General features: G+C 60.9%; 41 protein-coding genes and 1 pseudogene (1 of these 42 cut by a window edge). 32 read left to right on the plus strand and 10 right to left on the minus strand.

Annotated features, from left to right (window positions below):
• The 4 genes from ppsA to IHV84_RS06190 all read left to right on the plus strand — a co-directional run.
• Positions 1-321: the 3' end of a phosphoenolpyruvate synthase gene (gene ppsA / locus IHV84_RS06175; protein ID WP_198846228.1), read on the plus strand. It extends 2,070 nt beyond the left edge of the window; 321 of the gene's 2,391 nt are visible here — the last part of the coding sequence; its start codon lies beyond the left edge, outside the window; its stop codon occupies positions 319-321.
• 54 nt (positions 322-375) lie between these two features.
• Complete coding sequence (locus IHV84_RS06180) at positions 376-729, plus strand: DUF4212 domain-containing protein (RefSeq protein WP_142081624.1); 354 nt, start codon at positions 376-378, stop codon at positions 727-729.
• A gap of 28 nt (positions 730-757) precedes the next feature.
• Positions 758-2,821 carry a VC_2705 family sodium/solute symporter gene (locus IHV84_RS06185; protein WP_198846258.1) on the plus strand — a complete coding sequence of 688 codons (2,064 nt, stop codon included), beginning with the start codon at positions 758-760 and terminating at the stop codon, positions 2,819-2,821.
• A 121-nt stretch (positions 2,822-2,942) separates the two neighbouring features.
• Entirely contained in the window at positions 2,943-3,428 is a 486-nt protein-coding gene (locus IHV84_RS06190) for a hypothetical protein (protein ID WP_198846229.1), read from the plus strand.
• A gap of 101 nt (positions 3,429-3,529) precedes the next feature.
• Here the strand turns inward: IHV84_RS06190 and IHV84_RS06195 are convergent, their stop codons facing one another.
• The 3 genes from IHV84_RS06195 to IHV84_RS06205 all read right to left on the minus strand — a co-directional run bounded on the left by IHV84_RS06195 (position 3,530) and on the right by IHV84_RS06205 (position 5,466).
• A complete protein-coding gene (locus IHV84_RS06195) occupies positions 3,530-3,886 on the minus strand; it encodes an FKBP-type peptidyl-prolyl cis-trans isomerase (RefSeq protein ID WP_044399919.1) in 357 nt (118 codons plus the stop codon).
• Positions 3,887-3,990: 104 nt separating this feature from the next.
• On the minus strand, positions 3,991-4,302 hold the full coding sequence (locus tag IHV84_RS06200) for a helix-turn-helix domain-containing protein (protein ID WP_044399922.1): 312 nt from the start codon (positions 4,300-4,302) through the stop codon (positions 3,991-3,993).
• A gap of 240 nt (positions 4,303-4,542) precedes the next feature.
• The gene (locus tag IHV84_RS06205; protein ID WP_198846230.1) at positions 4,543-5,466 is read right to left on the minus strand and encodes a LysR family transcriptional regulator; all 924 of its coding nucleotides are present in this window, start codon (positions 5,464-5,466) and stop codon (positions 4,543-4,545) included.
• Between the two features lie 111 nt (positions 5,467-5,577).
• Between IHV84_RS06205 and IHV84_RS06210 the strand changes: the two genes are divergently transcribed.
• The 3 genes and pseudogenes from IHV84_RS06210 to IHV84_RS06220 all read left to right on the plus strand — a co-directional run.
• The gene (locus IHV84_RS06210; RefSeq protein ID WP_370541207.1) at positions 5,578-6,561 is read left to right on the plus strand and encodes a hydroxymethylglutaryl-CoA lyase; all 984 of its coding nucleotides are present in this window, start codon (positions 5,578-5,580) and stop codon (positions 6,559-6,561) included.
• 18 nt (positions 6,562-6,579) lie between these two features.
• On the plus strand, positions 6,580-7,815 hold the full coding sequence (locus IHV84_RS06215) for a CaiB/BaiF CoA-transferase family protein (RefSeq protein WP_198846231.1): 1,236 nt from the start codon (positions 6,580-6,582) through the stop codon (positions 7,813-7,815).
• A gap of 114 nt (positions 7,816-7,929) precedes the next feature.
• Positions 7,930-8,418 (plus strand): annotated as a pseudogene (locus IHV84_RS06220) (Bug family tripartite tricarboxylate transporter substrate binding protein); the annotation flags it as partial.
• Between the two features lie 87 nt (positions 8,419-8,505).
• Here IHV84_RS06220 and IHV84_RS06225 read toward each other — a convergent pair.
• From IHV84_RS06225 to dnaG, 4 genes are all read right to left on the minus strand, one after another.
• Positions 8,506-10,080: a methyl-accepting chemotaxis protein gene (locus IHV84_RS06225; protein ID WP_198846232.1), complete on the minus strand. Its 1,575-nt coding sequence runs from the start codon at positions 10,078-10,080 to the stop codon at positions 8,506-8,508.
• A 66-nt stretch (positions 10,081-10,146) separates the two neighbouring features.
• Positions 10,147-11,157 (minus strand): tripartite tricarboxylate transporter substrate-binding protein, encoded by a 1,011-nt coding sequence (locus tag IHV84_RS06230; protein WP_198846233.1) that lies wholly within the window; start codon positions 11,155-11,157, stop codon positions 10,147-10,149.
• A gap of 521 nt (positions 11,158-11,678) precedes the next feature.
• Positions 11,679-14,060, minus strand: coding sequence for an RNA polymerase sigma factor RpoD (rpoD, locus tag IHV84_RS06235; RefSeq protein WP_198846234.1), 2,382 nt, complete (start codon positions 14,058-14,060; stop codon positions 11,679-11,681).
• Positions 14,061-14,435: 375 nt separating this feature from the next.
• Complete coding sequence (gene dnaG, locus IHV84_RS06240) at positions 14,436-16,463, minus strand: DNA primase (protein ID WP_198846235.1); 2,028 nt, start codon at positions 16,461-16,463, stop codon at positions 14,436-14,438.
• 157 nt (positions 16,464-16,620) lie between these two features.
• On the opposite strand from dnaG, the gene IHV84_RS06245 reads away from it, so the two are divergent.
• Both IHV84_RS06245 and IHV84_RS06250 read left to right on the plus strand, forming a co-directional pair.
• Complete coding sequence (locus tag IHV84_RS06245) at positions 16,621-18,267, plus strand: acyl-CoA synthetase (protein ID WP_198846236.1); 1,647 nt, start codon at positions 16,621-16,623, stop codon at positions 18,265-18,267.
• Positions 18,268-18,318: 51 nt separating this feature from the next.
• Positions 18,319-20,022 (plus strand): Na/Pi cotransporter family protein, encoded by a 1,704-nt coding sequence (locus IHV84_RS06250; protein WP_198846237.1) that lies wholly within the window; start codon positions 18,319-18,321, stop codon positions 20,020-20,022.
• 149 nt (positions 20,023-20,171) lie between these two features.
• Here the strand turns inward: IHV84_RS06250 and IHV84_RS06255 are convergent, their stop codons facing one another.
• The 3 genes from IHV84_RS06255 to IHV84_RS06265 form a co-directional block, all read right to left on the minus strand.
• Complete coding sequence (locus IHV84_RS06255; RefSeq protein ID WP_198846238.1) at positions 20,172-21,722, minus strand: alkaline phosphatase; 1,551 nt, start codon at positions 21,720-21,722, stop codon at positions 20,172-20,174.
• Between the two features lie 42 nt (positions 21,723-21,764).
• Positions 21,765-23,291: a diguanylate cyclase gene (locus tag IHV84_RS06260; protein WP_198846239.1), complete on the minus strand. Its 1,527-nt coding sequence runs from the start codon at positions 23,289-23,291 to the stop codon at positions 21,765-21,767.
• A 96-nt stretch (positions 23,292-23,387) separates the two neighbouring features.
• Positions 23,388-24,362 carry an NADPH:quinone oxidoreductase family protein gene (locus IHV84_RS06265; protein ID WP_066784632.1) on the minus strand — a complete coding sequence of 325 codons (975 nt, stop codon included), beginning with the start codon at positions 24,360-24,362 and terminating at the stop codon, positions 23,388-23,390.
• Positions 24,363-24,563: 201 nt separating this feature from the next.
• Here IHV84_RS06265 and surE point away from each other — a divergent pair, with 201 nt between their 5' ends.
• From surE to IHV84_RS06380, 23 genes are all read left to right on the plus strand, one after another.
• Positions 24,564-25,364: a 5'/3'-nucleotidase SurE gene (gene surE / locus IHV84_RS06270; RefSeq protein WP_044399952.1), complete on the plus strand. Its 801-nt coding sequence runs from the start codon at positions 24,564-24,566 to the stop codon at positions 25,362-25,364.
• Positions 25,364-26,140 (plus strand): protein-L-isoaspartate(D-aspartate) O-methyltransferase, encoded by a 777-nt coding sequence (locus IHV84_RS06275; protein ID WP_198846240.1) that lies wholly within the window; start codon positions 25,364-25,366, stop codon positions 26,138-26,140. Before surE ends, IHV84_RS06275 begins: the two co-directional genes overlap by 1 nt.
• 12 nt (positions 26,141-26,152) lie before the next feature.
• A complete protein-coding gene (locus IHV84_RS06280) occupies positions 26,153-27,082 on the plus strand; it encodes a peptidoglycan DD-metalloendopeptidase family protein (protein ID WP_198846241.1) in 930 nt (309 codons plus the stop codon).
• Between the two features lie 119 nt (positions 27,083-27,201).
• Positions 27,202-28,200 (plus strand): RluA family pseudouridine synthase, encoded by a 999-nt coding sequence (locus IHV84_RS06285; protein ID WP_198846260.1) that lies wholly within the window; start codon positions 27,202-27,204, stop codon positions 28,198-28,200.
• A 140-nt stretch (positions 28,201-28,340) separates the two neighbouring features.
• Positions 28,341-29,057, plus strand: coding sequence for an SMC-Scp complex subunit ScpB (scpB, locus tag IHV84_RS06290; protein ID WP_198846242.1), 717 nt, complete (start codon positions 28,341-28,343; stop codon positions 29,055-29,057).
• On the plus strand, positions 29,050-30,477 hold the full coding sequence (locus tag IHV84_RS06295; protein WP_198846243.1) for a pseudouridine synthase: 1,428 nt from the start codon (positions 29,050-29,052) through the stop codon (positions 30,475-30,477). Before scpB ends, IHV84_RS06295 begins: the two co-directional genes overlap by 8 nt.
• 83 nt (positions 30,478-30,560) lie before the next feature.
• A complete protein-coding gene (gene ndk, locus IHV84_RS06300; protein WP_044399970.1) occupies positions 30,561-30,986 on the plus strand; it encodes a nucleoside-diphosphate kinase in 426 nt (141 codons plus the stop codon).
• An 87-nt stretch (positions 30,987-31,073) separates the two neighbouring features.
• Positions 31,074-32,195 carry a 23S rRNA (adenine(2503)-C(2))-methyltransferase RlmN gene (gene rlmN / locus IHV84_RS06305; protein ID WP_142081590.1) on the plus strand — a complete coding sequence of 374 codons (1,122 nt, stop codon included), beginning with the start codon at positions 31,074-31,076 and terminating at the stop codon, positions 32,193-32,195.
• A 25-nt stretch (positions 32,196-32,220) separates the two neighbouring features.
• Positions 32,221-33,054 carry a type IV pilus biogenesis/stability protein PilW gene (gene pilW, locus IHV84_RS06310; protein ID WP_198846244.1) on the plus strand — a complete coding sequence of 278 codons (834 nt, stop codon included), beginning with the start codon at positions 32,221-32,223 and terminating at the stop codon, positions 33,052-33,054.
• A complete protein-coding gene (locus IHV84_RS06315) occupies positions 33,047-33,979 on the plus strand; it encodes a helix-turn-helix domain-containing protein (RefSeq protein ID WP_142081586.1) in 933 nt (310 codons plus the stop codon). Before pilW ends, IHV84_RS06315 begins: the two co-directional genes overlap by 8 nt.
• Entirely contained in the window at positions 33,976-35,268 is a 1,293-nt protein-coding gene (ispG, locus tag IHV84_RS06320) for a flavodoxin-dependent (E)-4-hydroxy-3-methylbut-2-enyl-diphosphate synthase (RefSeq protein ID WP_142081585.1), read from the plus strand. Before IHV84_RS06315 ends, ispG begins: the two co-directional genes overlap by 4 nt.
• A 103-nt stretch (positions 35,269-35,371) precedes the next feature.
• Positions 35,372-36,643: a histidine--tRNA ligase gene (gene hisS, locus IHV84_RS06325; RefSeq protein ID WP_233099845.1), complete on the plus strand. Its 1,272-nt coding sequence runs from the start codon at positions 35,372-35,374 to the stop codon at positions 36,641-36,643.
• 16 nt (positions 36,644-36,659) lie between these two features.
• Positions 36,660-37,346: a tetratricopeptide repeat protein gene (locus IHV84_RS06330; protein WP_198846246.1), complete on the plus strand. Its 687-nt coding sequence runs from the start codon at positions 36,660-36,662 to the stop codon at positions 37,344-37,346.
• Entirely contained in the window at positions 37,343-38,512 is a 1,170-nt protein-coding gene (gene bamB, locus IHV84_RS06335; RefSeq protein ID WP_082759036.1) for an outer membrane protein assembly factor BamB, read from the plus strand. The genes IHV84_RS06330 and bamB overlap by 4 nt, the downstream gene beginning before the upstream one ends.
• A 13-nt stretch (positions 38,513-38,525) precedes the next feature.
• Positions 38,526-39,872, plus strand: coding sequence for a ribosome biogenesis GTPase Der (der, locus tag IHV84_RS06340; RefSeq protein ID WP_066784597.1), 1,347 nt, complete (start codon positions 38,526-38,528; stop codon positions 39,870-39,872).
• Between the two features lie 148 nt (positions 39,873-40,020).
• Complete coding sequence (gene hfq / locus IHV84_RS06345; protein WP_082759041.1) at positions 40,021-40,272, plus strand: RNA chaperone Hfq; 252 nt, start codon at positions 40,021-40,023, stop codon at positions 40,270-40,272.
• A gap of 75 nt (positions 40,273-40,347) precedes the next feature.
• On the plus strand, positions 40,348-41,496 hold the full coding sequence (gene hflX, locus IHV84_RS06350; protein WP_142081579.1) for a GTPase HflX: 1,149 nt from the start codon (positions 40,348-40,350) through the stop codon (positions 41,494-41,496).
• A gap of 65 nt (positions 41,497-41,561) precedes the next feature.
• Positions 41,562-42,896 carry an FtsH protease activity modulator HflK gene (gene hflK, locus IHV84_RS06355; protein ID WP_198846247.1) on the plus strand — a complete coding sequence of 445 codons (1,335 nt, stop codon included), beginning with the start codon at positions 41,562-41,564 and terminating at the stop codon, positions 42,894-42,896.
• 9 nt (positions 42,897-42,905) lie between these two features.
• Positions 42,906-43,811, plus strand: a complete 906-nt coding sequence (gene hflC / locus IHV84_RS06360; RefSeq protein WP_044400000.1) for a protease modulator HflC — start codon at positions 42,906-42,908, stop codon at positions 43,809-43,811.
• 135 nt (positions 43,812-43,946) lie between these two features.
• Positions 43,947-45,110 (plus strand): ATP phosphoribosyltransferase regulatory subunit, encoded by a 1,164-nt coding sequence (locus IHV84_RS06365; RefSeq protein WP_198846248.1) that lies wholly within the window; start codon positions 43,947-43,949, stop codon positions 45,108-45,110.
• A gap of 12 nt (positions 45,111-45,122) precedes the next feature.
• Complete coding sequence (locus IHV84_RS06370) at positions 45,123-46,499, plus strand: adenylosuccinate synthase (protein ID WP_198846249.1); 1,377 nt, start codon at positions 45,123-45,125, stop codon at positions 46,497-46,499.
• Positions 46,500-46,530: 31 nt separating this feature from the next.
• Positions 46,531-47,055 carry a phosphoribosyltransferase gene (locus IHV84_RS06375; protein WP_198846250.1) on the plus strand — a complete coding sequence of 175 codons (525 nt, stop codon included), beginning with the start codon at positions 46,531-46,533 and terminating at the stop codon, positions 47,053-47,055.
• 52 nt (positions 47,056-47,107) lie between these two features.
• Positions 47,108-47,257 carry a hypothetical protein gene (locus IHV84_RS06380; protein ID WP_156445134.1) on the plus strand — a complete coding sequence of 50 codons (150 nt, stop codon included), beginning with the start codon at positions 47,108-47,110 and terminating at the stop codon, positions 47,255-47,257.
• Positions 47,258-47,378: the final 121 nt, after the last annotated feature.

The following is a 47,378-nucleotide window of genomic DNA, read 5'->3' on the forward strand; positions in this document are numbered from 1 at the left end:
ATCCTGGCTGAGCGCTTCCTGCAGTTCTTCGACGGCTTCTCCATCGGCTCCAACGACCTGACCCAGCTCACCCTGGGTCTGGACCGTGACTCGGGCCTGGAATTGCTGGCGCAGGACTTCGACGAGCGCGACCCGGCTGTCGAGGTGCTGATCCACCAGGCCATCAAGGCCTGCCTGGCCCAGGGCAAGTACATCGGCATCTGCGGCCAGGGCCCCAGCGACCACCCTGACTTTGCACAGTGGCTGGCGAAGGAAGGCATCTCTTCCATTTCGCTGAACCCTGACAGCGTGGTGGCCACCTGGCAGCAACTGGCCGGCTGACGCCTGGCCAGCGGGGCGGCGCATGAGATCGCAGGCGTGAGGGATTTCTGATCCATGCGACCTTCCGCGCTACGCCCCCAGCAAACTCCGCCCCGCGAGCCCGAACTCGCGGGGCCTTTCCCTCCCGATCTGCACGACGTTCGCCACCTGTGGCTCAAGGCAGTCCTGCTGGCTGTTTGGGTGCTGGCGTCGTTTGTCGCCACTTATTTCGCTCGCGATCTGCAGGACATCGTGGTGGGCGAATGGCCTTTGGGCTACTGGATTGCCGCCCAGGGGGCGGTGCTGGTGTTCATCGCCATCGTGGTGGTGTACGCCTGGGCCATGAGCCGGTTCGAGCGGCAGGACGCCCAGGCTGCCAGTGCTGCATCGGCTGAAGGGGCGCAACCATCGGAGCACCGCCGTGGCTAGCCAGGCCCGCCGCAGGCGGGGTGTCCGTTTGCCCGCCTGGCTGCGGCCTCACCAGTTTTTCATCTTGTACGTGCTGGGGGTGCTGGGCTTTCTGGCACTCATGACCTGGGCCGAAAGCCAGGGGCTGTCGCGCCACTGGATCGGTCCGATCTTTCTTTTCCTCACCGTGATGGTGTACGCCGGCATCGGTGTGTATGGCCGCACGTCAGACTCCGACGAGTACTACGTAGCAGGCAGGCGCATACCGCCCATGTACAACGGCATGGCGGCCGCCGCCGACTGGATGAGCGCGGCCTCGTTCATCAGTCTCTCGGGGGCGCTGTACTTGCAGGGCTTTTCGGGTACTTCGGGGCAGGCCGGTGGGCTGGCCTACCTGCTGGGCTGGACGGGCGGGTTTTGTCTGGTGGCGATGCTGATTGCACCGCACCTGCGGGCCATGGGGCTGTACACCGTGCCCGATTTTTTCCATGTGCGCTTTGGCGGGCGCTGGCCGCGCATCATTGCAGCGCTGGCGGCGGTGATGTGCTCGTTCACCTACGTGGTGGCGCAGATCTATGGCGTGGGGTTGATCGCTTCGCGCCTGACGGGGGTGCAGTTCGAGATCGGCATCATGCTGGGCCTGGGGGGCGTGCTGCTGTGCTCGTTTTTGGGCGGTATGCGTGCCATCACCTGGACGCAGGTGGCGCAGTACGTGGTGCTGCTGCTGGCGTTTTTGATTCCCGTGTCGTGGCTGGCCTACAAGCAGCTGGGCAACCCCATGGCCCCAGCCGTTTATGGCGAGCAGATCAGCAAGATTGCAGAGCTGGAAACCCAGCTTCTTGACTCGGCGGCAGAGCACCAGGTGGTGCAGGCCTACCTGCGCCGCGCCAAGGAAATGGAGGCGCGCCTGCAGGATGTGGAAGGTGCGCTGGAGCGTGAACGCGAACTGGGGCGCGAGCGCATTCGGCAGTTGCGTGCGCAAAACGCCGATGTGGGGCTGATTGTTTCGGCCAGCCGCGAACTGGCCGCCTTGCCGCGCGACGTCGCCTCTGCCCGCGAGCGCTGGACGCGTGAAATGCACGAGAACTACGAGCGGGCCAAACCGCTGGGTGGCCTGCCGCCGCACAGCCAGGCCTATGCGGGCGACCCCAACGGCACGCCCGAAGAGCAGCGCGAATACGAATTGGCCCGCCGCAACTTTCTGGCGCTGATGTTCTGTTTGATGGTGGGCACGGCAGGGTTGCCGCACTTGCTCACCCGCTACTACACCTCACCCACGGTGGCTGGAGCGCGGGCCTCGGTGGCGTGGTCGCTTTTTTTCATTGCCTTGCTGTACCTGAGCGCGCCCGCCCTGGCGGTGCTGGTGAAGTTCGAGGTCATGCAGAACCTGGTGGGCAGCAGCTTTGAAGCCTTGCCCAACTGGATGGCCCAGTGGGCGCGCGTGGACAGTTCCCTGTTGTCCATCGAAGACGTGAACGGTGATGGCATCGTGCAGTTTGGCGAGATTCGACTGGGCGCTGACCTCATCATGCTGGCCACGCCCGAACTGGGGGGGCTGCCCTACGTGGTGTCGGGGCTGGTAGCGGCGGGGGGGCTGGCCGCGGCGTTGTCCACCGCTGATGGCTTGTTGCTCACCATCAGCAACGCGCTGGTGCGCGACCTGTACTTCCGCGGCACCAAGCGCGATGCATCGCCCGAGCAGCGGGTGATCTTGACCAAGTTCACCCTGCTCACGGTGGCCTTGTCTGCCGCCTTTGTCGCGGCGCTCAAGCCGTCAGAGATTTTGACCATGGTGTCTGCCTCGTTCTCGCTGGCAGCTTCGGCGTTTGTGCCGGTGATGGTGATGGGTATCTTCTGGCGCGGCACCACGCGAAAGGGGGCCGTGGCAGGCATGCTGGCGGGCCTGGGGGTGGCGGTGTACTACCTGCTTTCACACGTACCTGCCGTAAGGGGTGCGCTGCCTGGCTGGCTGCTGGCCGATGGTCTGTGGTTTGGCATCCAGCCCATCTCGGCCGGGGTGTTTGGGGTGCCGGCCGGTTTTGTGGCGGCAGCCGTGGTGAGCCGCATCACCCGCCCCGCGCCCGTGCCCACAGGCGTGCGCCTGGAAATCTGAACCAATAGCCTTTTGGGACGGGGGCTTATGGATAAACCCCGATACCCAATTGTCACCAAGTGTGCCACTCTGTGGGGAAGGCTGTGGTCAGTGTTGCAGCCCGTTCATTTCCAGGAGCCCCATGGTTTTCGTCAAAACGCAGGCAGGTCAAGAAGCATTGAAAGATCGGCACGGCGGCCTTTCGTCCAGGCAACGCTCTGCGTTCATCTTGTTCGATGGCAAGCGCACCCTGAGCGAGGTGCTGGCTGCCACCGCCGCCATGGGCATCACCCAGGACGATGTGCAGACCATGATTGCCCAGGGCCTGCTGGCCCCAGCCGGGGGTGCTTCACTGCCACCAGCGGCCGACCAGGGTGGGGCGGGTGTCACTCCCCCGGCGGCACAGTCGGGTTCTAGTGAAACTGCCCGGTCCTCACAGCAGCGCTACAAAGACGCTTACCCGGTGGCCACCGCCATGACAGCTGCCATGGGCCTGCGCGGCTTTCGGCTCAATCTGGCGGTTGAGTCTGCCTCCAGCTTTGAAGACCTGGCCGCATTGGCCCCCAAGATCAAAGAGGCGGTGGGAGAAGAGAAGTACGAGCCTTTGCGCAAGGCCCTGTTTGGCTGAGCGACGGCGTTGCGCGCCGGCATCGCCTGAATGCTCTGTCCCATGAAAAAAGCCAACCCGATGGGTTGGCTTTTTTGCGTTTGGCGAAGTGCGCGGGTGACTCAGCGAACCTTCAGCAGTTCCACATCAAACTTCAGCGTGGCGTTCGGGGGGATGACGCCGCCAGCGCCGCGGGCGCCGTAACCCAGGGCTGCGGGGATGATCAGCGTGCGCTTGCCGCCAATTTTCATGCCCTGCACGCCTTCGTCCCAGCCCTTGATGACCATGCCAGCGCCCAGAGAGAACTCGAACGGGTCGTTGCGGTCGCGGCTGGAGTCGAACTTGGCGCCTTGCTCACCGTTGTTGTACAGCCAGCCGGTGTAGTGCACCGACACGTTGTTGCCCTTGGTGGCTTCGGCGCCTTCGCCCACGGTGGTGTCTTCGTATTGCAGGCCAGAGGCGGTGGTGGTGAGGGCCATGGTATATCCTTTGCTATTGAAATGGTAGCTAGTGGCGCTTGCTGGACAAGCGCTAGAGGGTGTTTTTGCTGAAACCGACTGCCCGCGATGGGGCAGGTGTTCTTTCAGGCGGCTTTCTTGGCCCGGCCGGCGACCCAGCGGGTGGCAAAGGCCTGCACATCGTTCAGGCGCTTGAGCAGGTCGGCCCCGGCGGCGGTCACGGTGTAGCCGTCAGCGCCATGGTCCAGCAGGCCAGCTTCGCGCAGTTCCTTGATGCGGGTGTTCAAGGTGTTGGGGGTGATGCCGCCCACGCTGTCTTGCAGCAGGCGGAAGGTTTGGGGGTGCCCGTCGCGCAGGGCCCACAGCACGCGCAGCGCGTAACGGCATTCGAGCCGTTCGAACAGCTGGTGGATGGCGGCGTTTTCTTTGGAGCTCATGGATGCTTCTCCTTGCGCGAGGTATTGGATCGGTTATTTGGGAGCAGGGCGCCGGGGCGGCCCGCCAATGCGCTCAGACTATAGCGCGGAACCCATTTTGCTACAAGTTTGGTAGCTCACAAGGCAATGTGCATATGCCGTAGACCGGTGATTTTGGGGCTTGTTTTTAGCAGGATTTTGCAGGGCACTGGGCCCCCGTGCAGGGTGGTTTAGCCCCTGGCTGGGGGTGTGGTGCGAAGGCTACGCCAGCGCCTCTGGCGCCTCGTGGGCCGATGCGCGCGCCAGGTGCTGCACCAGCAGTTGGGCCGCAGGCGAAAGGGCCTGCTCGTCGCGGTAGCAAATCGCAAACCGGCGCTGCGCCCACGCATCGCTGAGCGGCACGATGCGCACCGGGGCGGTCTGCGCAAAAGGGGCTGCCACCTCGCGCGGCACCACGCTGATGGCCAGGTTGGCCCGCACCACGCGCAGGGCCGCGTCAAAGTTGGACACCAGCACCCGGTGGGCCAGCGTCTTGCCTTCCACCGCCGCTGCGCGCGCCAGCAGCACCTGCACCGCGCTCAGGGCGGGCATGCTCACAAATTCGTAACCCAGCACATCGGCAAAGCGCACCGTGGGTAGCTGCGCCACGGGATGCGACTCGTGCGCCACGATGGCCAGGTGGTCGCTGCGGTAGTTGCGGGTTTGCAGGCCGCTCAGGTCGGCTGCGTCCCAGCAGATGCCGATGGACGCGCTGCCCTCGCGGATGCCCTGCACCACGTCGGGGCTCACCCGCTCCTCCATGCTGATCTGGATGCTGCGGTGGGCCGGGTCTTGCAGAAACGCCGCCACGTCATCGGCCAGCGATTCGGCCATGACCGAGGCCGTGACCAGCATGCGCACATGGCCCCGGGTGCCGGTGGCATATGCGGCCATGTCGCGCTCGATCTGCCCCACGCTGGCCAGCATGGTGCGGGCGTGCTCCAGCAGTGTTTCGCCCGCCGGGGTGGGCACCACGCCCCGGCGCTTGCGCAGCAGCAGTGGCGTGCCCACGGTGTCTTCCAGCTGGGCCAGCCGCTTGCTGATGGCCGAGCCCACGATGGACTCCTGCTCGGCCACCCGCGCAATGCTGCGCTGGTCGCACACGGCGGCAAACAGGCGCAGGGTTTGCAGATCAAGATCGCGCATGGGTTGTGATGTTCCTTTCGGGAATCATAAGGGTTCCAAAATTGATTTTCTGATTCAAAACGGAATTTCTAGAATCACCTGCATGCTTCCAACGCTTTCGGAGACAGCCCTGTGAACCCATCTTTACCCGGCGGGCCCGCATCCGCCGTTGCGGCCACTGGCCCCACCCACGCCGTGGTGCGTGAAGTGGGCCTGCGCGATGGCCTGCAGAGCATCGCCCGCGTTCTGCCCACCGCGCAGAAGATTGAATGGGTGAACGCTGCCTACGCCGCCGGGCAGCGCGAGATCGAGGTGGGTTCTTTCGTCCCCGCCCGTCTGCTGCCCCAGCTGGCCGACACGGCCGAGGTGCTGGCCCACGCGCAAACGCTGCCGGGCCTGTGCGCCTCGGTGCTGGTGCCCAACTTGGAAGGGGCCGAGCGCGCGCTGGAATGTGGCGCGCACCTGATGGTTGTGCCCTTGTCGGCCAGCCACGCCCACAGCCTGGCCAACCTGCGCAAGACCCCTGACGAGGTGGTGGCCGAGGTGGCCCGCATTCGCGCTGCGCGCGATGCGGCCGGCAGCGCCACGCTGATCGAAGGCGGTGTGGGCACCGCCTTTGGCTGCACGCTGCAGGGCGAGGTGGCCGAGAGCGAAGTGCTGCGCCTGATGCAAGCCCTGCTCGACGCCGGTGCCGACCGCGTGAGCCTGGCCGACACCGTGGGCTTTGCCGACCCGGCCAGCGTGCAGCGCCTGTTTGCCAAGGCCCGCGCCCTGGTGGGCGACCGGCTGGCCTGCGCGCACTTTCACGACACGCGCGGCATGGGCCTGGCCAATGCCTACGCCGCCTGGCAGACCGGAATCACCCGCTTTGATGCCTGCCTGGCGGGCATTGGCGGCTGCCCCCACGCGCCCGGTGCCAGCGGCAACGTCACCACCGAAGACCTGGAATACATGCTGCAGCGCATGGGCGTTACCACGGGTGTGGATGTGCCCGCGCTGCTGGCGCTGCGCCAGCGCGTAGCCCGCTGGCTGGCGGGCGAGACCCTGCACGGCGCCCTGTGGCAGGCGGGCCTGCCCCGCCACGCACAGCCCACCCTGGCCGCTGCAGCGGTTTGATTTCTGTATCGTTCGCCCATGACAAGTACCACCTCTCCTTCTCCGTCCGAATCACCCAAATCGTCCGCAGGCTCCTTGCCCCTGGCGGGCCTGCGGGTCGTTGAATTCACCCACATGGTCATGGGGCCCACCTGCGGCATGGTGCTGGCCGACCTGGGGGCTGAGGTCATCAAGGTTGAGCCCGTAGAGGGGGACCGCACCCGCCACCTGCTCGGTGCGGGAGCGGGCTTCTTCCCCATGTTCAACCGCAACAAGAAAAGCATTGCGCTGGACCTGCGCAACCCCGAAGCGCTGGAGGTCGCCCGCAAGCTGGCTGCCTCCGCCGACGTGGTGGCGCAAAACTTCAAGCCCGGTGTGATGACCAAGTACGGGCTGGATTACGCCGCGCTTTCGCAGATCAACCCCCGCCTCATCTACGTGAATCACACGGGCTTTCTGGCCGGGCCGTACGAGCACCGCACCGCGCTCGATGAAGTGGTGCAGATGATGGGTGGCCTGGCCTACATGACGGGCCGCCCCGGCGACCCGCTGCGCGCAGGCAGCAGCGTCAACGACATCATGGGCGGCATGTTTGGTGCCATTGGCGCCATGGCCGCGCTGATGCAGCGCGGCATCACCGGGCGCGGGCAAGAGGTGGACTCGGCCCTGTTCGAGAACAACGTCTTCCTCGTCGGCCAGCACATGATGCAGTACGCCGTAACGGGCCAACCCGCCGCCCCCATGCCCGACCGCATCTCCTCGTGGGCGCTGTACGACGTGTTCACGGTGAAAGAGGGCGAGCAGATCTTCCTGGCGGCCGTGAGCGATGCGCAGTGGGTCACCTTCTGCGACGCCATGGGCTATGCAGACCTGAAGGCCAATCCGCAGCTCGCTACCAACAATGATCGTGTGCGCGCCCGCCCCACGCTGATGCCCGACCTGCGCCAGCGTCTGGCACACCACAGCGCGGCCGAGCTGGCCGCCATTTTTGAAAAGCACGGCCTGCCGTTTGCCCCCATCTCGCGGCCCGAGCAGTTGCTGGACGACCCGCACCTCAACGCCACCGGCGGCCTGGCCGACATCACCCTGCCCGATGGCGAGCGCGCCGGGCAAACCGCCCGCACCACGCTGCTGCCCCTGGCCATGAACGGCCAGCGCCTGGGCGTGCGCCTGCAGCCCCCGGTGCTGGGCCAGCACACGGCGGACTTGATGCAAGAGCTGGGCTACACGCCCGAGCAGGTGCAGGCCCTGCAGCAAGCGGGCGCCGTGGCCTGAGAGGTACGACGGGCAGGTACAACGGGCCGGTACAACGGGCAAACAGAGCCCTGCCAGCCCCTGATTCACAACAACAACGGAGACAAGACCATGACGACACCCACCTCCAAGCCCACCATCCTGCACCTGGGCGCGGCCATGTTTGTGGACCAGGCCAAGCTCGCCATTCAGCACATCCCTTACAAGGGCATGGGCCCGCTGATGAACGACGTGCTGGGCGGCCAGGTGCAACTGGCGGTGGTGGCCGTGGCGCCAGCGGCCGCGCACATCAAGTCGGGACCGCTGCGCGCCCTGGGCGTGACGACCAGCACGCGCGTGGCCTCGCTGCCCGGCGTGCCGACCATTGCCGAGCAGGGCCTGCCCGCCTACGAGCTGGACGGCTGGATTGCCCCCGTGGGCCCCGCTGGCCTGCCCAAGACCGAGCTGGCCCGGCTGTACAACGCCTTCAAGGCAGCGATGGAGATGCCCGAAGCGCGCGATGCGCTCGTCGCCCAGGGCTACGAAATCAAGCTCACCCCGCCCGATGCCGCCGCCGCCTTCTTCCGCAGCGAAGCCGCGCGCATGGCGCAGGTGGTGAAGAACGCCAACGTGAAGCTGGATTGAGCGGTTCCAGGGGCTTAAAGCCTTTTAGGCCTCCAGCGCTTATCTGGAAAGCGCTGGCAGCTATGAAAAAGTGAGCTAGGGGGCCGTTCACCGCAGCAAGGCGGTGGCCTGGCCGCCTTGGCGGCGCAGGCGGAACACGGCCACGGCCTGCACCAGCTCGCGCGCCTGGGTGCTCAGGCTGCCGGCTGCGGCGGCGCTTTCTTCCACCAGGGCGGCGTTTTGCTGCGTGGCTTCGTCCATGCGCACGATGGCCTGGGTCACGTTCAGCATGTCGTTGGTCTGGCTGCTGCTGGCGTGGCTGATTTCCTGCATCAGCTCGCTCACGCTGCGAATGGACGACACCACCTCGGCCATGGTGCCACCGGCGTTGTGGGCCAGCTCGGAGCCTGCCTGCACCCGCTCCACACTGGCCTGGATCAGGGTCTTGATCTCTTGCGCGGCGCCCGCGCTGCGCGTGGCCAGGTTGCGCACCTCGCTGGCCACCACGGCAAAGCCCCGGCCTTGCTCGCCCGCACGGGCAGCCTCCACGGCCGCGTTCAGTGCGAGGATGTTGGTCTGGAAGGCAATCGAATCGATCACGCCGGTGATGTCGGCAATGCGGCGCGAGCTGTCTTGAATCCCTTGCACCACCTGCACCATCTGCTCCACCACCGCGCCGCCACGCTCGGCCACGGCCGAGCCATTGCGGGCCAGGTCGCTGGCGCGCTGGGCCGTGGCAGCGTTTTGCTGCACCGTGGTCTGCAGTTGCTGCATGGACGCCGCGGTTTCGTCGAGCGAGCTGGCCTGCTGCTCTGTGCGCGCGCTCAGGTCGGCATTGCCCTGCGCAATCTCTGCGTTGGCGCTGGCCACGCTTTCGGCGCTGCTGCGCACGCCCGAGACCACGTTTTCCAGGTTGTCCTGCATGGCCTTGAGGGCCTGCAGCAGCCGGGCGGGCTCGTCCTGCCCGTCCAGCGGAATGTCCGAGGTCAGGTCGCCCGCCGCCACCTTGTGCGCAACGGATACCGCCTCGCGCAGTGGCCGCACCACCGATCGCGTCAGCACCAGCCCGGCCAGCACGCCCAGGCCCGTGACCAGGCCCAGCGCCACCAGGCTGCTGACCAGCGCGTTGCGCGCATCCTGCGCGGCTGCCTGGGCAATGGCGGCGCTGCTGGCGGCCACCTGTTCGCTCAGCGCCGTGAGCAGCTTGGCCGGGCCCTGGTCGATGTCGGCCACGTCGGCATCGCCCGCTGCGGGCACAAAGCCGAGCGACTGGAAAACCTCAAACCCCTTGCGGTAGCCCTGTGCCATCTGCGCGTGGGCGTCGGTGAACTTCTGCAGCGCGGCACGCTCGTTGGCGTCGCTCAGTTGCGGCTCCAGCGCACGGGCGGCGTCGGCCACGCGCTTTTCGCTGGCCTGGAAGGCTGCCCAGTGCAGTTCGCGCTTGCGCGAGTCTTCACCGCGCAGCAGGGTGTTCTTCCACTCCAGCACCTGGGTTTTGAACTCGCTTTCCATGCGGCTCACGGCGCGCTCTTGCGCCACGCGTTGCAGCACGGTGCTGTCGTAGGTACCCAGCGTGCGGTACAGCGTGGCAATGCCGAACAGCGCCGCGCCCAGCAGCAGGGCCAGCACCAGGCCCAGGGCCGTGGCCATGCGTGCACCGATGGAGTGGTTGGACAGTTTCATGGGTCAACTCTCTGAATCAATGGGACGCTTGCCCCGGTATCGCGCCTGCAGCCCAGTGCAGGGCCATCAGGCCTTGAGCTTGAGCAGGTACACCATCACGCGTGCGGTGGTCAGGTCCAGCTCCAAGAATTCGCTCAGGTCCTTGCCCGACAGCCACGAGGCTTCCCAGCGGTTTTGCTTCAGGGTTTGCAGCCAGCTTTCGTGGTGCGTGGCCTGTTCCACGGCGGCCAGCAGCTCGGCGGTGCGGGCGGGGCTCACGTCCTTGCCGGTGAACACGCCGCGCCAGTTGGCCATCACCGCGTCAATGCCCTGGTCCTTGAAGGCGGGGATGCCAAAGGCATTGCGCCGGGCCGATACGCCCACAGCCCGCAGCTTGCCCGCGGCCAGCGCGTCGCTGAATTCGCTGTAGCCCGACAGGCCCACGGCTGCGTCGCCTTTGAGCAGCGAAGCCACCACCTCGGGGCCGCTGGCAAAGGGGCGGTACACCAGCGCTTCGGGCTTGGCCTTGGCCGCGCGGGCCAGCACGCCGGCGTAGATGTGGTCCACGCCCCCGGCCGAGCCACCGGCCACCGGCAGGGCGGCCAGGTCGGTGCGCATGGCGTTGGCCAGGTCCTTGCCCGTTTTGATGGAGGAGGCGGCGGGCACGGCCGCGATGAGGTAGTCGCTGGTCAGGCGGGCCAGGGGCTGGATGTGGCCCAGGTCCACCGCCGGCTTTTGCGGGGCCACCGCGCCCACCATCACCATGCCGCCCATCAGCAGGGTGTTGGCATCGCTGCCGTATTTTTCCGCGTACTTGGCCAGGCCAATGGTGCCGCCCTTGCCGCCGATGTTTTCATATTCCACCTGGTCTGCCGCGCCCACAGCCTTGAGGGCGGCGCCCAGCGCACGGCCCGTCTGGTCCCAGCCGCCGCCAGGGTTGGCGGGAATGACGATGCGCAGCGTGCCCGCTACCTTGGCCGCCTTGGCGGCAGGCGCGGCTGCGCGGGCGGCAGTGGCTTGCGCCAGGGCTGCGGGTGCCAGCGGGGTCAACAAGGAGGCCAAAGCGGCGCTGCGGGCGAGGATCTGTCTGCGTTGCATGTGAAAAAACCTTGGGTGAGGGTGGGGTGTGAATGCCGCGCCGGGCGCCATCAACACGAGCCATGGGTAGGGGGCGGGCACGGTGCGCTGCATTCTGTCTCCCAACGATGACAGCTCAAGCCCTTGCCAGGTCATGCGGTGGCCGCACCAAACGCCTGGATGTTTTTGTAGTGCCGTTAATACTGACTTGCAAAACTGTCAATTGGCTGTCCCTTGGATTAGGGTATCCCCTGAATCCGAAGTGCCTTGGTGTGACTTGCAACGGTGTTCTGTGGGACGTAGCCGGGCCATGAAATGCTGTGCCTGCGCGCAGGGCTGGCGCCAGTCTCATAGTGTGTTGCTATGAAAATAATAGCTGCTGGCGCTTATCTATCAAGCGCCAGGGTGCATTTTTGCTTCAATCGGGTGGCCGTGGCGATGCCGGTGCCGGGGGCGCCAGCGCCAGGCACAAAAAAGCCCACCGGCCTGTGCAAGGGCGGTGGGCTGGTGTCTGGGCAGCCGGGGCTGCTCAGAAAGGGCTGTTACAGCGAGTCGATGAAGCTGCGCAGCTTGTCCGAGCGCGAAGGGTGCTTGAGCTTGCGCAGCGCCTTGGCTTCTATTTGGCGAATGCGCTCGCGGGTCACGTCGAACTGCTTGCCCACTTCTTCCAGGGTGTGGTCGCTGGTCATTTCGATACCGAAGCGCATGCGCAGCACCTTGGCTTCGCGGGGGGTCAGGCCATCAAGGATGTCCTTCACCACATCGCGCAGGCCGGCCTGCATGGCGGCTTCGATAGGCGCGGTGTTGGCACCGTCCTCGATGAAGTCGCCCAGGTGGCTGTCGTCGTCGTCCCCGATCGGCGTTTCCATGGAGATCGGCTCCTTGGCGATCTTCATGATCTTGCGGATCTTGTCCTCGGGGATTTCCATCTTGGCCGCCAGGATGGACGCATCGGGCTCGAAGCCAAACTCTTGCAAGTGCTGGCGGCTGATGCGGTTCATCTTGTTGATCGTCTCGATCATGTGCACCGGGATACGGATGGTGCGCGCCTGGTCGGCGATCGAGCGGGTGATGGCCTGGCGAATCCACCACGTGGCGTAGGTCGAGAACTTGTAGCCCCGGCGGTATTCGAACTTGTCCACCGCCTTCATCAGGCCGATGTTGCCTTCCTGGATCAGATCGAGGAACTGCAGGCCACGGTTGGTGTACTTCTTGGCAATCGAGATCACGAGGCGCAGGTTGGCCTCGATCATTTCCTTCTTGGCATCGCGCGAGGTGGCTTCACCTTCGTTCATGCGCTTGTTGATGCCTTTGAGCTCGGCCAGTGGCACAACCACGCGCGACTGCAGGTCGATCAGCTTTTGCTGCAGGTCCTGGATGGGCGGAATGTTGCGGCCCATCACGGCAGACCAGGGCTTGCCAGCGGCGGCCTGCTTCTCGACCCACTGCAGGTTCAGCAGGTTGGGCGGGAATTCCTTGATGAACGTCTCTTGGGGCATGCCGCACTTGTCCACGATGATGCGGCGCAGCTCGCGCTCCTTCTTGCGCACATCGTCCACCTGGCCGCGCACCATGTCGCACAGCTTTTCGATGGTCTTGGCGGTGAAGCGGATGGTCATCAGCTCTTCCGACAGGGCGGCCTGGGCCTTCATGTAGGCCGGGGTGCCGTAGCCTTCCTTGTCGTAGGCCTTGTGCACCTTCTCGAACAGTTCGCGGATGCGGTCGAAGCGGCGCAGCGCTTCGTTCTTGAGTTCTTCCAGCTTCTTGGTCAGTGCCTTGCTGCCGCCTTTGCCGTCGTCATCGTCGGCTTCGTCGAATTCGTCGAAGTCTTCTTCGGCCACATAGTCATCGGCCTCGTTGGGGTTGGAGAACCCGTCCACGATGGTCGAGATGACGACCTTGCCTTCGCGGATCTCTTCGCCCATGTTCAGGATTTCGGCGATGGTGGCGGGCGATGCGCTGATCGCTTCCATCATGGCCATCAGACCGCCTTCGATGCGCTTGGCGATTTCGATTTCGCCTTCGCGGGTCAGCAATTCCACCGTGCCCATTTCGCGCATGTACATACGCACGGGGTCGGTGGTGCGGCCGAATTCCGAGTCCACGGTCGAGAGCGCGGCTTCGGCCGCTTCTTCGGCCTCTTCTTCGGTGGCGCCAGCGGGGGCGTTGTCCGTGATGATCAGCGCTTCGGCGTCAGGGGTTTGCTCGTACACCGCCACGCCCAGATCGTTCAGGGTGGTGATAACGGCTTCGAGCGTTTCGGCATCGACCAGCTTGTCGGGCAGGTGGTCGTTGATTTCTACGTGCGTGAGGTAACCGCGGGTCTTGCCCAGCTTGATCAGCGTCTTCAGGCGCGAGCGGCGCTTTTGCAGGTCTTCTTCGGACAGGACCGTTTCGTCCAGGCCGAATTCCTTCATCAAGGCGCGTTCCTTGGCCTTGCTGATCTTCATGCGCAGCGGCTTGACCTTTTCGACCGTGGCTGCTGCTTCGGTGGACTCTTCGACTTCGCCTTCCAGATCGGCTTCGATGTCGGACAGGTCGGCGTCGTCGCCCACGTCATCGCTGGCAGCTGCGGCTTTGGGCTTGCGGCCACGCTTGGCGGGGGCCTTGGCTTCGCCACCAGCAGCGGCTGCCTTGGCAGGGCGGCCGGGCTTTTTCTTGGGGGCTTCTTCGTCGTCAGTGGCCGCGGCGGCTGCCTTGGCGCGCGCAGGCTTCTTCTTCAGCAATTCATCAGCAGCTTTGATCAGCTCGGCAGTACTTTTGACAGACACGTTATTCACTTTCTTGGCGTCCGCAGCCTCGGCAGCAGCAGCGGCCTTTTTGGGCGCGGCTTTGGCCGGTGCTTTGGCAGCGGTTTTGGAGACAGCCTTGGCGGCGGTGTCTGGAGCAGTCTTGGGCGGCTTCGCGGACTTTTGAGCGGGCATGAAAAACCTCAGATTCAAAAACTGACACAAAGAAAACGCTAACGAACGCCACAGATCCCGGCGCGGGTGGCAACGCCAAAGCAGTACGGCTTGGCGTTTTGAGGGGAGACCCTCAGGGGCAAGATGTCTGGGCGATCATTTGGTGTGCAGTCCTTGCGATAAGTGGGCCTATCCGCGCTGAGGTGCGCGCGTGTCAGGGGGCCCGGCTCGGAGGTGCTGCTGTCGCTCTTGCCGATGAACCTTACATTATACCAAGAGGGGTAAATTTCAAGGGCTTTTTGCTGTAATTCTCAGCCGTTGGGGCCTGCGGTGTGCCTTTTTGTTTTTGGTGCGTGGATGGTGGCCTGCGCGCCGCCACGCCCCTGCACCGTTGCGTTACTTGGGGGCTGCTGGTTCTAGCGCGGCCTTGAGTGCACGCCATTGAGTATCAAGTTCTTTGAAGCGGTTCAAATCGTTTTGAGCGCTGGCGAGGTTGCGCTGCTTTTCGATCTGCTCCAGCTGAATGCGCGTTAGCAGGTCGCTCAGCTCGGCCCGCAGCTCCGCTACGTCGCCTTCGGTTTGCGCATGGGCGCCAGTCATCACCTTCACGGCCACGGCCTCGCACTCGTGTCCGCGCAGGCTTTCACGCAGCACGGCCCAGGGCTGGGGGCCATGCTCGTGAAACTGTGCCTCCAGCCACGCGAACAGGGGGCCGTGCGGCGCCGGCTGGGCGCACAGCGCGGTGTGGTCTTCTTGCGCCAGGTGCTCCAAAAAGCCCATGTGCGACAGCAGCAGCCGTGCGGCATGGTCCACCCTGCTGGCCATGGGGGTGGCGGGCAGGCGGGGCTGGGGCGGCCAGGGGCTGTCGTTGCGCTTTTTCCATGGGCCCTTGCCTTTCCAGTCGCCTTTGCTCTTCCAGTCTCCGCTCTTGCGGTAGGGCGCGCTGGTGGATGGATAGGCGCTGCCGTAGTTCGCGTCGTAACCGGCATCGGGGCTGCCTTGCCAGGGTGGGGCGCCGTCGGCGCCAGCGCCCCACGGGGAATCGTCGGTGGGGTGGGGCTGTGCATGGGCAGCGTGCCCTGCGCCCGCGCCAGCAGGGGCGCGGCGGTGCGTGTCGTGGGCCGATGCCTGGCTCCACAAGGCCGCCAGGTCGTTGGCGGGCAGTTGCGTGAGCTGGGCCAGCTCGCCCAGCAGCTGGCGGCGCAGCACGCCGTCGGGCAGGGCAGACCACAGAGGGCGGGCGTTGCTGGCCATGTGGGCGCGGCCCTCGGCGGTGGCCAGGTCGCAACCGTCGCTGGCGGTTTCGATCAGGAAGCGGCTCAGCGGCATGGCCTCGGCAATGCAGCGGGCGAAAGCGTCGGCGCCGTGCTCGCGCACATAGCTGTCGGGGTCGTGCTCGGCGGGCAAAAACAGGAATTTGATGCTGCGCGTATCAGTGGCGTGGGGCAGGGCACCATCGAGCGCCTTACGTGCCGCGCGGCGCCCGGCAGCGTCGCCGTCAAAGCTGAACACCACGGCATCGGTAAAACGCAGCAGCTTTTGTACATGCTCGGGTGTACAGGCGGTGCCCAGCGTGGCCACGGCGTTGGGAAAGCCCAGTTGCGCCAGGGCCACCACGTCCATGTAGCCCTCGGTCACCAGCGCATAGCCCGCCTCGCGGATGGGCGTGCGGGCCTCAAACAGGCCGTACAGCTCGCGGCCTTTGTGGAAGACCGGGGTTTCAGGTGAGTTGAGGTACTTGGGTTTTTCATCGCCCAGCACCCGCCCGCCAAAGCCAATGCATTCGCCTTTGACGTTGCGGATCGGAAACATCACCCGGTCGCGGAAGCGGTCGTAGCGCTTGCCGCCGTCTTCTTCGTTGACGATGACCAGGCCGCTTTCTTCCAGCAACGGGTCGTCGTACGCCGGGAACACGCTGGCCAGGCTGCGCCAGCCCTCAGGGGCGTAGCCCAGGCCATAGCGCTTGGCCACATGGCCTGACACCCCCCGTGCCTTGAAGTAGCCAATGGCGCGCTGCGATTCGCGCAGGTGGCGGCGGTAGGCGTCGGCGGCTTTTTCCAGCACATCGGTCAGCGTGGCCTGCTTTTGGCGGGCGGCAGCGGCGCGTTCGCGGTCTTGGGGTGAGATGTCATCGTCAGGCACCTGCAGGCCCACGCTCTGGGCCAGGTCATTCACCGCTTCGATGAAACCCATGCCCGCGTGGTCCATCAGAAAGCTGATGGCGTTGCCGTTCTTGCCGCAGCCAAAGCAGTGGTAGAACTGCTTGGAGGGGCTCACGCTGAACGAGGGCGACTTTTCCCCGTGAAAGGGGCACAGCCCCATGAAGTTGGCGCCCCCTTTTTTGAGCTGCACATAGCGGCCCACGATATCGACCACGTCGACGCGCGAGAGCAACTCCTGGATGAACGACTGGGGGATAGACACGCGCGTATTTTCCCCCATGGCTGGCCGCGGCAGAGCGGTTACAAACCAAAGACCCGGCCGCCCTTGTCCGGCGCCCCGACGCGGGGCTTTTCAGCGCCCTGTCAGCCGGGGGCGCTCTAATGGCCGATTCCCTGTTTTCAGCCTGAGGATGGATGTGATGACTTCGAAGTACGACCAGCACCTGCCACGCAACCCCGCCAACTTTGCGCCGCTGTCGCCCCTGGGCTTCATCCAGCGCACGGCCGAGGTGTACCCCGAGCGCCTGGCCATCGTGCACGGCAGCCTGCGGCAGACCTGGAGCCAGACGTACACCCGCTGCCGCCAACTGGCCAGTGCCCTGCAGCGCGCCGGCATCGGCAAGAACGACACCGTGGCCGTCATGCTGCCCAACACCCCGCCCATGGTCGAGGCCCACTTTGGCGTGCCCATGGCCGGCGCGGTGCTCAATGCCCTGAACACCCGGCTGGATCCCGAAACCATCGCCTTCATGCTGGACCACGGCGAAGCCAAGGCCGTGATCGTGGACCCCGAGTTCAGCGGCACCATGGCCAAGGCGCTGGCCTTGCGCCAGGCCACCACGCCGCTGCTCATCGTGGAGGTGCAAGACGAGCTGTACGGCGCGCCTGCGCAGTCGCTCCATGGCACAGACTACGAAGCCTTCCTGGCCAGTGGCGATGCGCAATTTGCCTGGGAGCTGCCCGCCGACGAGTGGGATGCCATTGCCCTGAACTACACCAGCGGCACCACCGGCAACCCCAAGGGCGTGGTCTACCACCACCGCGGCGCAGCCACCAACGCCATCAGCAATGTGCTGGAGTGGGACATGCCCAAGCACGCGGTCTACCTGTGGACCTTGCCCATGTTCCACTGCAACGGCTGGTGTTTTCCGTGGACGGTGGCGGCCCGCGCGGGTGTGAACGTGTGCTTGCGCCGGGTGGAAGCCCAGGCCATCTTCGATGCGATCCGCAACCACGGCGTCACGCATTACTGCGGCGCCCCCATCGTGCACGGCCTGCTGGTCAACGCCCCTGATGCGATGAAGGTGGGTGTGCCTGCGGGTGTGAAGGCCATGGTGGCGGGCGCTGCGCCACCGGCCTCGATGATCGAAGGCATGGAAAAGATGGGATTCGATTTGACCCATGTGTACGGCCTGACCGAGGTGTATGGCCCGGCCACGGTGTGCGCCAAGCACGAGGCCTGGAACGACCTGGACATTGGCGAGCGCGCCCGCCTCAACGCGCGCCAGGGCGTGCGCTACCACCTGCAGCGAGACGTGCGCGTGCTGGACCCCGAAACCATGCAGCCCGTGCCGTGGGACGGCGAGACCATGGGCGAGATCATGTTCAAGGGCAACATCGCCATGAAGGGCTACCTGAAGAACCCCAAGGCGACCGAAGACGCCTTTGCGGGCGGCTGGTTCCACAGCGGCGACCTGGCCGTGCAGTACCCCGACGGCTACATCAAGATCAAGGACCGCAGCAAGGACATCATCATTTCGGGCGGCGAGAACATCTCGTCCATCGAAGTGGAAGACGTGCTCTACCGCCACCCTGACGTACTGGCCGCCGCCGTGGTGGCCAAGCCCGACGCCAAGTGGGGCGAAACGCCTTGCGCCTTTGTGGAGCTGAAGGCCGGCGCCACCGCCACGCCTGAAGACATCGTGGCCCACTGCAAAAAGCACCTGGCCGGCTTCAAGGTGCCGCGCGCCGTGGTGTTTGGCGAGCTGCCCAAGACCAGCACCGGCAAGATCCAGAAGTTCGAGCTGCGCAAGCAGGCGGGCTCGGCCACGGCGATTGACGTGTGAGCATGGGGGGGCTGTCTGGGCACAGCCTGCCGCTGATGGCTGCATGAAGGCATGACAGCGCCTGTGTCTTACGGCACCCTGTTCGTTTCTCTGCTGGGTGGCCTCGGGTTGTTCCTGCTCGGGATGACCATGCTGACCGATGGCCTCAAGCTGGCGGCTGGCCGGGCGCTGGAGCGCATGCTGGAGGCCTGGACGCGAACCTGGCTGCATGGGCTGTTCACGGGTGTTTTGCTGACGGCACTGGTGCAATCTTCCACGGCCATGACCGTGGCAGCCATTGGTTTCGTCAACGCCGGGCTGCTGAGTTTCACCTCGGCGCTGTGGGTGGTGTTCGGCTCCAACTTCGGCTCCACGGTCACCGGCTGGCTGGTGGCGTGGCTGGGCTTCAAGCTGAAGATTGAAGCGTTTGCCCTGCCGTTCATCGGCATTGGCATGGCGCTCAAGCTCACGGGCGAGGGCTCGCGTCGCGGTGCGCTGGGCATGGCGGTGGCCGGGTTTGGCCTGCTGTTTCTGGGCATCGACATGCTCAAGCAGGGCTTTGAGGGGCTGGGGCCACAGGCTCTGCCCTCGCTCAGCGGCGATGCCGCAGGCGTGACCCTGTCGGTCTTGGTGGGGGTGCTGCTCACCATCGTGCTGCAGGCTTCCTCGGCCACGCTGGCCCTGGCGCTCACGGCCGTGGGTGGGGGCATGATGCCTGTTGAGGCGGGGGCTGGCATCGTGATTGGCGCCAACGTGGGCACCACGCTCACGGCCATCCTGGCTGCGATTGGCGCCACCTCCAACGCCCGCCGCTTGGCGGCCGCGCATGTGCTGTTCAACGTGCTGACGGCCGTGGTGGCGCTGGCGGTGTTCTCGCCGTTGCTTGACCTCATCCATGCGTTGGGCGTCTGGCTCACGGGCAGTGGTGATGCCGTGATGCAACTGGTGCTGTTCCACAGCCTGTTCAACTTGCTGGGCGTGTTGCTGATGCTGCCGCTGTCGGCACCGCTGGTGCGTTTTCTGCTGGCACGTTTCCACTCAGCAGACGAGGATGCGGCACGGCCTCGCTACCTGGACCGCAACGTGGCGGCCGTGCCTGTGCTGGCGCTGCAGGCGCTGCGCCATGAGCTGGCGCGCATGGGCAGCCTCGCGTTTGCGCTGGCGCGTAACGCCACGCCCGCCCATGCGCAGGGCGATGTTCGCCTGGCCCAGCAACTGGGCACGGTGGAGCATTTGCAGCGCGCCATCGGCGCGTTTGTCAGTGAGGTCAGCCGCCAGCAGATGCACCGCGATGTGTCCGCGCAGTTGCCAGAGCTGTTGCGCATTGCCACGCACTTCGACACGCTGGCGCGCGTGATGCACCACATAGGCCTGCAGCGCCCTGTACCAGGAACGCACCCGGGCATTGAAAGCCTGGTGCAGCCGGTGTTTGATGCGGCGCGGGCCTTTTTTGAAGCCGCCGACCCCGAATCGGCCAACGCTCCCGCGCAGGCTGGCGGCCCTTGGCTGGCCCTGGAGGCGCGTGACACGTTCGAGGATGCGTACCAGATGGCCAAGGCGGGTTTGCTACAGGCCGGCGCAGGTGGCACGGTGGATGTGGTGGCGGTGTACGAGCACCTTGCCCGGCTCAGCGATCTGCGCCGGGCGGTGGGGCAGGGGTTCAAGGCCGTGCAGCGCATGGCGGCTTTGCCGGAGCTATCGACGCTCGGCCATGGCGCACCCACGCGGCCCGCGGCCGAGTCCGACAGCGGGCGGAGCGTCGAGTCTGCGGAATAGCCCAATGGCGCAAAGCTGCTTGATTGCTATGTTTTTCATAGCTGCTAGCGCTTTGGTGTAAAGCGCTAGAGGCCATTTCTATTCAAAACCTTGGTTTCCGTGAGGCACGGCCGCACCCCGCCCGGCAGTCTGATGGTGCGAGCGGGCCCTCAGGCGCGCACGGGGCCGGGCTTGCGGTCTTGCACCACAAACCGGGCCAGGGTGTGGGCGCTGCTGTGCGGGTCTAGGGGGTTGTCCACCGCGCGCAGGGTGGTCGTCCATTGCTCTGGGGTGATGTCTGCCAGCCCGTAGCCCCGCTCTTCGCAGCGGGCCAGCAGCACATGCGGGTTGTGGCGGGCAATGGCGTCCACCTTGTCTTGTGTAGTGCCCGCGCGTGAGCTGATGGAGGTGCCGCAGAACTCGGTGGCCAGCACATGCCGGTCGCCGCCAGCACCCGGTGCGTGCACGTTGCACACATAGTTTTGGTGAATGTCCCCGCCCAGCAGCACGGTGTTGCGCGGGCTGTGGCGCTGAACGGATTGCAGCAGGCGTTCGCGCGCTGCAGGGTAGCCATCCCACCCGTCGGTGGCAACCTGGCCGCTGGGGTAGCGGCGGGGCGAGAACAGGGTTTGCTGGGCCAGCACGCTCCAGCGGGTGTGGTCGTGCTTCGCATCTGCGGCCAGGCCCTCGCCCAGCCACTGTTCCTGCGCAGGGCCCAGCAGGCTGCGGGCGGGGTCGGCCAATTCGGCGCAGTCGGCGGGGCGCACGCTCCCCGCGTTGGTGGCGCCGGGTTTGCGGCATGCCTGCAGGGCGCGGTGTTGGCGGTCATCCAGCAGGTGCAACTGGGCGAGCCGCCCCCAGGGCAGGCGGCGGTACACCTGCAGCCGGTCGAACTGCGCGCCCGCCACGGCCGTGGCACGCAGGGGCATGTTTTCGTAGAACGCTTGCCAGGCTGCAGCGCGTTGGGTCAGGAAGGCCGCGGCATCGGCCTGTGCATTCGTGCCCCCTGCATAGTCGTTTTGCACTTCGTGGTCGTCCCAGGTCACCGCCCAGGGGCAGGCTGCGTGGGCGGCCTGTAGCGCGGGGTCGCTCTTATGCAGGGCGTAGCGGTCGCGGTAGTCGGCCAGCGTGGTGGCGTAACGCAGGGTGTGGGTACGTGCCAGGCCGTCGGTGTTTTTGGGCGTGGCGTATTCGTAGATGTAGTCGCCCAGAAACAGCACCAGATCAGGCTGGTCGTTGCAGACATGGCGCCAGGCGGCGTAGTGGCCATGCTCCCACCGCTGGCACGACGCAAACGCCACGCGCAGACGCCCCGGCAGTGCATGCAGGGCGGGTGCCGTGCAGGTGTGGCCGGTGGCGCTGGTGGCCTGCCCCAGCATGAAGCGGTAGTGGTACCAGCGGCCCGGCTCCAGCCCACGCACTTCCACATGCACGCTGTGGCCGCGTTCTGGTGCTGCGGTGGCCTGGCCCTTTTGCACGATGCGCGCAAATCCTTCATCGTGTGCCAGCTCCCAGTGCACGGTTTGGGCGGGCAGGGGCTCGCCGGGTGAGGGCAGCAGCCGCGTCCACAGCACCATGCCATCGGGTGCAGGGTCGCCGCTGGCAACTCCCAGCGCAAAAGGGTTGGCAGCCAGGGGTGTGGGCTGCAACCATGCCCACCGGGGCAGAGCCGTGGCTGCAGCCGCCAGGGCGGCACGCTGGACCCACTGGCGGCGCTGCATGGGCAAACGGGCTTGTGAACGGCTGGGAGCGCCGGGGCTGCGTCAGGCCGCCATCACGCGGTTTTTGCCCGAGCGCTTGGCCAGGTACATGCTCTTGTCAGCACGCTGGAGCGCATCCATGCTGGTTTCGCTGTCGTGCAACTGGGCCACACCGGCGCTGAAGGTGATGAGGATTTTTTCGCTGCCCTGCAGGAAGAAGCGCGTGGTCAGCTCACGTTGCAGCCGGGTCATGGCAGCCACGCCGCTTTCTACATTGGTGTCTGGCAGCAGCAGCACAAACTCTTCACCGCCATAGCGGGCCAGCAGGTCTTGCGGGCGCATCACCTCGCGGGTGACCTGGGCCAGGTGCACCAGGGCAGCGTCGCCCACGGTGTGGCCCAGTCGGTCGTTGATGCTCTTGAAGTTGTCGATGTCGAGCAGCGCCAGGCACAGCGGGCTGCCCAGGCGGCGCGAGCGGGCAATCTCGCGCTCCATGGCTTCGTCCAGTCCCTTGCGGTTGAGGGTGCCCGTCAGCGGGTCGTGCCGCGCCTGGGTGCTGGCGCGTTCGAGTTCCTGTTGCAGCCGGGCCACTTCGGCATGCTTGGCGTCGGTGCGGTCTCGCAAGTCCTGCAGCTCGGTGTGGGTGAGTTTGGTATCCAGCGCCATGGCGCGGGTGGCGGACATCACCTCGGCCAGCACCGGGGCAATTTCTTGAATGCTGGAGGCCTTGCCGATCAGGTCGGCGCAGCGTTCCATGGTCTCGTGATACGTGGTGCTGGAGGCCGTCATCTGCGCCAGGCGTTCGATGAACGTGGCCAGCATGTCCTTCATCTGCTCCTGGGCTTCGGCGGCGCGCGCCTTGGCTTCGGTCTGTTTGAAGATCACGTCCTTCAGGCGCAGTTGTACATCGTCCAGGCGCCGCAGCGTCAGCGGTGGAGTGGAGGCCGCCATGAGCGATTCGGCCTGCCCGCGCAGCCAGCGGTCGTCCACACTGAGCACTGCGATGTTTTCAAAAATCATGTGCAGCAACTGCAGCAGGCTGGCGCGGATGGCGGCCTGATCCTCCGTGGCAAACGAGAGCCGGTAGGTGAAGTTGCTGAGCATGAGCTGCACGGTAGACAGCGGCGGATCGGGCTCGCGCAAGAAGGTGATGAGCTGCGTCGCCATGTCGTGCACTCGGGCGTCGTCTTCGCCCAGCGCTGGCAGCGTGTTGTCAATCAGTCGCGCGAGTGCCTCGGCAAATTCAGCGGGAAGAATGTGCACCGCCGCAGGTTCGCTCACCACAGGCGTGGCCGCCACAGGGCTGAGCCCCAGGTTGGCGTAGCCCACCAGCACGCTTTGCAGTGCCGACCAGTCTTTGGTGGCGATGGCTCTCTCAAATTGGGTGAGAAGCCGTTTTTGCCCCGGGGTTTGCGCAGGCAGCACGCGCTGGATGCTGCTTAGCTGCGCATCCGGAAAGGGCTGGGAACTGCGGCTGCCCGCAATTTCGTCGTAAATGGCGAGGTAGTTGTCCGGGGTGGGTGCCAACCGGCGGGTGGCCAGTTGCTTGAGCGTTTCACGCGCGATTTCGTAGGGGGGACGGTCTGCCATGTGCGGACACCAGTATCAAGGGCAACGGGGTGCCCGAGTGTGACACAGCCCAGCCGTAAGCGCCCCCCTTTGTGGCGGCTGGGCCCGTTACCAGCGTCAGTTCACCATCACCAGCTTGCCCATCACCCCGCGTGAGCCCATGTGGGCGTAGGCCTGGGGCAACTGCGCCATGGGCATGGTGCGGTCAATCACGGGCTTGATCTTGCCTTGCCCGTACCACTGGGCCAGCTCGGCCATCATGGCTGCGTTGGCCTTGGGCTCGCGCTTGGCGAATTCGCCCCAGAACACGCCCACGATCGATGCGCCCTTGAGCAGCGCGAGGTTGAAGGGCAGCGCTGGAATCGGGCCCGATGCAAAGCCCACCACCAGATACCGCCCCCGCCAGGCGATGGAGCGGAAAGCCGGTTCGGCAAAGTCGCCCCCGACGGGGTCGTAGATCACATCAGGCCCCTTGCCATCCGTCAGGGTCTTGATGGCCTCGCGCAGGTTTTCCTTGCTGTAGTTGATGGTGGCATCCGCACCGATGGAGGTGCACAGCGCGCACTTTTCATCGCTGGAAGCCGCGGCAATCACGCGGGCACCCAGGGCCTTGGCGATTTGGATGGCGGCCGTGCCCACGCCCCCGGCAGCGCCCAGCACCAGCACGGTTTCGCCGGCCTTGAGTTGGGCTCGGTCTACCAGCGCATGGTGTGAGGTCGCGTAAATCATGATGAATGCGGCAGCATCTACCGCCGGAAACCCGGGGGGCAGCGGCATGCACAGCGCGGCTGGGGCAATGGTGTGCGTACCAAAGCCGCCAGTACCAGACAGGCAGGCCACGTTTTGGCCCACCTGCAGGTGCTTCACCCCCTCACCCACTGCGACCACGGTGCCTGCGTATTCGGACCCGGGCACGAAGGGCAGGGGGGGCTTCATCTGGTACTTGTTCTGCACGATCAGCAGGTCCGGGAAATTCAGGCTGGCCGCCTTGATTTCGATGAGAACCTCGCCCGCCTGGGGTGTAGGTGTGGGCAGTTCGGTCCAGGTCAGCGCTTCAACGCCAGTGGGGTTGGTGCAAAGCCAAGCGTGCATGGGGTGCGTCTCCGTTGATCTTGTGTGAAGTCAAATGATAGGTGGGGGTGCTGTGCGTCGATGTCCCACGAGCGACGTGGGCGTGGTGTGGTCTGTCGTGGGCTGGCTGCATCGGTTGATCTGCGTCTGCTGCGCAGCGCTGGGCGGGAACGCAGATGCGATGCCCACCCTACAATTCGCCTCATTCAGCACCAGCAACCCATGAAAATTCTCCTCTCCAACGACGACGGCTTCCAGGCGCCCGGCATTGTGGCGTTGTACGAGGCGCTCAAAACACTGGCAGACGTTGAGGTTGTGGCTCCAGAGCACAACAACAGCGCAAAGTCGAACGCCTTGACCTTGCATTCGCCGCTGTACGTGCACCAGGCGGCCAACGGCTTTCGTTATGTGAATGGCACCCCGGCAGACTGCGTGCACATTGCGCTGACGGGGCTGTTGGGCTACCGGCCCGATTTGGTCGTGTCGGGCATCAACAACGGTGCCAACATGGGTGATGACACTATTTACTCCGGCACTGTGGGCGCTGCCATGGAGGGGTATCTGTTTGGTATCCCGGCGATTGCGTTCTCGCAGGTGGACAAGGGCTGGGGAGAGATTGAGTCTGCGGCTGCAAAGGCGCGTGAAATCGTGCAGCAGCTCATGGGTAACCGTTTGGTGAACCCTGCTGAGTCTTCAGACGCAGCGCCGTGGTTGCTCAACGTCAACATCCCCAATATGCCTCTGGAAGCGCTCAAGCCGCTGAAGCTGTGCCGCCTGGGCCGCCGCCATGCAGCGGAGCGGGTGATTGTTCAAGACAGCCCACGCGGCGAGAAGATGTACTGGATCGGCGGGGCGGGAGCGGCCAAGGACGATGCCGAGGGCACAGATTTCCACGCAACGGCGCAGGGGCATGTATCCATGACCCCCCTGAAAGTGGATCTGACCGATCACGACAACCTTGGTTACTGGGCGCAGACTGCCGCGCGCATGCAGGCCTCTGTCGCGGTCGAGGGCGTTCGCTGATGCAGCGGCGCCCTGGCTTTCCGGCCAAACTGCCAGGGTCTGCGACGACTCCGGCGGCAGCGCCCTCTCAAAGATCTGCAACCTTGGGCGCCAGACCCATTGCCGCCATGGCCGTGGGCGTGGGGCTGGATTCGGCGGCCGTTCGGACACGAATGGTCCAAAAGCTGGCAGCTGGGGGTGTGACGTCACCCCAGGTGTTGCAGGCCATGGGCCAGGTAGAGCGCCACAGGTTTGTGGACAGCGCCCTGGGCAACCAAGCCTATGAAGACACCAGTTTGCCCATCGGTATGGGCCAAACCATCTCCAAACCCAGCATCGTTGCCCGCATGTGTGAGCTGTTGCTCGGCGCCGAAGTCGCACGCACGGCAGGGCTGGGGAGGGTGCTGGAAATAGGCACGGGGTGCGGCTACCAGGCGGCTGTGTTGAGTTTGCTGGCCCGCGAGGTTTACACACTGGAGCGCGTTCGCAGCCTGCACGAGAAAGCGCGTGACAACCTGCGCCCTTTTCGGCTGGCCAATGTGCACCTGATGTTTGGCGATGGAATGCTCGGCTACCCCAGCGGGGCGCCTTACTCCGCCATCATCGCTGCAGCCGGGGGGGATTCTGTGCCCCAGGCTTGGTGCGATCAGTTGGCGGTGGGTGGACGACTGGTTGCGCCTATGGCTGTCGCCGGTGGCCAGCAAATGTTGCTTGTAATCGACAAAAGTGCGCACGGTTTGAAACAAAACGTGCTCGAACCCGTTCATTTTGTCCCCCTAAAATCGGGGATTGCCTAAAGGGAATTGCTTATGTTCGTATCGCGTGGTCTTGTGGTTGGGTTTACCGTAGCGCTGGCGGGAGTTCTGCTGGCAGGCTGCGGCACCCGGCTGAACAAGGCTCCTGTGGAAGATCGCGGAACATCTTCTAACCATGCGTCCAGCCCCAGCGTTCAGCCAGGTACTGTCGTCGCGACACCCATCAAGCCTCTGCCCGGTGCTGAAAATGCTGGAAAGCCCGGCTATTACACCGTCAAGCCCGGAGACACCCTGATTCGCATTGGCCTGGAAACAGGTCAGGGCTGGAAAGACATCGCCCGCTGGAACAATCTTGAGAACCCCAACCTGATCGAAGTTGGGCAGGTGCTTCGTGTCACATCCACCGCGCCTGCGCCGCCCAGTGCTGCGGCAGCCGCTGTTGCTGCGGATACCGGTGTCGTCACGCGCCCGGTGGCGTCTTCTTCGATTGCGCCAGCCCCTGCTGCCAGCGCGGCAAGTGCACCTAAGGCGCCTGTTTCTGCGCCCGCCTCCACCGCATCGGCGGCTTCGGCACCAGCCGCGGCGCCCGCTGCTTCGCCAGCCGCTGCGGGCGACGAAGATGTCGCTTTCATCTGGCCCGCTTCCGGCGCGCTATTGGCTGGGTTTGATGAGGTGCGAAACAAAGGCTATGACATCGCCGGCAAAGCCGGTGACCCTGTGCTGGCCGCAGCAGACGGACGTGTGGTGTACGCAGGCGCGGGTTTGCGTGGTTATGGCAACCTGATCATCCTCAAGCACAACAACACGTTTTTGACGGCCTACGCCCACAACCAGGCTTTGCTGGTCAAAGAAGACCAAACGGTACGGCGTGGCCAAAAAATTGCTGAGATGGGCAATACCGACGCGGACCGTGTCAAGCTGCATTTCGAAATACGTCGCCAGGGCAAGCCGGTGGATCCGGCTCGTTACCTGGCTGCGCGCTGAGCGTGGCCAAGGCCAAGTCAGTCAAAGGGGCGCAAGCCCCTTTGAACGTTTTGGAGGGTGTGGCCGCCGAGCTGGGGGCTCGCGTGGAGGGTTCCCAACCGGTCAACTCCTCTGAGCTGATGCCCGGCCTGGATGAGTTGCTGGATGCCGAGTTGGTGGAAGGCATTCAGGGCGAGAGCGAGATTCGGTCTGTGCCGATTGGCGCGGCGCTGCATGGCGAGCGAGTCGATCGTGCTTTGGCTGAACTGGTTCCAGAGTTTTCGCGTAGCTACCTGCAGCAGTTGCTGGGGCAGGGGCTGGTGGCGCTCAATGGCAAGCCGATATCCAAGCCCGCGTTCAAGGTCAAGGCGGGTGACGTGGTGGCATTGGAAATGCGGCCCACGTTGCAGAGTCAAGCGTTCCGACCCGAGCAGATTCTCATTGATGTGGTGTATGAGGATGAACACTTGCTGGTGGTGAATAAGCCGGCGGGTCTTGTGGTGCATCCTGCTCCCGGTAACTGGAGCGGAACACTGCTCAACGCGCTGTTGGGGCGCGATGCCCGTGCAGCTCTGGTGCCTCGTGCTGGAATCGTGCACAGGTTGGACAAGGACACCAGCGGCCTGATGGTGGTAGCGCGAGATCGGTCTACCATGGACGCCCTGGTCAGCATGATTGCCGCGCGGGAAGTCAGTCGCAAATATCTGGCCTTGGCGCACAAGCCGTGGACCGGTCCCGTCGAGCGAACGGTGGCTGCGCCCATTGGCCGCGATCCGCGTAATCGACTGCGCATGGCGGTGGTTGATTTGGCGGTCCATGCAGGCAAGGCGGCGCGCACCGATATTCGCTTGCTGGAGTCGGCCGACTCAGGGTGTTGGGTCGAATGCACCTTGCATACGGGGCGCACCCATCAGATTCGCGTCCACATGGCTTCCATAGGGCATCCTCTGGTGGCTGATGCGCTTTACGGTGGGTCGCTGGTGGGAAAAATGGGTCGACAAGCGCTGCACGCGTACCGGCTGGCGTTTCAGCACCCCGTGAGTGGACAGCAACTGGTCTTGCATGCTCCTTTGCCCGTAGATATGCGGGAGGCAATGGCAGATTGGGGTCTGAGCTACAATCCGTCCACTGGGTCGTGAGATCCATGTAGTGCCCGAAGACGGTATCCCGCCGGGCTGAGTGTCGTCGTACCGACCGCGCGCTTCCAGCGCTCCCAACCAATCTCTGCCATCCGTAAGTCGCCGTAATAGGCGTGCTTCTTTCCCGGAATCGCTGAACCATGAATACGGTGGATGCCAAGCGGGTCCTTGAGACAGCCTTGATTTGTGCGCCTCAGCCGGTGCCCCTGCGTGAGTTGAGGGTGCTCTTCAATGACGCGCTGGGGTCGGATACTCTGAAGATGCTGCTGCAGGACTTGCAGCGAGACTGGTCGCAGCGGGGCGTGGAATTGGTGCAGGTGGCTACCGGTTGGCGCTTTCAGAGCCGTCCCGAAATGCGTGAATACCTGGATCGACTCCATCCTGAGAAGCCTCCCCGGTACTCTCGGGCGACTCTCGAAACCCTGGCCATCATTGCTTATCGGCAGCCTGTGACGCGTGGCGACATCGAAGACATACGGGGTGTGACCGTCAACAGCCTGATCATCAAGCAGTTGGAGGATCGTGGCTGGGTGGAGGTGATTGGCCATCGGGAAACAGTCGGCCGTCCAGCACTGTTTGCGACCACGCGGCAGTTTTTGGATGATCTGGGTCTGGCCTCGCTGGACCAGTTGCCGGTGCTGGATGATCCTGCGTCCAATCCTCATTTGCTGGACACCTTGGCTTCTGCACGTGGGGGCGACGATGTTGCTGAACCCCTTGCGCCGGAAGGTGCAGCAGAGAATCCATCGGAGCAGGTTGCGCCGATGGGTAACGATTTATTTGATATGGCGGTGGAACAACCCCGCAATGACGATGTAGATGCCGACAACGGCGTTACAGGAAGCTCCCATGAATGATTCCCCCCAGGTGACTGCAGAAGGCTCCCAGCCAGATTCCACCTCGACCGTTGATGAAGCGGCTGTATCCGTGCCGAAAGCACGGACCCCGCGCAAGCGTTCAAACAGCAAGGCTGACTCGTCTGTGGCTGATCATGGAGGCTCAAGTGCTGGGGCGGTCGCAGAGCATGCTTCCGAAACCCAGGAGCCGACCGTTTCTGGTACTGCTGAAGCATCTGTAACTCCAATCTCCCCCAAGCCTCGCCATCCTCGCTCTGGACATGGCAAGGCTCCGCAGGGCTATCAGTTCGCTGACGTTGTATCCGGGCGCTTTGACAGTGAAGAGGGGACTGATACTGAGTCCTTGCCTGCCAAACGGGTGTTGCAGCCGCAGGTCGAAACGCCCAAGCTGCACAAGGTTCTGGCGCAAGCGGGTCTTGGCTCTCGCCTTGAAATGGAGCAACTCATCCTGGAAGGGCGTATCTCCGTCAACAACGAGCCGGCGCACATAGGGCAACGTATCCAGTTTGGCGACCAGGTCAAAGTCAATGGAAAGCCCATCCGGTATCGCATCGATCCGCCGCCACCGCGTGTGATCGCCTATCACAAGCCGGTTGGCGAGGTGGTAACGCATGACGATCCTCAGAACCGACCCACTGTGTTCCGCAAGTTGCCGCGTCTGCAACACGGCAAATGGCAGTCGGTAGGCCGGCTCGACCTCAACACAGAAGGGCTGCTTTTGTTCACCAGCTCTGGCGAGTTGGCAAACAAGCTGATGCATCCGCGCTTTGGCCTGGAACGTGAGTACGCGGTCCGGGTGTTGGGTGCGTTGAGCAACGAAGAGAAGCAACGCCTTTTGGAGGGCGTTCGCCTGGACGATGGCATGGCTGCGTTTGGGTCCATTGAAGATGGCGGTGGAGAGGGTTCCAACTGCTGGTATCGCGTCACGATCTCTGAGGGGCGTAATCGTGAAGTGCGTCGGATGATGGAGGCTGTCGGTCATGCAGTGAGCCGTCTGATTCGCATTCGATACGGGGCCATGATGCTGCCGCGTGGGCTCAAACGTGGGGCTTGGCTTGAGCTTGACGATGCCGACATCCGTTCCCTGTTGAAGGCAGCGGGTGGTTCGCAGCATGCGGACGGAGCTGATCATCAAGGCGGCTCAGCTGCTGCTCGCAGGTCTGGCCCTCCGCCTTTGGGGCGCAGTGGTGGAGTTGCTGCGGGGCGGGGGCGTCGCGCCCCAGGCGGTCCCGCCGGTTCGCAGGGGGCGGCCCGTGGGCGCCGTGGTGAAAGTGCTGGGTCGGCAGGCGATCGATCCCGCGCTGGCGCGCAGCCCGATCCTATGAAAACATCTGTGGGATACATCGGCTCCGACAGTCTTTCTCGTTATCGACAAGCGCAGAAATCAACAGGCGGCGGTCGCCGAGGCCGCAGTCGCTAGTCTATTTGCGCAGCACGGTTAGAATCGAGGGTTTTGTCCGCTGGACAAAAGAACTTCAGTAACATCCATTCAGGAAAAATACCATGGCCATCGAACGTACTCTCTCCATCATCAAGCCCGACGCAGTTGCTAAGAACGTGATCGGTCAGATCTACGCCCGTTTTGAAGCCGCTGGCCTCAAGGTGGTAGCCGCTCGCATGGCTCACCTGTCCCGCTTGGAAGCCGAGCAGTTCTATGCTGTGCACAAGGAACGTCCTTTCTTCAAGGATCTGGTGGATTTCATGATCTCCGGTCCTGTGATGATCCAGGCGCTGGAAGGTGAAAACGCCATCCTGAAAAACCGTGAGCTGATGGGCGCAACGGATCCCAAGAAGGCAGAACCAGGCACGATCCGCGCTGACTTTGCTGACAGCATCGATGCAAACGCTGTGCACGGCTCTGACGCCCCTGAAACCGCACAAGCCGAAGTGGCATTCTTCTTCCCTGGCTTGAACATCTACTCCCGCTGAGATGGCGGTCCCCATGCCTGATCCCACTTCGGTGGGGCTTTCACACCATGGGGACAGCTGCGAGCGGTCTCGCGCAAGGCTGCCGCAATGACCACTAATCTTCTAGAGTTTGACCTGGACGCATTGATCGCCTTTTGCGAGCGGCTGGGTGAAAAACGTTTCCGCGCAACGCAGCTTTTCCGCTGGATTCACCAGCGCGGCGCCAAGGATTTTGGTGCCATGAGTGATTTGGCGAAGTCACTGAGGGAAAAGCTCCAGGGCTGCGCCCGTATTGAGGCGCTGCCAGTTATCAGCGAACACGTCTCTGCAGACGGCACCATCAAGTGGCTTTTTGATGTGGGTGACGGCAATGCGGTGGAGTCTGTGTTCATTCCAGAAGATGATCGTGGCACCTTGTGTGTTTCTTCGCAGGCGGGCTGTGCCGTCGGCTGCCGTTTTTGCTCGACGGGTCACCAGGGATTCAGTCGTAATCTGACTTCCGGTGAAATCATTGCCCAGCTGTGGTTTGCAGAGCACGCGCTGCGTACTCGGTTGCAGACGTCTGAGCGAGTGATCTCCAATGTGGTGATGATGGGCATGGGCGAGCCTTTGCAGAACTACGCAGCGTTGGTGCCTGCTCTTCGCATCATGCTGGATGATCATGGTTACGGCCTTTCCCGTCGCCGGGTTACGGTTTCTACGTCCGGTGTAGTGCCGATGATGGATCGCCTTGCACAAGATTGCCCTGTGGCACTGGCTGTATCGCTTCATGCACCGAGTGATGCGCTGCGTGACAACCTCGTTCCGCTCAACCGCAAATACCCCATTCACGAGTTGCTGGATGCGTGCAACCGGTATCTGGAGCACGCTCCTCGCGACTTCATTACTTTTGAGTACTGCATGCTGGACGGAGTCAATGACCAGCCCGAGCACGCGCAGCAACTCATTGACCTGGTGCAGCCAACACGTGGCCCAGGTGTTCGGTGCAAATTCAACCTGATTCCATTCAACCCGTTTCCTGCGTCCGGCCTTCTTCGCTCACCCCAGCATCGAGTGCTGGCATTTGCCAAATTGCTTAGCGATGCAGGTATCGTCACCACCGTGCGCAAGACACGCGGGGACGATATCGACGCTGCTTGCGGGCAATTGGCCGGCGACGTCAAAGACAGGACGCGTGCGGCAGAGCGTATGGCTAAGCAACGCACCATTGTGCTGAAGCCGATCACTTGAGTTGCAAATATAAATAGGGGGCTGTATGGCGAGACTGTTGGGGCGAGGTGATATCTTTTTCCGCAAGGCGCTGGTATCGCTGGGCGTAGCTGGTGCCGGGCTCTTCATCCAGGGCTGTGCCACTGACGGTGGGGTTCAAACCAGCAGTGCCGACGCCGGTATCGTGACGCCATCCGATGAAACTGATGTTCGGCGTAGGGCTCGAATCCGTCTTGAACTGGCAGCGAAGTATTTTGAAAATGGCCAGACCACGGTTGCGCTGGACGAAGTCAAACAGTCGCTCGCTACAGACCCGTCCTATGCAGACGCCTACAACATGCGTGGGCTGATTTACATGCGTCTTAACGACCTTGCCCAGGCAGAAGATAGCTTTCGCAGGGCTGTCTCAATGCGGTCAGGTGATGCCAACCTTCTGCACAACTACGGTTGGCTTCTATGCCAAATGAAGAGATACCCCGATGCTGAGCAGCAGTTTGACAAGGCCTTGGCCAACCCTGCTTACATGGCTCGTGGCAAGACGTTGATGGCGCGAGGGCTCTGCCAGTCCGCTGCTGGAAAGTATGACGAGGCTGAGCAGTCGCTGTTGAAGTCCTACCAGTTGGATGCCGGTAATCCAGTGGTCAGTTATCACTTGGCCTCGTTGTTGTTTCGCCGTAACGAGTTCACCCGGGCGCAGTTTTACATCCGCCGCCTCAACAACGGCGCGCTAGCGAACTCTGAGTCATTGTGGTTGGGGATCAAAGTGGAGAAAGCACTTGGCGATAACGTGGCGTTGCTTCAGTTGGCGGACCAGTTGCGCAAGCGGTTTCCCGATTCTGCGGAATTGAGCGCTTATCAGCGTGGAGCTTTCAATGAGTGATTCTGTGGTTGAGTCCAAGTTGAGTGCGGACGGCGTTGACGCCCTGCAAACCACGGCTGGAGATATTCTCAAAAATGCTCGCCAATCGGCGGGTATTCACATCGAGGCCCTGGCCGTCGCGTTGAAGGTGCCAGTGAGCAAGTTGGAGGCGCTAGAGTCCAACAATTTCGATCTGCTCTCAGACACTGTTTTTTTGCGAGCTTTGGCGTCCAGTGTGTGTCGTACCCTCAAATTGGATCCCGCCTCCGTTTTATCGTTGCTGCCACAGTCTCAAGCTCCCCGATTGATTCCTGAGCGAACGGATATCAATACTCCAGTCAAGACAGCGGGCAAGACATTCGTCACCACTAAAAGCTCACGGCATTCTTCTTGGTTGACAGCCAGTGTTCTATTGCTTCTGGCTGGCGCCGCCGCAGTTTTTTATTGGCCAGCTGGGTATCAGCCTTGGGATGCATGGCGCACGAAGCAGATTCCAGCCGTTGCCGTTCCCGCTGCCCCCGAACCCGTTCCTCCTGATGCAGCTACTGTGTCTGTGTTGCCTACTTCGCCATCTGCAACGACAGTAAGTGAATCGGTGTCTGTGGGTATTCAGATGAGCGCCTCGCAACCAAGTTCCTCTGTTGCGCAGGCTGCAGCACCAGTCACACTCCAGCCCGCTGATCCAGCGGTTGCGCCCGAGTCTGTCAATGTGCCTTTGATGGTGCGTACACGAGGTGAATCCTGGGTTCAAGTTCGTGATGCTTCTGGGCGTGTTGTGTTTGAAAAGAAAATGGTCCAAGGCGATTCGGCGCCAGTGTCTGGCGTTTTGCCGTTCAGCGTAGTGGTCGGTCGCGCCGATGTGACCGATGTGTATGTGCGAGGAAAGCTCTTCGAGTTGAACTCGGTGTCTCGCGAGAATGTGGCTCGATTTGAGGTGAAACAGTGACTAGCCTATTCAGTGCTCAGGGCCCCATTCCGTTGTCTGCTCCATCTTTGCGTAAATCCCGGCAAGCGCGCGTCGTTTGGGGGGACCGTGTGGTGACGGTGGGTGGCGGATCGATGGTGCGCGTTCAGTCCATGACCAACACGGATACGGTAGACGTGATTGGGACAGCCATTCAGGTGAAGGAGCTCGCACAGGCGGGGTCAGAGTTCGTTCGTATTACCGTGAATACTCCAGAGGCAGCAGCGGCGGTTCCCTATATTCGTGAACAGCTCGACCGCATGGGGGAAAACGTCCCGCTGGTAGGAGACTTCCACTACAACGGCCACAAGCTTCTCACAGATTTTCCGGCATGTGCCGAAGCACTGTCCAAGTACCGGATCAATCCAGGTAACGTGGGCAAAGGTGAAAAGCGGGATCGTCAGTTTGGTCAGATGATCGAGGCCGCCATGCGGTGGAATAAGCCGGTGCGCATTGGCGTGAACTGGGGGAGTCTTGATCAGGAGTTGCTTGCCCACTTGATGGATGTGAACAGCCGCAGAAGTCAGCCTTGGGATGCCCGGCAGGTCATGTACGAGGCTTTGATTTCTTCCGCGATTGACTCCGCGCTCAGAGCTGAGGAAATGGGTATGGATGGTAATCAGATCATCCTCTCCTGCAAAGTCAGCGGAGTTCAAGACCTGATCGGTGTGTACCGGGAGTTGGCTCGCAGGTGCGACTATGCCTTGCATCTTGGGCTGACGGAAGCTGGCATGGGTACCAAGGGAACAGTGGCTTCGACCGCAGCCCTTTCCATTCTGCTGCAAGAGGGGATCGGAGACACGATTCGTGTTTCACTCACCCCTCAGCCAGGAGAGTCTCGTAACCAGGAAGTCGTGGTCGCGTCTGAAATACTGCAGGCGCTTGGATTGCGTGTCTTTGTGCCGAGTGTCACTGCATGTCCCGGTTGTGGACGCACAACCAGCACCACGTTCCAAGAACTTGCCAAGCAAATCGATGACTTTTTGCGTGCGCAAATGCCAGTGTGGCGAGTTCAGTATCCAGGGGTTGAAGGATTGCGCGTTGCCGTGATGGGCTGCATCGTGAATGGGCCCGGAGAAAGCAAGCATGCCGATATTGGTATCAGCTTGCCGGGTACCGGTGAAGCGCCAGCAGCCCCTGTTTTCATTGATGGAGAAAAGGCTCTTACTTTGCGTGGCGAGAACATCGCTGCGGAGTTCCGGGACATTGTTGAAAGGTATGTCGCGCGTCGGTTTGGAGGCAACTCGCCGACAGATGCCGATGCGCGGTGAGCCTTAATCCACCCTCATTCAATCAACATAGAAAAGCATCGACGTGAGTACTGAAAAGGTTGCAGCGGCACCGAAGAGTGGAAAAGTGACGTCCGTTAAAGGGATGAACGATATTCTTCCGCCAGATTCCGCTCGTTGGGAGTGGTTGGAAGGTGTGGTTCGTTCTTTGATGGACCGTTATGCCTATCGAAATATTCGAACACCCATTGTCGAACCCACTGCACTCTTTGTGCGTGGTTTGGGTGAAGTCACTGATATCGTCGAAAAAGAGATGTACTCCTTTGAGGATCGACTCAACGGAGAGCATTTGAGTCTGCGGCCGGAGGCCACTGCCGGAGTGGTCAGGGCGGTTTCTGAGAACTCTCTGCTGTATGACGGTGGCAAACGTCTGTACTACATGGGACCGATGTTTCGCCATGAAAGGCCGCAGCGCGGACGTTATCGCCAGTTCCACCAGATTGGCGCAGAGGCCTTGGGCTTTCCTGGGGCTGAGATTGACGCAGAGTTGATTCTGCTGGCCAATGCGCTCTGGCATGAACTCGGGTTGCAGAACGTGCGGCTGGAGTTGAATAGTCTGGGGCAGCCGCATGAACGTCAGGCGCATCGGGTGGCGTTGATTTCTTACCTGGAGCAGCACAGCGCGCTATTGGATGACGAAGCACGCCGTCGTTTGCACAGCAATCCCTTGCGCATTCTGGATACCAAGAATCCCGCTATGCAAGATGTAGTGAACACTGCACCACGGCTGATCGATTTTCTCGGTGCCGAGTCGCTCACTCACTTTGAGACGGTAACTGCCATACTGGATGCCAATGAGATTGCTTGGACGTTGAACCCAAGGCTCGTTCGGGGCATGGACTATTACAACCTGACCGTATTTGAGTTCGTTACCGATCAGCTTGGATCGCAGGGGACGATATGCGGGGGGGGGCGTTACGACTATCTGATGGAGCAAGTCGGAGCCAAGGCCGCACCCGCTGTGGGTTGGGCATTGGGTGTGGAGCGGGTGCTTGAGTTGCTCAAAGAGCAAGGCAAGGTTCTGGCTGCCCCTGCTTGTGATGTGTACGCAATCATTCCAAATGCGGCTTCATTGCCTGCAGCAATCAAGGCTATTGAGGCAATGCGTGCTGCGGGCACAAGCGTGCAGATGCACGCCTCTGCTGCGTCAGGTGCTGGCATGGGTAGCATGAAATCCCAGTTCAAGCGTGCCGACAGTAGCGGGGCGGCCTACGCAGTTGTGTTTGGCGAGGATGAAATAGCCCGTGGGGTTGTTTCCGTCAAAACCCTTCGTGACGGATCTGGGGCTCAGGTAGAGCAGGCTTTGAACGATGTGTCCTCTTGGGCTCCCCTCCTACAATCGCGCGCAACCAACTGAACTGATGTAAAGCTTCATGGCAAATCACTTAGATCTAGAAGAACAAGAACAGCTTGACCAGCTCAAGCATTTTTGGAACACATGGGGTACCCCAATCACGGCAGTATTGCTGGTTGTCATGGGTGGCCTCGCTGCGTGGAACGGATACCAGTATTGGCAAAATCGCCAGGCTTCGCAGGCCGCTGCTCTTCTGGATGCAGTGGAGGTGGCCGTGCAGGCGCGAGATCAAGCGCGAGTTGAACTCGCCTTTGGGGATCTCAAGAGCAAGTACGCCGGTACGCCTCAGGCAGATATGGGGGCTTTTGCCTCAGCGAAGGCGATGCAGGATTTTGGGAATCTTGATGCTGCCAAGTCAGCGTTGACTTGGGTGGCAGAACACTCCTCGGATGCTGGATACAAGGCCATTGCTAAGCTCCGTCTTTCCGCCATCTTGCTCGAGCAAAAAGACTACGCCTCTGCCTTGCAGCAATTGCAAGGCAATTTCCCGGCGGAGTTTGAGGGCGTCGTTGCCGATCGCAAGGGAGACCTGCTGGTTCTATTGGATCGCCGAGCCGACGCCATCGCAGAATACAAGATTGCATTTAAAACGCTAGATGAAACAATTGAGTACAGGCGCCTGGTTGAGATCAAGTTGAATGCACTCGGCGTTGATCCCTTGGGTGGCTCTTCTACTGCGTCTACCTCGCAGGAGCTTAAAAAATGAAAATTGCCGCTTCCGTAACCTCAGCTGGCCCTATCCGGGTGCGCGCTTGCGTTTTTCCTGTGTTGTTCGCTGCCTTGTTGAGCGGCTGTTCCTTGTGGGGCGGGAGCAAAGTGAAGCTGCCTGAATTGGGGGAAAACGTTCCTTTGCTGGGAGTTAGGCAAGCTTGGTCCGCGAAGGTGGGGGGGGGCGGTGCCAAACCGTTGGATGTGCGCGTTCAGGAGCATCTTGTCACTATTGCAGCTGCGGATGGCAGCGTGGCTGCGCTTGATGCACGTACAGGTGGCGATTTGTGGCGTACCAATGTCGGAGAGCCGTTATCTGCGGGGGTTGGTACCGACGGCAGATATGCCGCCGTGGTTTCGCATGCGAATGCCCTTGTCCTGCTGGATCAGGGGAAAGAGGTGTGGCGTCAGACGCTGCCCTCGCAGGTGTTTACGGCACCTTTGATTGCGGGTGGCCGAGTCTTCGTGCTGGCTGCCGATCGTTCTGTATCCGCTTTTGACTTGGCTACCGGCAAAAAGCTTTGGTCTCAGGCAAGAACCGGTGGAGATGCGCTGGTACTTAAGCAAAGTGGTGTGATCTTGGCTGTGGGCGACACGTTAGTCGTTGGCGCTGCTGGGCGTATGGTTGGACACAACCCTGACACAGGCTCTATCCGTTGGGAGGTGCCCCTTGCTAGTCCACGCGGCGTCAATGACGTGGAGCGCTTGGTCGAGTTGGTCGGTCGAGTCAGCCGTGTGGGTGACTCCGTTTGTGCGCGAGCTTTTCAGGCGGCGGTTGGATGTGTGAACATTACCAGGGATCGGGCCAGTGTCTCTTGGACTCAGTCAGCCAATGGCTCTGAAGGTTTGCACGGTGATGCCGAAACTGTTTATGGAACTGAGAGCAACGGCAACGTCCTTGCCTGGCGGCGTAGTGATGGTGCCCGTGTCTGGTCTTCGGATCGACTCAAGTTGCGCAAGTTGACTTCACCTTTGCTGCTGGGACGATCCGTCGTTGTCGGCGATGGCGAAGGTTGGGTTCACTTTTTGTCGCGTACCGATGGAGCACCTCTCAATCGAGTCAGCACAGACTCGTCGGGGATTGCTGCAGCTCCTGTAGTGGCTGCTGACACACTGGTTGTCATTACGCGTAATGGCGGCGTTTTCGGCTTCCGCCCCGAATGATAGGTTCTGTTTAATGAAGCCAGTTATCGCCCTCGTGGGGCGTCCCAATGTTGGAAAGTCCACGCTTTTCAATCGCTTGACCAAATCTCGCGACGCCATCGTTGCTGATTTTGCTGGATTGACGCGGGATCGTCATTACGGTAACGGAAGACAAGGGAGACACGAATACATTGTTGTGGATACGGGTGGATTTGAGCCCGACGCCTCCGCTGGTATTTACCGCGAAATGGCAAAGCAAACTCAGCAGGCAGTTGCAGAGTCTGACGTCGTCTTTTTTGTGGTGGATGCCCGTGCTGGAGTGTCGGCGCAAGACCATGACATTGCCAAATACCTGCGTCGTTTGAGCAAGCCATGCATTCTCATTGCCAACAAAGCTGAAGGCATGGTGGAAGGCGTTCAACTTGCTGAGTTTTATGAGCTAGGGCTTGGCGCCGTCGTACCTGTTTCGGCCGCGCATGGTCAAGGCATCAGGGGGCTGGTGGATGCGGCTTTTGCGTTGCTGGAGATCCCTGAACCAGATGAAGAAGATGGAGCACAAGAATCCTCGGATGTCATCAAGCTCGCGGTCGCAGGTCGACCAAATGTGGGCAAGTCCACACTCATTAATACTTGGCTCGGCGAGGAGCGTCTTGTCGCTTTCGATATGCCTGGCACGACGCGAGATGCCATTTCAGTTCCTTTCGAAAGGAATGGCCAGAAGTTCGAGTTGATTGACACTGCTGGCTTACGTCGCAAAGGTCGCGTGTTCGAAGCCATCGAAAAATTCTCAGTAGTCAAAACTTTGCAGGCGATTGAGTCATCGGATGTGGTGTTGTTGCTTCTGGATGCGACCCAAGGTGTGACAGACCAAGACGCGCACATTGCGGGGTATGTACTGGAGAGTGGTCGGGCTGTCGTGATTGCTGTCAACAAATGGGACGCCGTGGACGATTACCAGCGCCAGTTGCTGGAGCGCTCCATTGAGTCACGCTTGTCATTTCTGAAATTTGCTTCACTGCATTTCATTTCAGCGAAAAAAAGGCAAGGTCTTGGTCCTCTTTGGGCGTCTATTGCCCAAGCGTACAAGGCAGCCAATTGCAAGATGCCGACTCCGGTACTCACACGATTGCTGTTGGAAGCCGTTCAGTTCCAAAGTCCGCAACGCGCTGGGATGTTTCGACCAAAGCTGCGTTATGCCCACCAGGGTGGAATGAATCCCCCAGTGATCGTCATCCATGGCAATTCGCTGGAGCACGTAACAGCCGCCTACAAACGGTTTCTTGAAGGCCGTTTCCGCAAGGAGTTCGACTTGGTGGGTACACCGCTTCGAATCGAGATGAAGACTTCTCACAATCCGTTCAAGGAGGGAGAAGGGGCGTGATGTTGGGACACATTGCCGGTTGTCCCCATGATTGTTCTGGATGTGTCTTGCCATTTGTTTCTAAGGGCTAAGCACGGTTCTCCCGTTGGCAGTCAGTTGGTGTGGTAAGGTGCGGTTTTACAACAACATTTTGAACACGGAGCATATCGTGAGCAATAAAGGCCAACTTCTCCAAGATCCGTTCCTGAACGCACTGCGTCGTGAGCACGTCCCAGTTTCCATCTATCTGGTTAACGGAATCAAACTGCAAGGACAGATTGAATCTTTTGATCAGTATGTGGTCTTGCTGCGCAATACAGTGACCCAGATGGTTTACAAACACGCTATATCGACCATTGTCCCTGGTCGTGCCGTCAGCTTCTCGACTGCCGACTCCGCTGAGTCTGACGCTGTTGCCTGAGTCTGACATCGCAACTATTTGGTTCCGTCGTACGCGTATGGCATGGTCTTCAACTGACATGCCGAGGTTGAATGCATGAAGCCCCAGTCAGCACCGTCCGTTATCTTGGTTGGTGTAGATCTGGGGCTTCCCCATTTCGACGCCGAGTTGGAAGAGCTTGGTTTGCTTGCCCAAACGGCGGGTCTCCAGCCTGTGGCTCGTATCACCTGCAAGCGCAAAGCCCCGGACGCGGCACTGTTTGTGGGAAGCGGAAAGGCCGATGAAATTCGCTCGCTCGCGCAAATGCATGGCGCTGTCGAGGTGCTTTTTGATCAAGCCTTGAGTCCTGCACAGCAGCGTAATCTCGAACGCTATTTGGAGTTGCCGGTCAACGACCGCACGCTGCTGATTCTGGAAATATTTGCTCAGCGTGCCAGAAGCCATGAAGGCAAACTGCAAGTGGAATTGGCCAAATTACAGTACCTGAGTACCCGGCTAGTGCGTAGATGGTCGCACCTTGAGCGTCAGCGTGGTGGTATCGGGACGCGAGGCGGGCCAGGCGAGACTCAGATCGAGCTAGATCGGCGGATGATTGGGGATGCAATCAAGCGCACCAAAGAGCGATTGCAGAAAGTGAAGCGCCAACGGAATACTCAGCGCAGGCAACGCGAGCGGCGCGAGGCTTTCACTATCTCTTTGGTGGGCTATACGAACGCAGGGAAGTCAACGCTATTTAACGCCTTGGTCAAAGCTCGTGCGTATGCTGCAGATCAGTTGTTTGCAACGCTAGATACGACCACTCGGCAGTTGTATCTGTCTGAGGCTCAGCGTTCTGTGTCTCTGTCTGATACTGTGGGATTCATTCGTGACCTGCCTCACGGATTGGTTGATGCATTTCAGGCGACCTTGCAAGAGGCTGTAGATGCAGATCTTCTGCTGCATGTCGTCGATGGATCTAATCCAGCCTATCCAGAACAAATCGAGCAGGTGCAGCGCGTGCTTGCTGAAATCGGCGCAGATCATATTCCGCAACTACTCGTTTTTAACAAAATGGATGCGTTGGATGAGTCATTGCGTCCGACCGCTGAGAGTGATTCCTACGAGTTGGCCGGACGTGAGCATCGTCGTGTATTCGTCAGTGCTTTGACGGGATCTGGTTTGGGCGTATTGCGCTCTGTGTTGGGTGAAATTGTGGCCAAAGAAAGCGATCAGATGTCCCCAGCGTCTACCGTTGAATTGACTTAATGGTCAGGTCGGTTCGGCACAATGCCGTATGAAACGATATCTACAGAGATCAAGAGATTTTGCGCATGAATTTTCAAAATCGTAGCTCACGCTTTGCATCGTTGCGTACTTTCGCACAAGGAATGTTCAATCTGAACGATCCGCGATGGGGGCGTGGCGAGGATAAAGGCGACGATGCCCATCGACCTGAGGATAGGGGCAGTGCAGGCCCAGAGCGCAGGCCTGGTCCTGGTGGCCCTGGTCAGTCTTCCGATTTGGATGAACTCTGGCGTGATTTGAACCGCCGGTTGTCTGGATTCTTCGGAGGCGGCTCGGGGGGGGGGCCTAAAGGGGGTGGGCAGCCGGACATGCGCAGTGCAGGCATTGGCTTGGCGCTACTGGGAGGTGTTGCATTTGCCGTCTGGATGGGTTCTGGCTTCTTCATCGTGAAGGAAGGGCAGCAAGCTGTGATTACTCAGTTTGGTAAATACAAGACGACAGTGGGCGCAGGTTTCAATTGGCGCTTGCCCTATCCGATTGAGCGTCACGAATTGGTTTTTGTGACGCAGATTCGGTCCGCGGACGTGGGGAGGGACGCTATTGTCAAGAGCACCGGGCTGCGAGAGTCTGCGATGCTGACCGAAGACGAGAACATTGTTGAAATCAAATTTGCGGTGCAATACCGTTTGAATGATGCCCGCGCTTGGTTGTTTGAGAGCAAAAACCCGTCCGATGCTGTTGTACAGGCGGCAGAGACTGCGGTTCGTGAGGTTGTCGGGAAAATGCGAATGGATACGGCTTTGGCGGAGGAGCGCGATCAAATAGCCCCTCGTGTTCGCCAACTGATGCAGACAATCCTGGACCGTTATGGCGTCGGAGTGGAAGTGGTAGGTATTAATTTGCAGCAAGGGGGAGTTCGCCCGCCAGAGCAAGTGCAGGCATCGTTTGATGACGTGCTCAAGGCCGGGCAGGAGCGTGAAAGGGCAAAGAATGAAGCCCAAGCCTATGCGAATGATGTAGTTCCCAGGGCTGTTGGTGCGGCATCCCGCTTGGCTGAGGAGTCTGCCGCCTACAAAGCCAAGATTGTCGCTCAGGCACAAGGTGACGCTCAGCGTTTTGCCTCCGTCTTAGCGGAGTACCAGAAGGCGCCTCAGGTGACCCGTGATCGAATGTATATCGATGCTATGCAGCAGATATATGGAAATGTCACCAAGGTGATCATCGAGTCGCGTCAAGGCTCTAATTTGCTTTACATGCCTTTGGACAAGTTGATGCAGAGCACTGGCAACGCAGCTAGTTCCAGTTCGCTGGAGATACCTCCGAGTTCAGCCGTGACTCCATCAACTGTCCCCAGTACCGCAGTCCCGCTCGAAACGAGAGCTCGAGACAGTGGTCGCACCCGCGAGCGTGAAGTTCGTTAGGAGAAACTTGTGAACCGTATCGGATTTTTGGCCACTACATGTTTGGTAGTGCTGGCGCTCATGAGCTCCATGTTCTTCGTAGTGGATCAGCGTCAGTTTGGTGTGGTGTACGCGCTTGGGCAAATCAAGGAGGTGATTACCGAGCCTGGTTTGAACTTCAAGCTGCCTCCCCCTTTTCAAAATGTTTCATACATTGATAAACGGCTTCTCACTTTGGATAGCAAGGACACTGAGCCCATGCTGACGGCCGAGAAGCAGCGCGTTGTCATTGATTGGTATGTGCGGTGGCGAATTTCTGAGCCTGCGCAGTACATTCGAAACGTGGGTTTGGACGAGGAGGCAGGCGCAGCGCAGCTCAATAGGGTTGTCCGCAATGCTTTTCAGGAAGAAATCAACAAACGTACCGTCAAGGAATTGCTTTCCCTCAAGCGCGAAGCCGTGATGGAAGACGTAAAACGCGAAGTTCTGGGGGCGGTTCGTGGCGCCAAGCCTTGGGGTGTTGATGTCGTTGATGTGCGCATCACCCGTGTGGACTATGTTGAGGCAATCACAGAATCTGTTTACCGTCGTATGGAGGCGGAGCGTAAGCGAGTTGCGAATGAACTTCGATCAACAGGGGCTGCTGAAGGTGAAAAGATCCGTGCGGATGCAGATCGTCAGCGAGAAGTGGCCATTGCCAACGCTACCCGTGATGCACAGAGAGTGAAGGGTGAGGGCGACGCAGAGGCAGCGCGTATCTACGCGGAGGCTTTTGGGCGAGATCCTCAATTTGCGCACTTTTATCGCAGTCTAGAAGCTTACAAAGCGACGCTCAGCAAGAAGTCGGACGTGATGGTTGTGGATCCATCAGGTTCTGAGTTCTTTAAAGTTCTACGAGACGGTCAGGCTTCCAATCTATCTTCATCGCGTCGTTGAAGCTAGCTTGGAGCGAGTTCGGCAGCAATTGCTTGCTGCCGGGCCCGTACTCCAGGGAGGCGAACAGAGGAAAGCTCGATGGCTCGGCGCCATCAGCCGGTAGAATCACGGTTTTAACAGCCTCCACCGATTTAAATGTCTGCTTGGATCCTGCCGGATCATATTGCCGATGTTCTGCCCTCAGAGGCTCGACACATCGAAGAGTTGCGTCGAGGCTTTCTCGATACAGCGCGCAGCTATGGCTATGAGTTGGTTATTCCCCCCCTGTTGGAGCATCTGGATTCATTGCTGACCGGATCCGGTGAAGCGTTAGATCTGCAGACGTTCAAGCTGGTGGATCAGTTGTCTGGGCGCTCCATGGGGCTGCGTGCAGACACCACTCAGCAGGTAGCCAGAATTGATGCGCATCTTCTGAATCGCCAGGGTGTGACGCGCTTGTGTTACTGCGGTCCTGTGCTGCACGCGAAGCCTGAAAAGCCTCATGCAACTCGGGAGCCCCTTCAATTTGGTAGCGAAATCTATGGCCACTCAGGGTTGGAGGCGGATGTTGAGATTTTGACGTTGGCCAGGCAGTGTCTTGAAGCTGCAGGTGTTACCGATTTCACCACCGATGTGGCGGATGTACGCATAGTTCGTCGACTATTAGATGGCGTCGAGGTAGCACCAGCGTTGCTGCGTGATTTGCATGGAGCATTGGCTCGCAAAGATGGCGCTGAGATTGGTCGACTCACTCGTGCTTTCCCGGAAAGCCAGCGCGAAGGTTTAAGAGCCTTGCCTCACCTGTACGGAGATATCGAGGTTCTGAAGGATGCCGAACAGGCTCTTGGTCTGGTGCCTGGTATCTCTGGTTTGCTCGGCGAGTTGAAACGTTTTGCGTCCATGCTGAATGCTCCACGTCTCTCTTTTGATCTAGCGGATCTGCGTGGGTACTCGTATTACAGCGGCATTCGCTTCGCTATGTTTGTGCCAGGTGGCAGCGATGCGTTAGTGCGTGGCGGAAGATACGATGAGGTAGGTTCTGTTTTTGGTAGGAATAGGCCCGCCGTAGGCTTCAGCCTGGACGTTAAGCAAATTGCATGTGTAACTCCGGACAGAGACCTTCGTGCCGCCATTAGAGCCCCTTGGTTGGAGAGTGCTGCTGCGAATGACGCTATAGCCGCATTGCGCAGGCGCGGAGAAACCGTGGTGTGCGTTCTTCCCGGGTGTGAGAGCAAAGTGGATGAATTCAACTGTGACCGAGAGCTTGTTGAAGTTTCCGGGCAATGGATAGTTCGCGCAATAAAACCAACTGAAATTTGAATTGGGTTTGAGATGAAAGCAACCAAAGGTCGTAACGTCGTTGTCGTTGGAACTCAGTGGGGTGATGAAGGCAAAGGAAAGCTGGTCGATTGGCTCACGGAAAGTGCCCAAGGTGTAGTGCGTTTTCAAGGTGGGCACAACGCTGGTCATACTTTGGTGATTAACGGCGTGAAGACAGCACTCCACCTTATCCCCAGCGGTATCATGCGCCCAGGGGTGAAGTGCTACATCGGCAATGGTGTGGTGCTCTCCGCCTCAAAGTTATTTGAAGAGATCGAAGGCCTTGAACGAGCAGGTGTGGAAGTGCGTTCGCGTCTTCGCATTAGTGAAGCTTGCCCTTTGATTCTTCCTTTTCATGCAGCTTTGGACGTTGCTCGTGAGGCGGCCAGAGAGCAGGGCGGTATTGAAAAAATTGGCACAACGGGTCGAGGTATCGGTCCTGCCTATGAAGACAAAATTGCTAGGCGAGCTCTTCGTGTGCAGGATTTGAAGCATCCCGAACGATTTGCATCGAAGCTTAAGGAATTGCTAGCTTTGCACAACCACGTGTTAACTACCTACCTTGGGTCGGCACGTTTCACGTTCGGAGAGGCTCTGGCTCCTTACTTGAAAGATGGAGAAGTTCAGTTCGATGTGGTGTACGCAGAGGCTATGCGCCATGCAGAAATGCTCCGCCCCATGATGGCTGATGTTTCTCGTGAACTGAATGAAGCGCATGGCGAGGGATGCAATCTCCTATTTGAAGGAGCTCAGGGTACTTTGCTGGATGTGGACCATGGAACATACCCCTATGTGACATCTAGCAACTGTGTTGCTGGAAATGCTGCTGCGGGAGCCGGCGTAGGTCCCAGCATGCTTCACTATGTTCTGGGTATCACCAAGGCTTACTGCACCCGTGTGGGTGGGGGGCCTTTTCCTACAGAGTTGGATTGGGAAGTGGCTGGGACTCCGGGATATCACATGAGCACTGTTGGTGCAGAAAAGGGTGTGACGACAGGTCGTAGCCGCCGTTGCGGGTGGTTTGATGCTGCGCTGCTCAAGCGTAGTGCACAGGTCAATGGTTTGTCGGGGCTCTGCATCACCAAGCTCGATGTGTTGGATGGCCTGCCCGAATTGAAGCTGTGTGTTGGTTACGAGCTTGATGGTGAGCAGATTGATCTTCTTCCGATGGGCGCAGAAGAAATCGCCCGTTGCGTTCCCGTGTACGAAACCATCGCTGGGTGGACGGACTCCACTGTGGGTGTCACCGAATATGACAAGCTTCCTGTGAATGCTAGGCGCTACCTAGAGCGTATTCAAGATGTCACGGGTGTACCGATTGCCATGATCTCTACTAGCCCTGATCGGGATCACACGATTTTGATGCATAACCCATACGCGGCTCAATGACGGTGCGCTTGAAAAGATTCTGGAGTGAAGCATGTTGACAGAAGACGGTAAGCACCTGTACGTTAGCTACGACGAGTATCACAACTTGATTGAAAAGTTGGCGCTCAAAGTGCATCAATCGGGTTGGGAATTCGACACTATTCTTTGCTTGGCGCGAGGGGGCTTGCGTCCTGGCGACATACTGAGTCGGATTTTCTCCAAGCCTCTCGCGATCATGTCTACGAGTTCTTACAGGGCTGAGGCGGGCACCGTTCAGGGGCATCTAGACATAGCTCGTTTCATCACAACGCCAAAGGGCGAGATCGCGGGGAAGGTGCTTCTTGTAGATGACTTGGCAGATTCCGGCCATACATTGCGAGCAGTGATTGACATGCTGCGTACCAACTACGCCCCGATCACTGAACTTCGTAGCGCCGTGATTTGGACCAAAGGTGTGTCGACCTTCACTCCCGACTACTCGGTGGAGTTTCTGCCGTCTAATCCGTGGATTCATCAGCCCTTCGAGGGTTACGACAGCTTGGGACCCGATCGATTGCTGGAGAAGTGGAAAGTTTGAGTTAGGTGGTGGAAATCTCTGCTATGATCGAAGGCTTCGCTGCACAGAGGGCATGTTTCTAGGTGCGGCGGGGTTGGTTGAAGAAGTTTTGGAATTTGTTGATTTCGGTGTAAAAACTGTTGTACAATCTAAGGCTTCGCTGATTGCGGTGGCTGTTCTGAAAAGGGCAGTTGCAGCAAAAAGAAAAGATCAAAAAGTTTGACGGATCTTCAAAATCTGTGCTAGAATTCAAGGCTCAGCTGATTGCAGCTAAGTCGGGAAAGCAAAGAAACTTCGGTGGCTTTGTGATCCGGTTCATTAAAAATATACAGCCGATAAGCGTG

It is taken from the genome of Acidovorax sp. IB03 (genome assembly GCF_016406015.1).
Lineage (GTDB): Bacteria > Pseudomonadota > Gammaproteobacteria > Burkholderiales > Burkholderiaceae_C > Acidovorax > Acidovorax temperans.

What these genes read in the sequence shown, in the direction of transcription:
- IHV84_RS06180 (WP_142081624.1), top strand. Translation starts at nt 376, where the DNA reads ATGCGACCTTCCGCGCTACGCCCCCAGCAAACTCCGCCCCGCGAGCCC.
- IHV84_RS06190 (WP_198846229.1), top strand. Translation starts at nt 2,943, where the DNA reads ATGGTTTTCGTCAAAACGCAGGCAGGTCAAGAAGCATTGAAAGATCGG.
- IHV84_RS06195 (WP_044399919.1), bottom strand. Translation starts at nt 3,886, where the DNA reads ATGGCCCTCACCACCACCGCCTCTGGCCTGCAATACGAAGACACCACC.
- IHV84_RS06200 (WP_044399922.1), bottom strand. Translation starts at nt 4,302, where the DNA reads ATGAGCTCCAAAGAAAACGCCGCCATCCACCAGCTGTTCGAACGGCTC.
- IHV84_RS06205 (WP_198846230.1), bottom strand. Translation starts at nt 5,466, where the DNA reads ATGCGCGATCTTGATCTGCAAACCCTGCGCCTGTTTGCCGCCGTGTGC.
- IHV84_RS06215 (WP_198846231.1), top strand. Translation starts at nt 6,580, where the DNA reads ATGACAAGTACCACCTCTCCTTCTCCGTCCGAATCACCCAAATCGTCC.
- IHV84_RS06225 (WP_198846232.1), bottom strand. Translation starts at nt 10,080, where the DNA reads ATGAAACTGTCCAACCACTCCATCGGTGCACGCATGGCCACGGCCCTG.
- IHV84_RS06230 (WP_198846233.1), bottom strand. Translation starts at nt 11,157, where the DNA reads ATGCAACGCAGACAGATCCTCGCCCGCAGCGCCGCTTTGGCCTCCTTG.
- rpoD (WP_198846234.1), bottom strand. Translation starts at nt 14,060, where the DNA reads ATGCCCGCTCAAAAGTCCGCGAAGCCGCCCAAGACTGCTCCAGACACC.
- IHV84_RS06245 (WP_198846236.1), top strand. Translation starts at nt 16,621, where the DNA reads ATGACTTCGAAGTACGACCAGCACCTGCCACGCAACCCCGCCAACTTT.
- IHV84_RS06250 (WP_198846237.1), top strand. Translation starts at nt 18,319, where the DNA reads ATGACAGCGCCTGTGTCTTACGGCACCCTGTTCGTTTCTCTGCTGGGT.
- IHV84_RS06255 (WP_198846238.1), bottom strand. Translation starts at nt 21,722, where the DNA reads ATGCAGCGCCGCCAGTGGGTCCAGCGTGCCGCCCTGGCGGCTGCAGCC.
- IHV84_RS06260 (WP_198846239.1), bottom strand. Translation starts at nt 23,291, where the DNA reads ATGGCAGACCGTCCCCCCTACGAAATCGCGCGTGAAACGCTCAAGCAA.
- IHV84_RS06265 (WP_066784632.1), bottom strand. Translation starts at nt 24,362, where the DNA reads ATGCACGCTTGGCTTTGCACCAACCCCACTGGCGTTGAAGCGCTGACC.
- surE (WP_044399952.1), top strand. Translation starts at nt 24,564, where the DNA reads ATGAAAATTCTCCTCTCCAACGACGACGGCTTCCAGGCGCCCGGCATT.
- IHV84_RS06275 (WP_198846240.1), top strand. Translation starts at nt 25,364, where the DNA reads ATGCAGCGGCGCCCTGGCTTTCCGGCCAAACTGCCAGGGTCTGCGACG.
- IHV84_RS06280 (WP_198846241.1), top strand. Translation starts at nt 26,153, where the DNA reads ATGTTCGTATCGCGTGGTCTTGTGGTTGGGTTTACCGTAGCGCTGGCG.
- IHV84_RS06285 (WP_198846260.1), top strand. Translation starts at nt 27,202, where the DNA reads ATGCCCGGCCTGGATGAGTTGCTGGATGCCGAGTTGGTGGAAGGCATT.
- scpB (WP_198846242.1), top strand. Translation starts at nt 28,341, where the DNA reads ATGAATACGGTGGATGCCAAGCGGGTCCTTGAGACAGCCTTGATTTGT.
- IHV84_RS06295 (WP_198846243.1), top strand. Translation starts at nt 29,050, where the DNA reads ATGAATGATTCCCCCCAGGTGACTGCAGAAGGCTCCCAGCCAGATTCC.
- ndk (WP_044399970.1), top strand. Translation starts at nt 30,561, where the DNA reads ATGGCCATCGAACGTACTCTCTCCATCATCAAGCCCGACGCAGTTGCT.
- rlmN (WP_142081590.1), top strand. Translation starts at nt 31,074, where the DNA reads ATGACCACTAATCTTCTAGAGTTTGACCTGGACGCATTGATCGCCTTT.
- pilW (WP_198846244.1), top strand. Translation starts at nt 32,221, where the DNA reads ATGGCGAGACTGTTGGGGCGAGGTGATATCTTTTTCCGCAAGGCGCTG.
- IHV84_RS06315 (WP_142081586.1), top strand. Translation starts at nt 33,047, where the DNA reads ATGAGTGATTCTGTGGTTGAGTCCAAGTTGAGTGCGGACGGCGTTGAC.
- hisS (WP_233099845.1), top strand. Translation starts at nt 35,372, where the DNA reads ATGAACGATATTCTTCCGCCAGATTCCGCTCGTTGGGAGTGGTTGGAA.
- IHV84_RS06330 (WP_198846246.1), top strand. Translation starts at nt 36,660, where the DNA reads ATGGCAAATCACTTAGATCTAGAAGAACAAGAACAGCTTGACCAGCTC.
- bamB (WP_082759036.1), top strand. Translation starts at nt 37,343, where the DNA reads ATGAAAATTGCCGCTTCCGTAACCTCAGCTGGCCCTATCCGGGTGCGC.
- der (WP_066784597.1), top strand. Translation starts at nt 38,526, where the DNA reads ATGAAGCCAGTTATCGCCCTCGTGGGGCGTCCCAATGTTGGAAAGTCC.
- hflX (WP_142081579.1), top strand. Translation starts at nt 40,348, where the DNA reads ATGAAGCCCCAGTCAGCACCGTCCGTTATCTTGGTTGGTGTAGATCTG.
- hflK (WP_198846247.1), top strand. Translation starts at nt 41,562, where the DNA reads ATGAATTTTCAAAATCGTAGCTCACGCTTTGCATCGTTGCGTACTTTC.
- IHV84_RS06365 (WP_198846248.1), top strand. Translation starts at nt 43,947, where the DNA reads ATGTCTGCTTGGATCCTGCCGGATCATATTGCCGATGTTCTGCCCTCA.
- IHV84_RS06370 (WP_198846249.1), top strand. Translation starts at nt 45,123, where the DNA reads ATGAAAGCAACCAAAGGTCGTAACGTCGTTGTCGTTGGAACTCAGTGG.
- IHV84_RS06375 (WP_198846250.1), top strand. Translation starts at nt 46,531, where the DNA reads ATGTTGACAGAAGACGGTAAGCACCTGTACGTTAGCTACGACGAGTAT.
- IHV84_RS06380 (WP_156445134.1), top strand. Translation starts at nt 47,108, where the DNA reads ATGTTTCTAGGTGCGGCGGGGTTGGTTGAAGAAGTTTTGGAATTTGTT.